This window comes from Convivina praedatoris, from assembly GCF_933208495.1.
GTDB lineage: Bacteria > Bacillota > Bacilli > Lactobacillales > Lactobacillaceae > Convivina > Convivina praedatoris.
Genome location: NZ_CAKOET010000008.1, coordinates 1 through 54,379 on the forward strand (window position 1 = coordinate 1; position 54,379 = coordinate 54,379).

General features: G+C 37.5%; 60 protein-coding genes and 1 tRNA gene. 30 read left to right on the forward strand and 31 right to left on the reverse strand.

All coding sequences use genetic code 11. From position 1 onward, the window contains the following. Window positions 1-308 precede the first annotated feature (308 nt). Window positions 309-1,064 carry a hypothetical protein gene (locus M4974_RS06955; protein ID WP_248706713.1) on the forward strand — a complete coding sequence of 252 codons (756 nt, stop codon included), beginning with the start codon at window positions 309-311 and terminating at the stop codon, window positions 1,062-1,064. Beyond that, window positions 1,061-1,765, forward strand: coding sequence for a LytR/AlgR family response regulator transcription factor (locus M4974_RS06960; RefSeq protein ID WP_248706712.1), 705 nt, complete (start codon window positions 1,061-1,063; stop codon window positions 1,763-1,765). The genes M4974_RS06955 and M4974_RS06960 overlap by 4 nt, the downstream gene beginning before the upstream one ends. A gap of 49 nt (window positions 1,766-1,814) precedes the next feature. Here the strand turns inward: M4974_RS06960 and gyrA are convergent, their stop codons facing one another. The 6 genes from gyrA to dnaA all read right to left on the reverse strand — a co-directional run bounded on the left by gyrA (window position 1,815) and on the right by dnaA (window position 10,809). After that, window positions 1,815-4,355, reverse strand: coding sequence for a DNA gyrase subunit A (gene gyrA, locus M4974_RS06965; protein WP_248715878.1), 2,541 nt, complete (start codon window positions 4,353-4,355; stop codon window positions 1,815-1,817). Window positions 4,356-4,391: 36 nt separating this feature from the next. After that, window positions 4,392-6,320 (reverse strand): DNA topoisomerase (ATP-hydrolyzing) subunit B, encoded by a 1,929-nt coding sequence (gene gyrB / locus M4974_RS06970; RefSeq protein WP_248706714.1) that lies wholly within the window; start codon window positions 6,318-6,320, stop codon window positions 4,392-4,394. Window positions 6,321-6,455: 135 nt separating this feature from the next. Further along, window positions 6,456-7,592: a DNA replication/repair protein RecF gene (gene recF, locus M4974_RS06975; protein ID WP_248706710.1), complete on the reverse strand. Its 1,137-nt coding sequence runs from the start codon at window positions 7,590-7,592 to the stop codon at window positions 6,456-6,458. Further along, entirely contained in the window at window positions 7,583-7,918 is a 336-nt protein-coding gene (gene yaaA, locus M4974_RS06980) for a S4 domain-containing protein YaaA (RefSeq protein ID WP_248706709.1), read from the reverse strand. The genes recF and yaaA overlap by 10 nt, the downstream gene beginning before the upstream one ends. A gap of 209 nt (window positions 7,919-8,127) precedes the next feature. After that, a complete protein-coding gene (gene dnaN / locus M4974_RS06985; protein WP_248706708.1) occupies window positions 8,128-9,261 on the reverse strand; it encodes a DNA polymerase III subunit beta in 1,134 nt (377 codons plus the stop codon). 177 nt (window positions 9,262-9,438) lie between these two features. Beyond that, window positions 9,439-10,809 carry a chromosomal replication initiator protein DnaA gene (gene dnaA, locus M4974_RS06990; protein ID WP_248706707.1) on the reverse strand — a complete coding sequence of 457 codons (1,371 nt, stop codon included), beginning with the start codon at window positions 10,807-10,809 and terminating at the stop codon, window positions 9,439-9,441. A gap of 538 nt (window positions 10,810-11,347) precedes the next feature. Between dnaA and rpmH the strand changes: the two genes are divergently transcribed. The 6 genes from rpmH (at window position 11,348) to M4974_RS07020 (ending at window position 14,981) form a co-directional block, all read left to right on the forward strand. Next, entirely contained in the window at window positions 11,348-11,482 is a 135-nt protein-coding gene (gene rpmH / locus M4974_RS06995; RefSeq protein ID WP_089939872.1) for a 50S ribosomal protein L34, read from the forward strand. Between the two features lie 113 nt (window positions 11,483-11,595). Continuing rightward, window positions 11,596-11,958 carry a ribonuclease P protein component gene (gene rnpA, locus M4974_RS07000; RefSeq protein ID WP_248715879.1) on the forward strand — a complete coding sequence of 121 codons (363 nt, stop codon included), beginning with the start codon at window positions 11,596-11,598 and terminating at the stop codon, window positions 11,956-11,958. Further along, a complete protein-coding gene (locus M4974_RS07005) occupies window positions 11,942-12,784 on the forward strand; it encodes a YidC/Oxa1 family membrane protein insertase (RefSeq protein WP_248706705.1) in 843 nt (280 codons plus the stop codon). The genes rnpA and M4974_RS07005 overlap by 17 nt, the downstream gene beginning before the upstream one ends. Window positions 12,785-12,815: 31 nt before the next feature. Next, complete coding sequence (locus M4974_RS07010) at window positions 12,816-13,739, forward strand: magnesium transporter CorA family protein (protein WP_248715880.1); 924 nt, start codon at window positions 12,816-12,818, stop codon at window positions 13,737-13,739. A gap of 131 nt (window positions 13,740-13,870) precedes the next feature. After that, window positions 13,871-14,038, forward strand: a complete 168-nt coding sequence (locus M4974_RS07015) for a hypothetical protein (protein WP_248706703.1) — start codon at window positions 13,871-13,873, stop codon at window positions 14,036-14,038. Window positions 14,039-14,084: 46 nt separating this feature from the next. Beyond that, entirely contained in the window at window positions 14,085-14,981 is an 897-nt protein-coding gene (locus tag M4974_RS07020; RefSeq protein WP_248715881.1) for an alpha/beta hydrolase, read from the forward strand. Window positions 14,982-15,041: 60 nt separating this feature from the next. Here the strand turns inward: M4974_RS07020 and M4974_RS07025 are convergent, their stop codons facing one another. Next, window positions 15,042-15,293 carry a PspC domain-containing protein gene (locus M4974_RS07025; protein ID WP_248706701.1) on the reverse strand — a complete coding sequence of 84 codons (252 nt, stop codon included), beginning with the start codon at window positions 15,291-15,293 and terminating at the stop codon, window positions 15,042-15,044. 341 nt (window positions 15,294-15,634) lie between these two features. Between M4974_RS07025 and tyrS the strand changes: the two genes are divergently transcribed. From tyrS to M4974_RS07050, 5 genes are all read left to right on the forward strand, one after another. Beyond that, window positions 15,635-16,894, forward strand: coding sequence for a tyrosine--tRNA ligase (tyrS, locus tag M4974_RS07030; RefSeq protein ID WP_248706700.1), 1,260 nt, complete (start codon window positions 15,635-15,637; stop codon window positions 16,892-16,894). 488 nt (window positions 16,895-17,382) lie between these two features. Next, entirely contained in the window at window positions 17,383-18,297 is a 915-nt protein-coding gene (locus tag M4974_RS07035) for an ABC transporter ATP-binding protein (protein WP_248706699.1), read from the forward strand. Window positions 18,298-18,302: 5 nt separating this feature from the next. Beyond that, window positions 18,303-19,079: an ABC transporter permease gene (locus M4974_RS07040; RefSeq protein ID WP_248706698.1), complete on the forward strand. Its 777-nt coding sequence runs from the start codon at window positions 18,303-18,305 to the stop codon at window positions 19,077-19,079. Window positions 19,080-19,102: 23 nt separating this feature from the next. Then, window positions 19,103-19,867: an ABC transporter permease gene (locus M4974_RS07045; protein ID WP_248706697.1), complete on the forward strand. Its 765-nt coding sequence runs from the start codon at window positions 19,103-19,105 to the stop codon at window positions 19,865-19,867. Window positions 19,868-19,962: 95 nt separating this feature from the next. Beyond that, a complete protein-coding gene (locus M4974_RS07050; RefSeq protein ID WP_248706696.1) occupies window positions 19,963-20,478 on the forward strand; it encodes an HdeD family acid-resistance protein in 516 nt (171 codons plus the stop codon). Window positions 20,479-20,578: 100 nt separating this feature from the next. On the opposite strand, the gene M4974_RS07055 is transcribed toward M4974_RS07050, so the two are convergent. Together M4974_RS07055 and M4974_RS07060 are read right to left on the reverse strand one after the other, a co-directional pair. Further along, a tRNA-Asn gene (locus M4974_RS07055) sits at window positions 20,579-20,650 on the reverse strand. Between the two features lie 87 nt (window positions 20,651-20,737). Further along, a complete protein-coding gene (locus M4974_RS07060; protein WP_248706695.1) occupies window positions 20,738-21,082 on the reverse strand; it encodes a hypothetical protein in 345 nt (114 codons plus the stop codon). 74 nt (window positions 21,083-21,156) lie between these two features. Here M4974_RS07060 and M4974_RS07065 point away from each other — a divergent pair, with 74 nt between their 5' ends. Continuing rightward, window positions 21,157-21,462 carry a kinase gene (locus M4974_RS07065; RefSeq protein ID WP_248706694.1) on the forward strand — a complete coding sequence of 102 codons (306 nt, stop codon included), beginning with the start codon at window positions 21,157-21,159 and terminating at the stop codon, window positions 21,460-21,462. Between the two features lie 54 nt (window positions 21,463-21,516). Here the strand turns inward: M4974_RS07065 and M4974_RS07070 are convergent, their stop codons facing one another. The 4 genes from M4974_RS07070 to trpX all read right to left on the reverse strand — a co-directional run bounded on the left by M4974_RS07070 (window position 21,517) and on the right by trpX (window position 25,159). Then, on the reverse strand, window positions 21,517-22,431 hold the full coding sequence (locus M4974_RS07070; RefSeq protein ID WP_248706693.1) for a lactate/malate family dehydrogenase: 915 nt from the start codon (window positions 22,429-22,431) through the stop codon (window positions 21,517-21,519). Window positions 22,432-22,515: 84 nt separating this feature from the next. Further along, window positions 22,516-23,271 (reverse strand): ABC transporter ATP-binding protein, encoded by a 756-nt coding sequence (locus tag M4974_RS07075; RefSeq protein WP_248706692.1) that lies wholly within the window; start codon window positions 23,269-23,271, stop codon window positions 22,516-22,518. Then, window positions 23,268-24,164, reverse strand: a complete 897-nt coding sequence (locus M4974_RS07080; RefSeq protein WP_248706691.1) for an ABC transporter permease — start codon at window positions 24,162-24,164, stop codon at window positions 23,268-23,270. Before M4974_RS07080 ends, M4974_RS07075 begins: the two co-directional genes overlap by 4 nt. After that, a complete protein-coding gene (trpX, locus tag M4974_RS07085; protein WP_248706690.1) occupies window positions 24,161-25,159 on the reverse strand; it encodes a tryptophan ABC transporter substrate-binding protein in 999 nt (332 codons plus the stop codon). The genes M4974_RS07080 and trpX overlap by 4 nt, the downstream gene beginning before the upstream one ends. A gap of 370 nt (window positions 25,160-25,529) precedes the next feature. Between trpX and M4974_RS07090 the strand changes: the two genes are divergently transcribed. The 5 genes from M4974_RS07090 (at window position 25,530) to M4974_RS07110 (ending at window position 29,736) form a co-directional block, all read left to right on the forward strand. Continuing rightward, window positions 25,530-25,919, forward strand: coding sequence for a fluoride efflux transporter FluC (locus M4974_RS07090; RefSeq protein WP_248706689.1), 390 nt, complete (start codon window positions 25,530-25,532; stop codon window positions 25,917-25,919). Beyond that, a complete protein-coding gene (locus M4974_RS07095; protein WP_248706688.1) occupies window positions 25,912-26,262 on the forward strand; it encodes a fluoride efflux transporter FluC in 351 nt (116 codons plus the stop codon). Before M4974_RS07090 ends, M4974_RS07095 begins: the two co-directional genes overlap by 8 nt. Window positions 26,263-26,281: 19 nt before the next feature. After that, complete coding sequence (locus tag M4974_RS07100) at window positions 26,282-27,169, forward strand: DegV family protein (RefSeq protein WP_248706687.1); 888 nt, start codon at window positions 26,282-26,284, stop codon at window positions 27,167-27,169. A gap of 118 nt (window positions 27,170-27,287) precedes the next feature. Then, window positions 27,288-28,211 (forward strand): ATP-binding cassette domain-containing protein, encoded by a 924-nt coding sequence (locus M4974_RS07105; RefSeq protein WP_248706686.1) that lies wholly within the window; start codon window positions 27,288-27,290, stop codon window positions 28,209-28,211. Window positions 28,212-28,215: 4 nt separating this feature from the next. Next, complete coding sequence (locus M4974_RS07110; RefSeq protein WP_248706685.1) at window positions 28,216-29,736, forward strand: ABC transporter permease/substrate-binding protein; 1,521 nt, start codon at window positions 28,216-28,218, stop codon at window positions 29,734-29,736. Between the two features lie 185 nt (window positions 29,737-29,921). Here the strand turns inward: M4974_RS07110 and M4974_RS07115 are convergent, their stop codons facing one another. Then, the gene (locus M4974_RS07115; RefSeq protein WP_248706684.1) at window positions 29,922-31,046 is read right to left on the reverse strand and encodes an AI-2E family transporter; all 1,125 of its coding nucleotides are present in this window, start codon (window positions 31,044-31,046) and stop codon (window positions 29,922-29,924) included. Window positions 31,047-31,208: 162 nt separating this feature from the next. Between M4974_RS07115 and M4974_RS07120 the strand changes: the two genes are divergently transcribed. From M4974_RS07120 to M4974_RS07140, 5 genes are all read left to right on the forward strand, one after another. Continuing rightward, a complete protein-coding gene (locus tag M4974_RS07120; RefSeq protein ID WP_248706683.1) occupies window positions 31,209-31,913 on the forward strand; it encodes a matrixin family metalloprotease in 705 nt (234 codons plus the stop codon). A 90-nt stretch (window positions 31,914-32,003) separates the two neighbouring features. Then, window positions 32,004-32,525 carry a hypothetical protein gene (locus M4974_RS07125; RefSeq protein ID WP_248706682.1) on the forward strand — a complete coding sequence of 174 codons (522 nt, stop codon included), beginning with the start codon at window positions 32,004-32,006 and terminating at the stop codon, window positions 32,523-32,525. Window positions 32,526-32,816: 291 nt separating this feature from the next. Then, the gene (locus tag M4974_RS07130) at window positions 32,817-33,014 is read left to right on the forward strand and encodes a hypothetical protein (RefSeq protein ID WP_248706681.1); all 198 of its coding nucleotides are present in this window, start codon (window positions 32,817-32,819) and stop codon (window positions 33,012-33,014) included. Between the two features lie 462 nt (window positions 33,015-33,476). Further along, entirely contained in the window at window positions 33,477-33,968 is a 492-nt protein-coding gene (locus M4974_RS07135) for a P-loop NTPase family protein (RefSeq protein ID WP_248715882.1), read from the forward strand. Window positions 33,969-34,133: 165 nt separating this feature from the next. Then, window positions 34,134-34,619, forward strand: coding sequence for a cupin domain-containing protein (locus M4974_RS07140; RefSeq protein ID WP_248706679.1), 486 nt, complete (start codon window positions 34,134-34,136; stop codon window positions 34,617-34,619). A 517-nt stretch (window positions 34,620-35,136) separates the two neighbouring features. Here M4974_RS07140 and M4974_RS07145 read toward each other — a convergent pair. From M4974_RS07145 to M4974_RS07165, 5 genes are all read right to left on the reverse strand, one after another. Beyond that, window positions 35,137-35,571, reverse strand: a complete 435-nt coding sequence (locus tag M4974_RS07145) for a hypothetical protein (RefSeq protein WP_248706678.1) — start codon at window positions 35,569-35,571, stop codon at window positions 35,137-35,139. Then, window positions 35,564-35,776 (reverse strand): helix-turn-helix transcriptional regulator, encoded by a 213-nt coding sequence (locus M4974_RS07150; RefSeq protein ID WP_089939955.1) that lies wholly within the window; start codon window positions 35,774-35,776, stop codon window positions 35,564-35,566. Before M4974_RS07150 ends, M4974_RS07145 begins: the two co-directional genes overlap by 8 nt. A gap of 344 nt (window positions 35,777-36,120) precedes the next feature. Further along, window positions 36,121-36,603 carry a hypothetical protein gene (locus tag M4974_RS07155; RefSeq protein WP_248706677.1) on the reverse strand — a complete coding sequence of 161 codons (483 nt, stop codon included), beginning with the start codon at window positions 36,601-36,603 and terminating at the stop codon, window positions 36,121-36,123. A 189-nt stretch (window positions 36,604-36,792) separates the two neighbouring features. Further along, window positions 36,793-37,878 (reverse strand): GmrSD restriction endonuclease domain-containing protein, encoded by a 1,086-nt coding sequence (locus M4974_RS07160; protein ID WP_248706676.1) that lies wholly within the window; start codon window positions 37,876-37,878, stop codon window positions 36,793-36,795. Window positions 37,879-38,677: 799 nt separating this feature from the next. Then, window positions 38,678-39,034 (reverse strand): YrdB family protein, encoded by a 357-nt coding sequence (locus tag M4974_RS07165; RefSeq protein ID WP_248706675.1) that lies wholly within the window; start codon window positions 39,032-39,034, stop codon window positions 38,678-38,680. A gap of 215 nt (window positions 39,035-39,249) precedes the next feature. On the opposite strand from M4974_RS07165, the gene M4974_RS07170 reads away from it, so the two are divergent. Further along, window positions 39,250-39,561: an isochorismatase family protein gene (locus M4974_RS07170; RefSeq protein WP_248706674.1), complete on the forward strand. Its 312-nt coding sequence runs from the start codon at window positions 39,250-39,252 to the stop codon at window positions 39,559-39,561. Between the two features lie 577 nt (window positions 39,562-40,138). On the opposite strand, the gene M4974_RS07175 is transcribed toward M4974_RS07170, so the two are convergent. The 7 genes from M4974_RS07175 to M4974_RS07890 form a co-directional block, all read right to left on the reverse strand. Continuing rightward, complete coding sequence (locus M4974_RS07175) at window positions 40,139-40,816, reverse strand: CPBP family glutamic-type intramembrane protease (RefSeq protein ID WP_248706673.1); 678 nt, start codon at window positions 40,814-40,816, stop codon at window positions 40,139-40,141. Window positions 40,817-41,216: 400 nt separating this feature from the next. Next, complete coding sequence (locus M4974_RS07180) at window positions 41,217-41,858, reverse strand: hypothetical protein (RefSeq protein ID WP_248706672.1); 642 nt, start codon at window positions 41,856-41,858, stop codon at window positions 41,217-41,219. A gap of 184 nt (window positions 41,859-42,042) precedes the next feature. Continuing rightward, window positions 42,043-42,312, reverse strand: a complete 270-nt coding sequence (locus M4974_RS07185; RefSeq protein WP_248706671.1) for a hypothetical protein — start codon at window positions 42,310-42,312, stop codon at window positions 42,043-42,045. A gap of 56 nt (window positions 42,313-42,368) precedes the next feature. Next, on the reverse strand, window positions 42,369-43,280 hold the full coding sequence (locus tag M4974_RS07190) for a magnesium transporter CorA family protein (protein ID WP_248706670.1): 912 nt from the start codon (window positions 43,278-43,280) through the stop codon (window positions 42,369-42,371). An 83-nt stretch (window positions 43,281-43,363) separates the two neighbouring features. Continuing rightward, the gene (locus M4974_RS07195; RefSeq protein ID WP_248706669.1) at window positions 43,364-43,564 is read right to left on the reverse strand and encodes a helix-turn-helix transcriptional regulator; all 201 of its coding nucleotides are present in this window, start codon (window positions 43,562-43,564) and stop codon (window positions 43,364-43,366) included. After that, window positions 43,557-43,895 carry a hypothetical protein gene (locus tag M4974_RS07200; RefSeq protein ID WP_248706668.1) on the reverse strand — a complete coding sequence of 113 codons (339 nt, stop codon included), beginning with the start codon at window positions 43,893-43,895 and terminating at the stop codon, window positions 43,557-43,559. The genes M4974_RS07195 and M4974_RS07200 overlap by 8 nt, the downstream gene beginning before the upstream one ends. Beyond that, window positions 43,876-44,010 carry a hypothetical protein gene (locus M4974_RS07890; RefSeq protein WP_256465522.1) on the reverse strand — a complete coding sequence of 45 codons (135 nt, stop codon included), beginning with the start codon at window positions 44,008-44,010 and terminating at the stop codon, window positions 43,876-43,878. The genes M4974_RS07200 and M4974_RS07890 overlap by 20 nt, the downstream gene beginning before the upstream one ends. A gap of 131 nt (window positions 44,011-44,141) precedes the next feature. Between M4974_RS07890 and M4974_RS07205 the strand changes: the two genes are divergently transcribed. After that, entirely contained in the window at window positions 44,142-44,840 is a 699-nt protein-coding gene (locus tag M4974_RS07205) for a CPBP family intramembrane glutamic endopeptidase (RefSeq protein WP_248706667.1), read from the forward strand. 178 nt (window positions 44,841-45,018) lie between these two features. After that, window positions 45,019-45,702, forward strand: coding sequence for a YoaK family protein (locus M4974_RS07210; protein ID WP_248706666.1), 684 nt, complete (start codon window positions 45,019-45,021; stop codon window positions 45,700-45,702). A gap of 61 nt (window positions 45,703-45,763) precedes the next feature. Here the strand turns inward: M4974_RS07210 and M4974_RS07215 are convergent, their stop codons facing one another. After that, entirely contained in the window at window positions 45,764-46,225 is a 462-nt protein-coding gene (locus tag M4974_RS07215; protein WP_248706665.1) for a GNAT family N-acetyltransferase, read from the reverse strand. 96 nt (window positions 46,226-46,321) lie between these two features. Here M4974_RS07215 and M4974_RS07220 point away from each other — a divergent pair, with 96 nt between their 5' ends. Beyond that, complete coding sequence (locus M4974_RS07220) at window positions 46,322-46,744, forward strand: MarR family winged helix-turn-helix transcriptional regulator (protein ID WP_248706664.1); 423 nt, start codon at window positions 46,322-46,324, stop codon at window positions 46,742-46,744. Window positions 46,745-46,763: 19 nt separating this feature from the next. Here M4974_RS07220 and fucP read toward each other — a convergent pair whose 3' ends face one another. The 4 genes from fucP to M4974_RS07240 form a co-directional block, all read right to left on the reverse strand. Next, complete coding sequence (gene fucP / locus M4974_RS07225) at window positions 46,764-48,092, reverse strand: L-fucose:H+ symporter permease (protein WP_248706663.1); 1,329 nt, start codon at window positions 48,090-48,092, stop codon at window positions 46,764-46,766. Window positions 48,093-48,271: 179 nt separating this feature from the next. Next, window positions 48,272-48,718: a hypothetical protein gene (locus tag M4974_RS07230; protein ID WP_248706662.1), complete on the reverse strand. Its 447-nt coding sequence runs from the start codon at window positions 48,716-48,718 to the stop codon at window positions 48,272-48,274. 46 nt (window positions 48,719-48,764) lie between these two features. Then, window positions 48,765-48,986 carry a hypothetical protein gene (locus tag M4974_RS07235; RefSeq protein ID WP_248715883.1) on the reverse strand — a complete coding sequence of 74 codons (222 nt, stop codon included), beginning with the start codon at window positions 48,984-48,986 and terminating at the stop codon, window positions 48,765-48,767. Between the two features lie 53 nt (window positions 48,987-49,039). Continuing rightward, window positions 49,040-49,210 (reverse strand): hypothetical protein, encoded by a 171-nt coding sequence (locus M4974_RS07240; RefSeq protein WP_248706660.1) that lies wholly within the window; start codon window positions 49,208-49,210, stop codon window positions 49,040-49,042. Between the two features lie 118 nt (window positions 49,211-49,328). On the opposite strand from M4974_RS07240, the gene M4974_RS07245 reads away from it, so the two are divergent. Together M4974_RS07245 and M4974_RS07250 are read left to right on the forward strand one after the other, a co-directional pair. Then, on the forward strand, window positions 49,329-50,117 hold the full coding sequence (locus M4974_RS07245; RefSeq protein ID WP_248706659.1) for a CPBP family intramembrane glutamic endopeptidase: 789 nt from the start codon (window positions 49,329-49,331) through the stop codon (window positions 50,115-50,117). Window positions 50,118-50,279: 162 nt separating this feature from the next. Further along, window positions 50,280-54,379 (forward strand): glycoside hydrolase family 70 protein (locus M4974_RS07250; RefSeq protein WP_248715884.1); only part of this gene is annotated, 4,100 nt, incomplete at its 3' end.

The window sequence follows — 54,379 nt, forward strand, 5'->3', positions numbered from 1 at the left end:
GCTTATTCTCGCTTGTCAACAACAACTTTTTTAAGTTGTTCATCTCGCTCGCCTCGCAACAGAACTTTATTACTATACCAAGTTTCTTTTTACTTCGCAAGCTCTTTTTTAGGGGAGGTTTTTAGATTCTTTTATCACAATTCGAAAATAACGTAAAAACTTTAAAGAGTACCATATAGGCAAGTTTTTGTAGCATTACAATAATAATTCACATTAAAATCAAACCTTTTTTGATTAGTACATGTGATAAGATCTACATTTGTTCGTAATATAATTCGTCAGCTTAAACGTTTGGAGAGAAAAACTTGATGATTAACCAATTACTAACTGAATCAATTGTAACTGTTGATTCAGACAAACCACCGGTATTCGTACACATATTATTACTATTACTGCTCATAGTACTTATTGATATTATCACTTATCGACATTTACGCAATGAACTTGCTAAAAAGAATAAGGAACTTAATGCTATCCATAATTATATCAATCAGTTAGAACCGAATTTAGCGCATTATCGAAATCTACGGCACGATTGCAAGAATATGCTCACAAGTATTGATTTAACTTTAAATAAGGATTTAGCACCCGAGATTCATCAATTATCTGCAAAATTATTAAACAATTTAAAACATAAATATACCATTAAAAACTCTTTAGCCTTACATCAAATTCAAATTCCTGAAATTCGTAGTTTAATTTTAATGAATTGGTATGCTGCATCTAAGGCAGGAATCAACTTTGAAATCGGCATCATGACCGACTATTATTCGAGCCACTTTAATAGATCCAGTGATTTTCATCAAATGTTAAATGCCCTGATTGGACATTGCTTAACTTTGGTGGCTGGCCAGCCAAGTCCTACAGTTGGGATTGGTTTTATGAGAGTTAAAAATCATGAAAAAATTATCTTCACTGTTACTATTGAACGCAATCATGATTGCAATAGCAGATTTAACTCGTATATTGATAGATACTTGCGTCAACATCCTGAAGTTACCCTATTAACTGAGCATCGAAGCCACAAACTCTTCTATATAATCGAAGCTGGGGATCAATTATGAATTATTTCCTACTAGAAGATAATAAAATTCATCAGCGGTTTATTAAAAACTTGGTGTCCAATATTCAGATTTTTAATAAGCCACAAGATTTGCTTAAACGTGTTCATACTTTAAAAAGCAACTCGGCAAATATTTTTATTTTAGACCTTGAACTTGGTAACATGCCAAAAGCTGGTATTCTAACTGCCAATTTCATTCGCCAAGCCGATCCACATGCTCAAATTATTATTTTTACCAGTCATAGCGATCTTACTTCACTTTGTTTTGAATATCATTTAAGTGTTTTAGACTATATTTATAAAGGCGATGCACAAAATAAAATTCAGCAGCGCTTACTTGCTAGCTTAAAGAAAGCGCAAAATAATTTGCAGCGTTTAATTGAAGTTCAAGAGATACCAATTAAACTACCAAATGGTAGTCGTTTTCATAAAGTAGATTTAAATAATATTCTTTTTATTGCCAGTGAAAAAGGTACCCATTATTTGGAAATTCATGGCTTCAAAAGTTTAACTAAGATAAGAGCTAATCTAAAAGATATCCCTTCAATTCATAATCACCTTATCCAAGTCCACGCTGCTTACTGTATTAATAGTAAGCATATTCAAAGCTATAGCGCCAAAGACCATCATCTAACATTAAAAAATGGCATTCGCTTGCCAGTCTCACGCCCCTTTAATCAGATTGTCCGTCAATTGCTTTGATAATAAAAACAGCGTCCCTTTAAATCGGGACGCTGTTTTTATTATGAATTTATTCTTTAGTATCTTCTTGAGCACGATTCAGTAATTGTTCTACTTGACCCATAGCTTCATGATTTTGATCAGATAAATCAGTCTGATTGTCAGATTTTTCATCCATAGCCGGCGCTATTTTGGTTAATGTGGCTACCTTAGAGCCATCTTCTAATCGAATCAAACGTACTCCTTGAGTAGCACGTCCGGTTTCGCTCACCGTATCAACGCCAAATCGAATCATTACCCCCTGATCGGTGGTTACCATGATATCTTCATCCCCATTAACGGGAACCATGGCTGCTAATGGTCCATTCTTTTCGGTGACAGTAGCCGTTTTAATTCCTTTACCACCACGACCCTTAACTGGGTACTGATTGGCTGGCGTCTGTTTTCCATATCCCTTTTCCGTAATGACTAATACCTTACTATCGGGATTTAGAATACCTGCGCCAATAACAAAGTCATCTTCACGCAAACGAATACCACGTACCCCTGCGGCCGATCGGCCCATAACCCGGACTGTATCTTCAGCAAAGGTGGTTGAATAACCAGTATACGTTGCAATCAATACGTTTTGCTGACCATTAGTAATCAACACATTCAACACTTCATCACCATCACGAAGAGTCAAAGCTTTCAGCCCATTGGTTCTGATATTTTCAAATTCAGAAACAGCCGTGCGCTTCACCACTCCTTGACGAGTAACAAAGAATAATTGGTCTGGACTTTGACTTACTTGGCCAGCAACCTTAATGACGGTTTGAATTTTTTCGTCACCTTCAAAATTCAACAGATTAACGACCGGAATTCCCTTAGCCTGGCGGCCATATTCGGGTACTTCATAGCCTTTCATCCGATAAACTTTCCCCTTATTAGTAAAGAAGAATAACGAATCATGTGTTGAAGTAAAGACCATCTGATCAACAAAGTCTTCATCATTAACATTCATTCCCTGAACACCACGGCCACCACGGTTTTGCGCCTTAAATTCACTAGCGGCCACGCGCTTAATGTAGCCATTGCGGGTTAAGGTAATAATCACATCTTCTTGCTCAATTAAGTCTTCATCTTCAATGCTAGTTACATCCCCAACCTGCAGTTCAGTACGCCTTTCATCCCCGAAACGATTTTGAATGTCCAATAATTCATCATAAATTAAGCGATCAATTCGCTCTTCATGGGCCAAAATATCCTTTAAATCAAGAATTAAAGCGACTAGCTTTTGGTATTCATCCTCTAATCGGTCACGTTCCAAGCCAGTCAAACGAACTAGACGCATGTCCAAAATGGCCTGCGCTTGTTTATCCGATAGAGAATAACCATTAATTAAACGATCTTTGGCTTCGTCAGAAGTTTTCGAAGAACGAATGATGTTAATAATGGCATCAATGTGATCAAGCGCAATCCGCAATCCTTCTAGGATATGCTCACGGGCTTGGGCTTTATTGAGTTCAAAGACGGTCCGTCGCCGGATAACTTCTCGTTGATGCTCCAAATAAGCCACTAAAATCTGCTTTAAACTCAATGTTTTTGGCGCACCATGATCGATGGCCAGCATGTTGAAACCAAAACTAGTTTGCAACAAAGTCTGCTTATAGAGATTATTTAAAATAACACTGGCCGAAGTATCACGACGTACGTCGATTGAAATCCTTAGACCATCACGGTCAGATTCATCTTGAATGGCAGTAATTCCATCAATTTTTTTATCACGAACTAATTCAGAGATTCGTTCAATCAAACGGGCCTTATTAACTGCATATGGCAGCTCCGTAACAATAATTTGTTCGCGGCCATTTTTAAGTTGCTCGATATCGACCTTAGCTCGAATCATAATCGTGCCACGGCCAGTTTCATAGGCTCGTCGGATACCCGACTTCCCCATAACGATTCCCCCAGTTGGAAAATCTGGTCCGGGTAAGGCTTCCATTAAATCAGCAGTGGTGGCATTCGGATTTTGCATCAAAATATGCAAGGCCGAAATAACTTCGCCTAAATTGTGGGTCGGAATATTTGTTGTCATTCCCACCGCAATTCCAGTTGCCCCGTTGACCAACAGATTAGGTATTCGAGCCGGCAATACTTTTGGCTCACGTTCCTCACCATCATAATTTGGTACAAAGTCCACGGTATTTTTGTTTAAGTCTCGCACCATTTCCATGGCAACCTTACTTAAACGGGCCTCAGTATACCGCATTGCCGCAGCACCATCACCATCAACAGAACCAAAGTTTCCATGACCATCCACTAACATATAACGATATGAAAATGGCTGAGCCATACGAACCATTGATTCATAAATGGCTGAATCACCGTGTGGATGGTACTTTCCCATAACATCCCCAACAATACGGGCTGATTTTTTATGAGGCTTATCAGGGGTATTTCCCTGCTCAATCATTGAGTATAAAATTCGTCGATGAACTGGTTTTAACCCATCACGAACATCCGGTAAAGCCCGAGCCACGATTACTGACATGGCATAGGACAAGAAAGATGTCTTCATTTGTTCTGACAAATGGATATCCCGAATTCGACTGTCGTGTTCTTCTGTCATAGTCTCCTACTCTCCGTAAACTCCACTTACTCAGTTTTAAACATCTAAATCTTCAACAAAGACGGCATTATCTTCAATAAACTGTCGCCGAGGAGGCACATCACCACCCATTAGCATGTCAATCACGCCATCAGCTTCTTGAGCATCAGCAGGATCAACTCGTAGTAACCGTCGATTAGCCGGATCCATGGTCGTATCCGCCAATTGATCGTAGTCCATTTCACCTAGCCCCTTATATCGCTGAACTTTAGGCTTAACGTTAGAGGGGAGTTGTGCAAGATAATCTTCTAATTCTTCATCTGAGTCTAAATAAGTCATCGGTTTATTATTCCCCAAGGCCACTCCATACAAAGGTGGCTGGGCAATATAAATATAACCTGCATCAACTAAAGGCCGCATGTAGCGGTAGAACAATGTTAGTAATAATGTTCGAATATGCGCACCATCGACATCGGCATCAGTCATGATGATAATCTTGTGATAATTAGCTTTGTTGACATCAAAGTCCTTACCAAAACCACTCCCCATTGCCGTAAAGAGAGAGCGTATTTCTTCGTTGGCCAAGACGCGATCCAATGAAGCCTTACCAACGTTTAAGATTTTACCTCGAATGGGTAAAATTGCTTGAGTCAGACGATTACGGCCCTGTTTAGCAGAACCACCCGCCGAATCACCCTCAACGATAAATAGCTCTGAAATAGCTGGATCTTTAGAAGTATTATCGGCTAACTTACCCGGTAAATTACCAATTTCTAAGCCAGATTGCTTACGAGTCATTTCCCGAGCCCGTTTAGCTGATAAACGAGCCTTTTGGGCCAAGATGCCCTTTTCCACAATTTGCTTAGCAACCGTGGGGTTTTCTAGCATAAAACGGCTAAAGGTCTCTGAGAACATTCGGTCAGTGGCCTGCCGAGCATCTGAGTTTCCCAACTTAGTCTTGGTTTGCCCTTCAAATTGTGGGTCAGGATGTTTAATTGAAACAATCGCCGTCATACCTTCACGGACATCTTCTCCGGTTAGTCCTTCGGCTCCCTCACGTAGTTGCCCATTTTTGCGAGCATAATCATTGATTACTCGGGTTAAGGCTGTTTTAAAACCAGTCTCGTGGGTTCCACCTTCGTAAGTATTGATATTATTGGTAAAAGTTCGCAGATTTTCTTGAATATCCGTCGTATATTGAAGGGCAACTTCAACCACGATTCCCTTTTCTTCGCCTTCAACATAAACTGGTTCTGGGAAAAGTGCTTCCCTTTCACGATTAAGGTAACTAACATATTCTTGAATACCACCTTCAAAATGGAAACTTTCAGTCACCGGCTCATCTGGTCGTTGATCGGTAATTGAAATACGAAGTCCCTTATTCAAGAAGGCTAGTTCACGTACTCGGGTTAATAGGGTTTTAAAATTAAAAACTGTCGTTTCCTGAAAAATGTCAGGATCGGGCTGGAAATGAACAATTGTTCCCCGCTCGATTGGCGCTTTTTCATCTAAAAGCTGCATGGGCGTGTGCACCCGGCCCGTGTGAAAATCCATAAAGTAAACTTTATTATCACGGACAACCCGTACATCTAACTTAGTGGACAAGGCGTTAACAACTGAGGCCCCCACACCGTGCAAACCACCAGAAACCTTATAACCACCACCGCCAAACTTTCCACCAGCATGCAAAATAGTAAAGACGGTTTCTAGAGCAGGCTTACCAGTTTTAGCTTGGATATCAACCGGTATTCCTCGTCCATCATCACTAACTGTAATAGAATTGTCTTTTTCAATGGTCACAGTGATATGACTGGCAAAACCAGCTAAAGCTTCATCAATTCCATTATCGACAATTTCCCAGACTAAGTGGTGCAATCCTTGACTTGTGGTTGTACCGATGTACATCCCCGGCCGTTTACGAACTGCTTCTAGTCCCTCCAATACCTGAATTTGATCGGCATTATAAGCACTGGCCTCTTCGTCCATGTGTCCAGCCTCTTGAATGATTGCATCATCTGTGATCAAATCATCAAGGGGTTCTTGTTGTGAATCTTGATTATCTACCATATTTTTCCTCTTACACAATATATGTATCTTAATTCAACTAACGCGATTGACCGGTCAGTACAAATGACCACTTTCTTTAACCTGAACTTGACCAGCTTTAATCTCAAAAATTTTTGGCTGCTCAATTAGCTGGCGGGTAACCTCACTCAAGGTAGGCGTGGTGATAAAGGTTTGCACTTTATTTTGAATGGCCATTAATAAGTGGGTTTGCCGGCTAGCATCTAACTCGCTTAAGACATCATCTAGTAACAAAACTGGATATTCTCCAGTTTCTTCTTGCATTAGGTCAATTTCGGCTAGTTTCAGGGCTAACGCTGCTGTGCGCTGCTGTCCTTGCGAGCCATACAAAGAAACATCATTTTGATTAATCAAAATCTTAAAATTATCACGATGGGGACCCACTAAAGTAGTTCCCTGTATGATTTCTCGCTTAGCTTGACGCTGCAAGGCCTGAGTAAAATTAGCTTCGATAGCAGCAACTTCCTCAATTACGTTTACCAAAGGAACATTGCTTTGGTAAATCAAGGACAGTTCCTCACTTTGATTGGAAATTTCAGCATGAATCGGTTGGGCTATTTCACCTAATTTTTGAATAAAGTGCTGTCTAGCGCGAATAACCTGAGTGCCAAATTGAATCAATTGTTCAGTCAAAACGTCTAAAAAAACCATGTCACTACTTTTTTTAGCTTGTATTTGTTTCAAGTAAGTGTTTCGTTCTTTTAGTACCTTGCGATACTGGCTAACTTGAGACAAATAGCTAACATTCATCTGCCCGAATTCCATGTCAATGAAACGACGACGTACACTCGGCGCACCTTTCACAAGTTCTAAGTCCTCAGGGGCAAACAAAATTACATTTAATTGGCCAATGTAGCTGGACAGACGGCTTTGATCTAAGTGATTAACACGAGCCTGCTTTCCTTTACGACTAAACTGCAAAGAAATCGGCGTAGTCCCCAACCGATTTTGCACTCGGCCACTAATTTTTGCCTTGGACTGCCCCCACTCAATTAAATCTTGGTCATTATTACTACGATGTGATCGTGCCAAGGCTAATACATAAATACTTTCCAGTAGATTGGTTTTCCCCTGAGCATTTTGACCTAGAAAAATATTGACACCAGATTGAAAGTCCAATTTCACCTGATCATAGTTACGAAAGTGGCTTAATTGTAATTCCTTTAGCTCCACGAAGCCGGACCTTTAGGTTGTTTAGGATGCTTATTGTTACGGCTTGATGGCTGGTATTTTCGCAAGATTTCTTGCTGCTCAGCCTTTTCTCGCAGCTGCTCTTTTGAAAAATTCCCTGCTACTATTTGGTAAATGTCCGCGCCAATCGTTACCTGATCACCTGGACGCAATTTTTTCCCGCGTCGTTGCTCGCTAACTCCGTTCAACTCAACGACATGATCGGCTAAATAGTACTTGGCCTGCCCACCGGACTCGATAATATTTTCTGATTTTAGCAATTGAGCTAATGTTATGTACTCACCTGTAATAGGAATCGTAATTGCCATGAAGTTACTCCTCCAAAGATTAATCAGTTACGCTTCTATTATAACATTCTTTTGAAAATAAAGCCCTGAAGGTGCCTAAAATGGTTTTTTGTTCTAGCTAATGGTTTTTTATTAATTTTAGTTAAAATTCAAAGAAAGCAAATTAGAGTCCTTTGCTTCCTAGTGCAAGTTGTTGAAATAAAAAAGCCTGCTCAAATGAGCAGGCTTTTTTAAAAAGTTCGAACCGGTGTGATTAGCTGTAATTGTTTATTATCAGTTTCCCCTTCTGGAATAATAATAAACGGCCGCAAATTAGTTGTGAATTTTAATTCCACTGTTTTACCATTTAGAACTCTTAAAGCATCGCGGACATAATCGGGATTAAAGGAAATATCCAAATCTTCACCTACAACACTTTTAACCGGTAAAGTCTCTTTAACTTGACCAATTTCTTGTGAGTTACCACTTAATTCGGCTTTACCCTGACTCAAAAGTAGTTGTACCACGTTGTTTCGACTTTCATGACTCAATAGACTAGCACGATCAATAGCACCTAACAAATGTGTCGCATCAATTTTCATCTCAGTTGCACTTTCGCTAGGAATTAAGCGATCAGTTTCTGGGTAATTTCCTTCCAATAGGCGGGAATAAAAACTCGTATGATCTAAATCAAAGACAGCTTGATTAGTAGCTAACTTAATATCAACCCGATCTTGTCCTTCTAATAATGGCTGTAACTCATTGAATGATTTAGCTGGAATAATAACATCTGCGTTCACCGTTGTTTCTGTACCCGTTAAAGTCACGATCCGTTGGGATAGACGGTGTGAATCAGTCGCAACAGCTTTCACACTATTGCCAGCTAATTCTAAGTGCATTCCAGTTAAAATTGGCCGACTTTCTTGACTTGAGGCCGAGATTTTAGTTTGACTAATTAACTCATTTAGTTGAGCTGCTGAAACTTTCAGACTTTGGATATCTTCCATTTCTGGTAAATGAGGATAGTTTTGAACGTCTTGTCCATTGATATTAAATGATGCTGAACCAGAAGTAATTAAAGCCTGAAGTCCTTCTGTTGATAGGGTTAAATTTTCATCAGGTAAGTGTTTAATAATATTGGTAAAAAATGAAGCAGGTAATGTAATTCCACCAGTTTTTTGAATGTCTAATTGAGCACTGGTATCTGATTGGAGAATTCGCGTTTCAATAGAAATGTCGACATTAGAACCAGTTAAGATTAATTCATCTTGATTTAGGGTAATTTTAACGTTTGTCAAAATTGGAATAGTAGTTCGAGATGAAATAGCCCGCATAACAATATTTAGGGCTTTGATGAATGTAGGACGATGAATTGAAAAATGCATGAGAAGCCTCCATTTATTTGGGATAGGTATTAATTTAAGTAAAGAATAAAAATAATAGTAATAATAAGGGGTGTGGAACCTGTGGAAAAGTAAGGTGGCTCTTTAAGATTAAGAAATAGCGACGTTGATAAGCTTGGGGATAAATCAGCTACTTATTAGATGTTATCCTCAGGAACTTTACTTGCCATTTTTGATCTCATTGGCCAAGTCTAATAATAACTCTTTAGTGCGTGGGTCGATTTCGGCTTTTTCGGTAATTTTATTGGTAGCATGCAAAACTGAAGAATGATCTCTACCACCAAAGGCTCTCCCAATATCAGGAAGACTTTCATCGGTCATTGTTCGTGTCAAATACATGGCTACGTGACGGGCATTAACCAAGTCTTTTTTACGGCTGGAACTTTTTAAATCGGCAACTGTTTGCATAAAGTAAGTTGCTACGGTCTCTTGGATACGATCAACAGTGACTTTTTGGCCGCGATCGATATTTAAATCGTCTAGAATTTGCTGGGCAGTTTCTTTGGTTGCTGGCTTATTCATGTAGCGAATTTTGGCTTCAAATTTATGGAAAGCCCCTTCTAGACTACGAACATTGGAATCGATATTTTCAGCAATTAATTCCAAAACATCATTTGGAATTTCTAGATTATCGGCTGAACTAAGATTTTTTAAGATAGCTACTCGAGTTGGTAAGTCCGGCTTTTGAATATCCATTAAAATGCCGGCTTCAAACCGTGATGTTAATCGGGTTTGTAAATCAGGAATGTCGGTTGGAATCCGATCCGAAGTCATAACAATCTGTTTACCATTTTTAGTGAGGGCATTAAAAGTATTAAAAAATTCTTCTTGAACCTTTTCTTTACCGGACCAAAATTGAATATCATCAATTAGTAAGATATCTACCGACCGGTAGGTTTTTTTAAATGCTGCAGTAGCCCCATCGACACTAGCTCGCAAGGAGTCAGTAAAGTCATTTAAAAAATCTTCAGCAGTTGCGTATTTAATCCTAGCTTGGGGGTTGGTTTTAGCATAGGAGTTCCCAATTGATTGCATTAAGTGGGTCTTCCCTAATCCGACACCTCCATATATTAAGTAGGGATTGTAAACTTTACCGGGTTGTTCGGCCACGGCTCGGGCTACGGCATAGGCGTTTTCGTTCCCTGAACCGGTCACGAATTTTTCAAAGGTGAAATCAGGATCGAGATCCGATTCACGTGAAAATGGCACACTTTGCTCAGTGGTTATTGTCGGGGATGGCGTTACAACGGATTCAGTTAAGGTAGCTGATATTTGAAGATCCGGTTTAATAAAGATACCGTCTGTAATGTCTAGAGCAAATTGAACAAAATCCATCGAATAAGCACTATTCCAGCGATTGATAATTTCAGAGGCTTCATCAACTGGCACTGATAGTCGTAAACTAGCGGCGGTTAATTCAATTGGGGTTAATGGTTCTATATAAGCAGAAAAAGAGACAGTTCCAAGCTTTTGAAAAAAACGCGCTTGGATTTGGTTCCAGAGTTCTTCCTTAGTGATTGATGCGGTCACGAGCTTCTCCCATTGATTAGTTAAGTTAAATAAAAGTGTATATAGGTGACACAAAAAATTCCCAAAAAGAGGGCACTGTAGATATTATAGCAAAAAGATGTCCTAACAAACTAGTTTTCCACAGATGGAATTTTAGGGAGATTTTATCCCCAGTTGTTAAAAAAGAAAATAACAAGCCGTGTATAATTAGGGGAACAAATGTGTGGGTTATCCACATAGGCACAGAGTTATCCACTTTTTAAGACCACTTGTTACCGGTTATCTTAAATTTATAAACATTATCCACAGATTAGCTTTCCATACTTGTGGATATGTGGATAACTTTTGAATAAGGATGTTAAAAATAATTGTTATTTGTTTTTTATCCACACGCCTGTTTGTTGTTTTGCATAAAACTGTTTATAACTTTTCTTCTTATTTATTGTCATTATCCCCTTCTTTCTGATTTAGATGCTTGTCACATCGGATATTTCATGATAGAATTAACTTCGAATTGCAAGATTTTGCAGGTAAAAATCTGAATGGAGGTGAATGACACATGAAGCGTACATACCAACCTAAAAAACGTCATCGTGCACGTGTACACGGATTCCGTAAGCGTATGAGCACGAGCAACGGTCGTAAAGTATTGGCTCGCCGTCGTGCAAAGGGCCGTAAGGTGCTATCTGCCTAATGAGGTCGCTGCAACGCAGTGGCCTTTTTTATTTTTTATTTTAATGAAAATGGGAAGATGAGTCGGTTTGAACAGCTATCAAATAGTGTACACGCAGATAGGAGCAGGTTTGGATGCGAAAAACTTTTCGAATTAAAAAGCCGGAAGAATTTCAGGCCGTTTTTGGTCAGCATCGTTCGGTAGCCAATAAGTACTTTGTGGTTTATCAGGCGGTAAAACCTACTCAAAAACATTTTCGCTTAGGCTTATCGGTTGGGAAAAAGATAGGGAAAGCTCATGATCGTGTCTGGGTGAAACGAAGAATTCGACAGACATTGTTGGAACTCAAGCCTGAGTTACCAGATGAGCTAGATATTTTAGTAATTGCCCGTCCAGCTGTGGCTGGAAAATCGCAACAATTTATTAAAAAACAACTGATCCATGCCTTTCGATTGGCTAGGATAGTAAAGGATGAAGAGCATGCAAAAAGTAAATAAGTGGCTTAAGATTATCGGTCCGCTACCAATTGGCATGGCAATTTTAGCCCTAGTTGGCATTGTAGTTGCTGGTTTTTCCTATTCAGGTAGTGTTGCGGGGACTGGTTTATGGGGCAGTATTGTTGCTGTATTTACCCGTTCAATTTTAGGTGCTTCCAATTGGTTTGGCAGTAGCTATGGTTTAGGAATTATTATCTTTACGATATTGATTCGTTTTCTAATTCTTCCTTTGATGGTTTATCAAGTGGATAGTATGACTAAAATGCAGGCCTTACAGGGTGAGATTAAAGTCATTCAGGCTAAATACCCTGGTAAGGATGCTGAAAGTCGTCAACTTTTGATGAATGAGCAGCAGGCGCTATATAAGGAACATAATGTACGGCCGTTTGCTTCAATGTTACCTTTGTTGGTACAAATGCCCATTTTGATTGCCTTGTATCAGGGAATTTTGAACTCGCCGGTGCTACGCTCGGGTCATTTTTTATGGTTGGAGTTAGGACAAAGAGATCCTTACTTTATTTTGCCAATTTTAGCCGCTCTTTTTACTTTTGCTTCGTCATGGCTATCAACGCAAGCCAATCCAGAACAAACGACGATTACGAAGTTAATGCCTTACATCTTCCCCGTAGTAATTTTCTTTACTGCTTTAAGTGTGCCGAGTGCCCTTTCGCTTTATTGGGTAGTTGGTAATATTTTTCAAACCATTCAAACCTTTTATCTACAAAATCCTTTTAAATTACGTCAGGAACGTGACGCAGCTCGTAAGTTGGAACGTGACATTCAGCGTAAGATGCATAAGGCCCGTCGCGGACGCAAGCATCGGTAATTATAGCTTGTATGTATAGGAGGGGGTTATCATGATTGAAATGTTAAAAGAGACACCCCGTTTCAAGTGGTACCATGTGACGAATATGACTTCTGAGGATGAGTATCAGTTGATTCATGAAAATCATTTAACTGATCAAATTCTCGGGTATGCTGTTGATAAAAACGAAAGTGTGCGCATGGAGTTTGACTCAGATGCTGATGAAACTTTGGTTATTATGGATGTCATTTCGGCGCAACCAGAGCCAGTATTAACCCGTCCGGTAGGTTTTGTCATTGTTAAGGGTGATTTATATACTTTTGCTAATCGAGCGACCGATTACATTAAAAAAAGTATTCTTGAGCCTGATAAAGATATGGTGCGTAATTCAGAGGATCAAATGACGGTGTTCGAATTTATGATTACCGGAATTTATCCATTAATGACCCAGTATGCGGATCAGATTACCGAAATTAATCGTCAACGGCGAGCTATTCAAGCTCAGTTTGGTAATCGTAAGCATTTAACTAAGCAAACTAACGATTTGTTACATCTTCAAATTCAGATGATTTATTTACAAAATTCGTTGGCTAATAATTTAATCATGTTTGATCAATTGCGCCGGGGTTATCAAAATAAGATTTCTGAACAAGATTTGGATTATTTAGATGCTGTACGGGTGGAAGTTGATCAAGCCAAAGACATGGCTGGACTAGCAATGGAAGTGATTAATGCTGTTAGTGATGCGATTGGTAATTTAGGTAGTCGTGATTTGAACTGGACGATGAAGGTTTTGACGGTTTATTCTATTGTCTTAACTATTCCAACGATGGTATCTGGTTTTTATGGTGAAAATGTTAAGTACCTCCCCTTTGCCGAAGGTGAAAGTGGTTGGCTGATTACGATTTTTATTACCCTACTCTTAATGGGTGGGGCCACTTATATTTTTTATCGATATGGCTTTTTACGAAAGTAAAGCGCAACGGTGGTTGGGCTTTTTTTGTTGCCCTTGATGGATAAAACTGGCGGTATTATAATCGACTTGTTTTTGCTATTATTAGGGATGTTAACTACCATTATGTATGTGATTATCACAGGGAGAATAAAATGAAACAAACTACTGTTATTACGATTATTATTTCTTTGCTACTTATGTTCCTTTCATTGGTAAGTTGGATCTTGAAGTCAACCGATTTATCGTTAATTGCGGCTAATTTGGCAACAATTGTACTGTTAATTGCCTTTATTTGGGATAACCGCAATAATTCTAACTGAGTAAATAGAGATAAACTGTTTCACGTGAAACAGTTGAGTGGTGAGGATGATGTTATTCAAAGATCACACATATCAATTTGAGCCAGTAGTCCTTGATGTAAAAACTGAACGGATTATAAAAGACTTACCCTATGGGCGGGGAGTACGCCACTATTTAGATTTGTACTTACCGGTAGGATCAGGCCCCTTTCCACTTATTATTGACTTGTATGGAGGTGGTCTATTACGAGGCGAAAAGTCATCTTATAAACTACATCCTAGTTTGCGATTTGTTGATGATGGCTATGCCGTGGCTAGCCCTAATTACAGTCTTAATTCGGTAAATTCCATTAATTTTCCTAATCAAGTTGCTGAAATTCGGGCAGTGATTGAATATTGTCAAGCACATGCTGACCAATATTGCTTAGACAGTAGCCGTTTCTTTTTAATAGGTGAATCTAGTGGTGCCCAATTGGCTTTGTTGGCGGGGGCTAGCTTTTCAGCTAAAACTAATTTGGGTCATATGCCTGGTAAAAGTTTTCAAACTTCTTTTCCAACAATTAGCGGCATAATTGGCCTATATGGCCCTTATGAATTAGATCAATTCCACCAACAGTTTCAACAACTAGCAATTCAACCTAAATTTCAGGAATGTGGTTTACCATTCTCGTTTGAAGGTATAGCGTTGGGGAAGAGAGCCCCTCATAAAGTACCTGAAAAGGTAGCTCAAGCTAATCCGTCTAACTATTTCACCACCAAAATGCCACCAGTCATGCTTTTAGCTGGTACGGCTGATCGAGTAGTCCCTTATTTACAAAGTGTTGACTTAGGTCGAAAATATCTAAAAATGGTTGGCCGACCGGCTCATACCCTATGGGTAGCCGATGCTAACCATGGGATTGCCGATTTTGATAACCCGACGATTCATCAGGCTAAATTGGATTTTTTGAGTAGTATTTGTTAAAAATGGATACAACAAAAGCCGTCTCAATCCGAGACGGCTTTTGTTAGTCATAATAATCTATTAATCATGATCTTCGGGGGTTACATCACGACGCACATCAGCATCGCTTGAATCAAGATGTTTATCATCGGGAATAAGCATCCAAGCCAATACATAGGCCAATGGTAGTGGGAAAAAGCCAACCATTACTGATAGGACAACAAATACCAAGCGAACTAAATTGGCATCCCAATCAAAATAATTAGAAATCCCACCTAATACGCCACCCAGGACGCGGTTACTAGTGGAACGAGCAAATTTCTTTCCAGTCATTAGATTTCTCCTTGAATTTAAGTATCTTAACTTTAGAAGGGCTCAGGTAGAAAGTCAAGTGATATTTATGGATTGAAAATTTACACTGAATTCTATTTTTGATACAATAGCAATATCATCTGTTGGCAAAGGGTATAAATAACGCGTATCAGAAAATTAGCGGTCGCTGAGAGCTAATCCGTTCTATACTTGAGTTACACAACAGGCATTCGATGAGCGGTGGTCACGTTATAGCTGACGAAGTGGTGGGCGTTTTTGCCTACAATTTAGGTGGTACCACGGTCTAGCCGTCCTAATCATGGTTGATTAGGATGGCTTTTTTGTATAAAAAGGAGAAAATAATGAATTTTATTGAAGATTTAAAGTGGCGTGGAGCCTTGAACCAGGTGACTGATGAAGCTGGTCTGTTAGAAGCAATGGATAATGGGCAAATTGGTGCTTATGTTGGGACCGATCCGACAGCGGATTCTTTGCACTTGGGCCATTTAATTCCTTTTATGGTCTTAAAACGCTTCCAAAATGCAGGTGGTAAAGCAGTTATTATCGTGGGCGGTGTTACGGGGGCCATTGGGGATCCCCGGCCTACAACGGAACGGCAACTGCTAAGTACGGGACAGTTGGCTACTAATGAGGTTGGCATTAGCCAACAAGTTACTAAATTGTTTGGTAGTGATGGCACCAAAATTGTCAATAATAATGAATGGTTGGGGCAATTAACTTTACCGGAATTTTTACGAGATTATGGAAAACTTTTTTCAATCAACGTGATGTTGAAAAAGGATGTGGTGGCTTCGCGGTTGGCAACGGGTATTTCTTATACTGAATTCACTTACCAAATTTTACAAGCGATTGATTTTCTACAACTATGGCGACGTGAAAATGTACGTCTTCAAATTGGCGGATCAGATCAGTGGGGAAACATTACCGCTGGAGTTGATTTGATTCATACTATTGAAGGAAATGGAGCCTCTGCCTTTGGTTTGACCATCCCACTAATGACTGATTCGACTGGTAAGAAATTTGGTAAATCAGAAGGAAATGCCATTTGGTTAGATCCTAAAAAGACTTCTCCTTATACTTTCTATCAATTCTGGTTTAATCAAAGTGATGCTGATGTGGTGAAGTATCTGAAGTACTTCACCTTCCTTAGTCCCGAAGAAATTGATGATTTGGCACAAGAAGTAGCTGAAAATCCTGGTAATCGTCTTGGGCAGCGCCGTTTGGCTCAAGAAGTGACCCGTTTTGTGCATGGACAGGCGGCAGTTGAAGAAGCCGAACAATTGTCAGCAGCGCTCTTTAGTGGAGATGTTAGTGAATTAACAACAGAACAGATTGGTGATGTATTTGCTGGGGTCCCTAGTTTTGATATTATGAATGAACCGCAAAATATTGTTGATTTTATTGTTGCGGCCGGCATTGATAAGTCTAAGCGACAGGCCCGTGAAGATGTTAGCAACGGGGCAATTCACGTTAATGGGATTAAAATTACGGATCTTGAAACAATGGTCGATCCAAGGGCCAACTATGATGGTAAATATGTACTAGTCCGCCGTGGGAAGAAGAAATATTTCTTGGGTAAGGTACAAGGCACTGCCCTTTAATTTATAGCCTTTGATTGGATTAAGTTGCCCTTTAAAATTTATATTTTCCGGCTAAACCAATTATTACTTTAATTTCTGTTTAATGTAGGTGGAATACAATTCATCTAATGATATCGACGAGGTATCACAAAGTGGTTATTTACTTAGCGGATGCATCTATAAATACTTCTCTCTAAACCTAATTTATACCTTCTCTCCCCTGCATCTGTTAGGTAACCCACTGCGAATATAAAGGCAATCTAGCTTAGCTAGATTGCCTTTTATTTTTATCTTACTTTAAGCTGATTTTTCTATAATTAATCTTAGGGATAAATTGGTAGTAGCTACTAGCGGTCTACTTTAAATTTGTACCATTTATTGCTATTATGAAAGTTATTGCTAATGGTCAAATTAGGCATGATACTTTTAGCCGTTAGATTAGTATAATAAAATTAGTATTATATTTAATAGGAATTAATTTTGTCGTAAGAACAGGAGATGCAAAAAGTATGGCGTTGCTAGAATTGAGAAACGTTTCAAAAAACTTTGGTCATTATAAGGCCATGGACCAAGTTTCCTTTAATGTGGAAGCTGGTCGAATTGTTGGTTTGATTGGGCCTAATGGGGCTGGTAAATCAACGACAATGCGGGCAATCACTGGTTTGATGTCTTATTCATCAGGAGATATTACCTTTGATAACCAACCAGTAACTTTCAGTAATCATAAAGCGCTGGATAAAATGGGTAATTTGATTGAGTATCCTTCCATTTACCCTAATTTAACGGCTTTAGACCATCTGAATCTATATGCCATGGAAACTAAAGAAGCAGTTAATATCCCAGAATTGATGCACCAAACTGGCATTGATGGGGATAAATTTGGTAAGCGTAAGGCTAAAAACTTTTCGCTGGGAATGAAACAACGCTTAGGTATTGCGATTTCTTTGGTTCGTAACCCAAAGTTGGTCATCTTAGATGAACCAATGAATGGATTGGATCCTCAGTCAGTTCACGATGTACGTGAATTAATTCGTTCCTTAGCCAACAAGGGTGTTTCCTTCTTGATTTCTAGTCACTTGCTGGATGAATTACAACGTTTGGCAGACGATTTGGTTATCATTAACCAGGGTAAAATTATTAAAACAGCCAGCATGGAAGAATTTCTGCAAAACGGTCAGACTCAGATTTTAATTAAGACTAATGATAATCAGGCTTTGCTGTCACTGACGAAAAAGTACAATTGGCAAGCTCATCTTGATGGTGATCGCGTTATTATCAACAAGGTTGACGGCATGACAGTCCAAGATGTCTTAGCTAAGGTTACGGAAGCTAAGTTAGAAGTGAAAACTATTAATACGGCTGAGGAGAACTTAGAAGAGCATCTGCTTAACTTGCTAAAAGATAATAAAAAAGAAGAGGCATAATCGCTATGCTGACTTTAATTAAACAGGAATATTTTAAAGCTTTCAAACAAAATCGGATGCATATTTGGTTGCTAACGATGTTCCTGTTCCCTATTTTTATTCTAGGTTTTTTCCCAGATCAACGGATGGAGACGGGTATCCTTAATTTGGGTCAGGGGCTCTTGCTAGTTAATTTACTTGGTATTATCCTAACGGCGCTTTTCACCTCACAAGAATTTACCTACGGGACGATTCGACCACTGTTATCACGTCGTTTTAATCGAGCGGTCATCTTTATCAGTAAAATTATTGTAATTTGGTCGAGTTTTATCGGACTGTTTTTAGCCGATTTTCTAGGAACTATGGTGGGAAAGGTCCTATTCGCCCCACAATTTAATATGAATTTACAATATGGTGATCCAACGGGCAATGGCTGGGAAGTTATTTTTAAAACGGTTGGGGAAACTATGCTCCAGATGATTTTCATCGCTGGTCTAGTCCTATTGGTGGTTAATATGGTTAAGACATCTGGGGCTGCGGTCGCTTTAGGCGTGATAATGGTGTACGGTATTCCGGCTCTAACCGCATTATCAAGTTTCTTGATTCAACAAGTCCCTATCTTAAAGTGGGGGCCTTTACAGGTCTTTTTGGGCATTCAAAACATTGGTCGCTTAGGTGGGCAACCCGACTTAATGTATCAAGCCTTGGGTCTAACCGTTTCACAGTTGGTGACGGCCTACTGTCTATATACTTTAGCCATCTATGCTGGTGCTTATTGGATTTTCCAACGGCGCAGTGTGTAAGTAACAAGTCATAAGGAGAAAATATGTTAACGTTACTCAAACAGGAATTTCTTAAATCCTGGAAACAGAACCGAATTTATATTTGGTTATTAATTGCTTTTATCGTTCCAATTGCTATGATTAAAATTAATCCTACTCCAGTTGAATTGTTGAGTTTTGGTGGTGGTAGTGCGGTGGCTTACATTGGGGCCATTGTTATGTCAGCCTTGATTTTTACCCAGGAATTTAGCTTCGGAACGATTCGGCCTTTGCTATCGCGTAGTTACAGTCGTGGTGCGGTTTTCCTTAGTAAGGTGATCTACTACATTGCTGCCTACTTGGTAATGTTGTTAGTAGCCTTTATCGCAACTATGATTGGTAAATTAATTTTTGCCAATGATATTCCAGCAGCAACGATGAAGTTAGTTTGGCCAGCCATGGGAACTTATGTAGTTAGTTCCATTCTAGACATGGCATTTGTGACGGCCCTAGTACTATTGGTAAGTAACATTGTTAAAAGTTCTGGAGCCGCTATTGGGTTAGGAGTTTTGATGATGGTGGGAACCAGTGTATTGGGAGCCCTATCGAGTTATCTTGTTAGCCTCTGGGAGCCATTGAAGTGGAATCCTTTGCAATTAGAACAGTTAATTAACTATTATGGCCGTAGCGGTGCTGATCTAAAAACCTTGAATATGATTAGTCAGCAGGCCTTTAAAACCGATATGTGGGTGCCACTATTGGTCTTTGGGCTCTATCTATTGGTTATCTATGTAATTGCTTATTTGATTTTTAAACGTCGCAGTGTTTAAAAATTATCAAGAGCTCAGCTTAGGCTGGGCTCTTTCTTTTTAACCTTTAAAGGTGCATACTGTGCAAGTAAATAAACGCATAAAAGGAGTAACTTATGGAGCATCGTCACATTAATTGGTTTGGTATTCTATCTGGGGTAGTTTTCATTATTTTTGCCTTCATGATCTTTAGTCAACCATTAGAAACAATTATTTCACTGTCTTATATCTTTGGTATTTTAGCTTGGATTCAGGCTATTACTAGTACTGTTTCAGCTGTTAGAGCTAATCAAGCTGGGATTCCAATTTCAGGGTGGCGGATGTTTAGTATCGCTTTTGATATTCTAGTGGGCTTTGTCTTTATTTTCCATCTTGGTTTGGGAATTGGCACAATCGGTTTCTTGTTTGCCATCTGGTTCATTCTTGATTCTGTTTCAGGTCTTTATTTTGCTAGAATCTTAAATCCGGTTAGTCGGGGTGCGTACTGGGTTACGATGGTCTTTGGTCTAATTAGCTTGGTCTTGGGAATCATCTTGCTCTTTAGTCCTTTGATGGCAGCCACAGTGCTGGTGTATATGATTGCCTTTTACCTTATCGTCTTTGGGGTTAGTTTAATTGCAGCATCATTATAAAATGATAAAGAGGTTGGCGTTTTAGCCAACCTCTTTTATTTGTTTCTAATATTAGGGAAATAAAAAGTAGTCAGGTAAATGTTACCTGACTACTTGAAAACTGCTCCACCTGGATTCGAACCAGGGACCTGCGCATTAACAGTGCGTTATTCTACCGCTGAACTATGGAGCAAAAACATATATAACTCAACAAAAAATATTTTAACATGCATAAGATACTTTTGTCAACAAAATAAATGGCAAAATTAAGTGTTTTTTATTATTTTTCTAATAATGAGTGCTTGATTTGAGCTAATTTAGTTCGAATTTCAATCGACATTTCCGGGCTAAATCGACGAACTTGGTTAATTTCATCAATAATATACTGGTCGCGTTCGTCAGCTTTCCTAATTTTCTTTAATCTTTGCTGCATCCGCTCATCAAAGCGCTGTAAAAAATCTGCTTGTAGACTAACGATTTCTGCCTGAGGCGTTTCAGAGGTTAATTCATCCTTATAGCCTGAAAAGAAAACTGATGCTTGACTCGTTTGGCGCCAATCAGACTCATCGACAGCGGTTTGTTTGCGGTTAAAAAATTTATTGAAAAAAGGAATTTTATTGAACATGGATTGGCCTCTAGATGAAATAATGCCTGTTAGATCGGCTACTTTTTGTTAAAATAATGGAAAGGGGACCGTTTATGGCAACTTCTAAATCAGTATTTAATGACAAACAACGTATATTACGTCTGTATTCAGCTTTAATTAGTAAGCGGGAACTTTCTAGTGATGAGATTGAAGATATGTTTTTTATTGGACATAAAACGGTTCAACGTGATATTGCTGAAATTCGGCATTTCCTGGCCGATTTACAGCAAGGAGAACCAGTGCAATCTGAGATTGTTTTTGACCGCAAGACTAAAAAGTATCGTTTAACGGAAATGGATAATCTGTTTCAGGTCTTTGATAAAATCAATAAAATTGATCAAGAGAATCAAACATTTTAAGTTTAACAGTTTATAAAAGGGTTCGCCATTATTAGAATGGTGAACCCTTTTTGCTTACTGATTAATTGCAGCTTTCTCAGCAATTGTTTGTGCACTTTGAGCTAATAAAGTTTTCTCACGTTCATTGAGTTGTAAGTCCACCACATCACTAGCACCTTGGGCACTAATAACGGCTGGCGTTGAAATGTAAGAGTTTAACTCGGCATCAAAGTGGGACACGATTGCTTCTTGCTGGGCATTTGAAAGTACTAAATTCATCAAAGACACGGCGGCATGGGCGATGGCTACGTTAGTGTAGCGCTTACCATTAAAGACGTCAAAACCACCCTGCCGGGCTGCCTGTTCTAGAGCAGGTAAATCTAAATGATAGGTTTGAGCTAAAGTTTGGGCACTTTGACCCAAGGCCTTAACCGTGGACCAGGCCACAAATTGGGAATCGCCATGTTCACCCAGCACATAACCTTGAATACTACGTGGATCTAGGCCGATGGCTTCTCCTAAGACGCGTTTCATGCGAGCAGTGTCTAAGTAAGTCCCCGTGCCCATGACGCGTTCTACGGGCAAGTCGGTTGCTTCTTGGTAGATACTGGTAATCACATCCACTGGGTTGGTAATAGCAATTAAAATCCCCTTAAATCCGACTCGCTTGAGTTCTGCGCCAATCTCTTGGGCAGATGGTAAGTTAGCCTTTAATTCGGTAAAACGATCACCACCGGGTTCAATTAGGTCAATTCGGCCAATGGCACTAATGATAACATCGGCATCAGCCATATCTTCAAAAGTACCGGCAGAAACTTCAACGTGATGGTCTAATAGACTAGCAGCATCGTGTAAATCGAGTACCTCAGCCTGTAATTTTTCTTTTCGGGCATCAAAGAGCACTAGTTGGTCGGCATAGCCATGATCCACAATGATGTGGGCCACAGTGGCGCCAACATGTCCTTGACCCAATACAGCAACTTTTCTCAAATTAATTCCCCTTTCATAACTACCTAGCATTATAGGTTAAATAAATGAGAAAAGCCATGAAAGTATGAGAGATAATTTATTAAATTAGAAAGTGAAATAAGTTAGTAGTTGGTCTTCAGTTAAAGCTTGCTTTTTTGAACCATTTACATCTAAGACAATTTTACCGGCATTGAGGATTAAAAGACGATTGCCATATCGAAGGGCATCCTCCAAATTGTGGGTGATCATTAATGCGGTGAGCTGGTTATCTAGAATTTGCTGATTAGTAGCTGCCATCAGTTGATCAGAGGTTTTAGGGTCCAAGGCGGCAGTGTGTTCGTCTAATAGTAATAATTCAGGTTTCACTCGTGTGGCCATCAAGAAACTTAATGCTTGTCGTTGACCGCCAGACAAGCTACCTGTTGGCGTTTGTAAACGTTGGTCGAGGTTGTTACCCATTTTAGCGGTAATAGCAGCATATTCTACTAACTTTTCTTTGTTAAGCCCCCGAGAACGCAAGGCGCGATGTTCTCCTCTTTTTTCAGCCAGTAATAAGTTTTCACTGACAGTCATACGAGGAGCAGTGCCCATCTTAGGATCCTGAAAGACGCGGGCAATCATTTTGGTTCGTTGAACAGCATTGTGTTGGGTGATGTCTTGGCCATTGTGTAAAATCTGGCCAGATTGAGGAGCTAAATTCCCAGCAATCGTATTGAAAAGCGTTGATTTACCGGCACCGTTGGTTCCCAGAATACTGATAAAATCGCCTTGGTAAATATCGAGATTGAGATCATCAATAATTTTAGTGTGGCCACCTACTACGACATTAATATTTTTAAGTGAAATAACGGCGTTAGTCATGAATTGCTACCCCCCTTTTTCATCATTGACTCTAACTTAAAGTATTTACGTAGTTGTGGCAGAATCATAGCGGTAGCTAAGATAATTGAAGAAATTAGATTTAAATCGTTTGTGCTAAAGCCGAGTTGCAGTACACCAAGGAGGACTAATCGATAAAAGATTGATCCCATGATGACTGCGATTAAGCGTTCATTAAGCGTTAAATTACCAAATACAACCTCTCCAATAATGATTGAAGCCAAAGCAATCACAATTGTACCAATTCCCATGTTGATATCGGCGTAGCCATTACTTTGAGCAATAATAGCTCCGCCTAAACCGATTAAACCATTCGAAAGCATCAGACCCATAATCGTCATTCTATCAGTTTGAATACCAAATGATTGGGCCATGGTGACATTGTCACCAGTCGCAATAAAGGCTTGGCCAATTTCAGTTTGTAAAAACCAGACTAAGATGAGGGTAATGACGGATACAATTAATAAACCTAAAACAACCATGTCAAAATATTTGGGTAGATGGCTTAAAAAAGTGTTAGTAAAAATTGTTTTTTGATTAAGTAATGAAATATTGGCTGAACCCATAATGCGTAGATTAATCGATAGACAAGCAGTCATTACTAAAATTCCAGCCAATAAAACCGGAATCTTACCCTTTGTGTATAGTAATCCTGTTGCTAATCCTGCTAAACTACCAATTAAAAAGGCTATCAGGGTGGCTAAGAAAGGATTCACACCGTGACTAATTAAGGTAACAGCACTAGCTGCTCCAAGAGGGAAAGAACCCTCGACTGTCATATCTGGAAAGTCTAGAATTCGAAAGGTTAGATAGAGGGCGATTCCCAAAATTGACCATAGAATCCCCTGTCCGATACTGGAAACAATCATACTCATTGGATAACCTCCCCGTGTGCTTGAGCTTCTTGAACCATATTGGCTGGTAACTCAATTCCTAACATCTGTGCTTCTTTGATATTTACAACTAAACTACCCTTCATAACTGAACGAACTGGCATAGTGGCTGGATTTTGACCCTTCAAAACTTGACCAGCCATTAATCCGGCTTGATAACCAATATCAAATTGACTAACCGACATCGTCGCAATACCACCATCTTTAACCATGGTATCAGTGGCGGGGATGACTGGAATTTTTGCTTGGTTAGTAGTATTAATTAAAGTTTTCATGGCGCTAGCGACACCATTATCTTGAGGAGCATAAACTACATCTACTTGACCAGCCATGGTTTCTGCAACTTGTTGCATATCGTTGGTACTTGCAATTGTGTACATTTTGACTCGTAAGCCTTTTTCCTGAGCTAATTTTTCCGTTTTTTGAGCATGATAAGTACCACCATGATCAGAGGAGGTATAAATAATGCCTAAAGTTTTCGCTTGTGGTGCTACCTTTTGAATCACATCAAGATGCTCAGTTAAAGGCGAATCACCAGATGTTCCAGTGATATTGGCCCCTGGTTTGTCAATAGATTTAACTAGTTTTGCACCGACCGGATCTGTAATACCAGCCAAAATTACCGGACTTTGGCCGTTGGCAGCTTTGGCTAAGGACAGTACGGCTGGCGTAGCGATACCAACTGTTAGATTATCGCCTTGATTAATGAAGTTTTGGGCCATTGTCTTTAAATTAGCCTGATTAGCTTGGGCATTTTGATAGTCAATTTTTACCGTTTTACCATTGACATACCCTTCCTGTTTTAGCCCCGCCACAACTCCTTGATGGATTTCATCGAGAGCTGGATGAGTTACTAATTGTAAAATACCAACCTTAGGAATTTTAGCCTGGTGGTTAGATGAATGGGTGCCTTGAAAAAAGGCAAAAACTAAAAAGCCAACGACAATGACGATACTGCTTAATAAGCGTTTATTCATTTGTTTTCTCCCAAAATAAAAGACTTTGAATACCCAGTCGGTCTTCAAAGTCTAAAAGAAAGGCCTGCTGGGGTGATGCCCAACAGACCAAGAACATGGTAAAGAGTCGTCAGGACAAAATAAATTGCCACAGCTCACCTTTAAAAGGACAGCTGTCTCACTGACGCCACCACTGACGAACTAAGTTGAACTTAATTACTTCCATGTCTTGCTCCAATCAATAATATAAGCTAAGGCTACCCAAGTTAGTGATATTTGTCAAGCAAAAATACCTTTCCAACTTGACTAATAAAGGGATTGGCCTTAAAGTGGATTGATTGAGTCCAGCTAAATCGCTTAGTTTTGGAACGTTAATGAAAGAAATAAATCAATGTTGTTAAGTAGAAAAGCTTCAATTGAATTAATCGCTGTTTTTGCTGGTGGCTTTTTAGGTGGTGGGCTACGTTTTTTATTTGGTTATTTGCCTATGATTGGTCATTGGCCAATTACTACCATAATCATTAATTGGACTGGCTGTTTGGCTTTGGCCTATTTAGGTGCTTGGATGGCAAAACATACAGCCGTACCACATTTGTGGCAAACATTTATTGGTACGGGGATACTTGGTGGTTATACTACTTTTAGTACCATGATTTTACAAGTGTATCAGCAAGGTCTACTATCAGGCTTCCTTTATTTAGTGGCAACTATATTTGGTGGTTGGTTTATGGTGGAATTAGGACAGTGGCTAGTCTGTCGGTCAGGAGAGCAACATGTTTAACTACCTGTTACCGGTAGCGCTAGGGGCTGGATTAGGTGCGGCTCTGCGCTATTTAGTGATTTATTTTTGGTCATCTAACTTTCTTATGTATACCGCAATATGGATAGTCAATGTATTAGGTGCTTTAGCTATGGGATTCTTGTGGTCTATGCAACCAAACGAACTGACGTTTAGTTTTTGGGGAACCGGTGTTTTAGGTGGGTTAACGACTTTTAGTACGATGATGACCCAAGCTTTGGAGAGATCCAGTTTTAAGCAGCGTTTAATCTATTTACTGGTGCAAATTTTAGCTGGTTTATTAAGTTTTTATATCGGTCATTGGTGTGGTCAATATTTTATTTAAAGTAATTTAGGAGTTTAAAATGCAAAAAGTAGCAGTTATTGTGGATTCATCTGCAGCCTTACCGGCTGAAAAGCGTAACCATTATCATATTTTTCAGGTTGAGGTACCAATTTTATTTGGCCAAGAAACTTATTTAGGTGATCGTGATATTCATGATTTAGGCCAATTAGTTGACATGATTAAAGAGCGAAAAGAATTGCCAACAACCTCGCAACCTACACCAGGGCAGTGGGAAGAAGCTTTGAATGAGGTCAAGTCAGCCGGTTACAGTCAAGCGATAATTATCACTCTGTCTTCTGGTATTTCTGGTGCTTATCAAACAGCCAAGTTGGTGGCTGCTGATTTTGATGGATTAGATGATGTTCAGGTTTGGGATTCGCGCTTAACTAACATGGCTGCTGGTGAACAAGCCATTCTGGCTTCAGTGTTGGCCGACCAAGGAGCTGATATGTCAGCAATTTTGGCAGCTCTTGGGGAGCTGAGAGCTAGTACTGATGTTCGGTTCGTGGTAAATGATATCTCCCATTTGAAGCGAACTGGACGTTTATCACGAGGCCAAGCATTGATTGGTGGTCTATTAAATATCAAACCCTTACTAGCATTTGATGTAAATGGGGAGGGAAAGATTGGTGCTGTTGGTAAGGCTCGTAAAATGAGCGGTGCTCGCAAAGAAATTCAAATGGCTTTTAACCAATATTTGAGTCAAGTTGATTATCCTGTTCGTGCCTACGTAGTTGATGGTAATAATCCTAAACTGGGAGATAAGTGGTTGAAAGAATTTAAACAGGAATATCCAGCAGTAGCTTTTGAACGGTCTAGCATGGATCCCGTTATTGGTGTGCATACTGGGGATGGTGCCATGGCTCTCATTTGGACCAGAGATTGGGAAAGTATGGTTGAAAAATAATTTTAAAGGTAACTACCTATTAGTAGTTACCTTTTTTATTGGGGTTTAGTTAACATGGGGACCCTATTTGTAGTAACCTTAGGAAAGCTATATTGAACAATTGTATAAGGATATTATTATGATTACCTTTAAAAATATTAGTAAAAGCTACCAAGGAAAGCTGGCACTTAACCAGATTAATTTAGCAATTAATAGCCATGAGCTCTTTGTGTTAGTAGGTCCATCTGGTAGTGGTAAAACCACCTTACTGAGAATGATTAATCGTTTAAATACACCCACTACTGGTCGGATAGAAATTGATGGTCAGGATATTAGTCAGCTTCAAAACATTAATGATTTACGTCATCAAATGGGTTATGTACTACAATCAGGTGCCCTATTCCCTAATTTAACCGTAGCGCAAAATATTGCAGTGACACTACATGCGCAACATTTAAGTAAATCGGACCAGGATTACCGTATTCGACAAATGTTACAGCGGGTATCTTTAGATCCCGATGTTTTTATGAATCGCTTGCCAAAAGAATTATCTGGTGGAGAAGCTCAGCGAGTTGGTATCGTCCGTGCCTTGGTTTTTAATCCAAAAATTATTTTGATGGATGAATCTTTTAGTGCTTTAGATCCACTTTCAAGAAAACAGTTACAAAATTTACTGATTGATTTACATCAAGAGTTTCAAATGACGATTGTCTTTGTGACCCATGATATGCAAGAAGCATTGCGCTTAGCCACTCGGTTGGTGGTGTTAAAAGAAGGACAAATTCAGCAAATTGGGACACCAAATGAAATTAAAATGCATCCTGCTAATCAATTTGTAGCTGATTTTTTTGATGATTATCAAGAAAAAATACCCCTCATTAATGATGTATTGGCTGCGGGTTTAGGACAACCTAGTCATCAGAAGTCAGGAACATTATCGGTTCGAGCTAATATTTATGAGCTGGCCCAAGCCTTTCAACAAGAGTCGGAAGTAATCGTTGGTGATAAGTCACTTAAAATGGCTGACTTAGTCACATACTTGGCACAGCAAGTGGAGGATTAACCCAATGGTGGCGCTTATCAATTACTTAAATACGAACCAGGCAGATATTATGAAGGCCCTGTGGCAACATATTAGTATCTCTTTTTTAGCTATACTTATTACAATTTTAATTGCCATACCGCTTGCAATTGTTTTAATGAGTCGGCCTCGCTGGGGTGAATTGTGTTTGCAAATTGCTGGCATTGTCCAAACTATTCCGAGTTTAGCCATTTTGGGCTTGTTAATTCCGATTGTAGGAATTGGCACCACCCCAGCGATTATTGCATTGGTTTTATATGCGATTATGCCAGTCTTCTCTAATACTTATGCGGGTCTAACTAATATTGATCCGCAACTAACTGAGGCGGCTGAAGCTTTTGGTTTATCAAAAACATTTAAACTATTTCGTATTCAACTTCCCCTAGCCTTACCCATGATTTTGACAGGAATTCGGATTGCGATGGTGATGATTATTGGGACAGCAACGCTAGCAGCTTTGGTTGGTGGTGGTGGGCTTGGTAGTTTTATTCTGCTGGGTATTCAAACTAATAATAATGAGGCTTTGTTAGTTGGTGCAGTGCTGTCAGCTCTATTAGCATTATTGTTTAGTTATTTAATTAAATTTGTGACTAAGGTATCGGTTAAAATTGTTGGCATTAGTTTAGCGGTCGTATGTACGCTGGGGTTATTTGTGGGTGGTTATGGTTTATTGAGTGAAACTCATAAAGAAACGATTACCATTGCCGGTAAGATGGGTGGTGAACCAGAAATCTTAATTAACATGTATCAACAGGTCATTGAACAAGATAATCCTGATGTTCAAGTAAAAATTAAGCCCAATTTTGGAGATACTTTCTTTTTATTTAATGGTTTAAAGAGTGGAAAAATTGATATTTATCCAGAATTTACAGGGACAGCTTTACAGTCGCTGGCTAAGGTGGAGGGCTCGATTCCGCATGACCCCAAGCAAGCCTACCAAGCCGCTAAAACCCAACTTGCACAACAGTTCCAATTAACTTATTTAGCACCGATGCGCTATCAAAATGGTTATGCATTAACCGTGCGAGCCGGGGATGCTGAACAATATCATTTAAAAACAACTGCTGACCTCGCTAGGCAATCGGGCTTTAAGGCTGCTTTTGATGATGATTTTTATCGACAGCCAGATGGTTATCCGGGTCTAGCACGCAATTATGGACTACAATTTGACAGTATAAGAACTATGGCTCCTGCGTTACGCTATCAGGCCTTGAATGCCAAACAAGTTGACGTAACTGACGCCTATACGACTGATCCTGAAATTAAAGAATACAATTTAAAAGTTCTTGATGATAATGAAAACTTTTTTCCACCCTATCAGGCTGCACCTTTAATGAAAGCTACTTTTGCCAAGAAACATCTGCAAGTGGTGAAAAGTTTGAACCGTTTAAGTAATCAAGTTACTACTCAGGAAATGCAAGCGATGAATTATCAAGTGACTGTCCAAAAACAAAAAGCGGCGACAGTGGCCCATGAGTATTTACAAAGGCATCATTTAATTAAATAAAATTTTCCCAATTAACTCGTTAACAGATAATACGAAGTACTAGCTGATTTTTCTTTTTTTATTAAATATAATTGGTCAGTATAAAAAGCACTAATCCAGATTACCTGAGATTAGTGCTTTTTATTTTTATTCAGTTTGAAGAATGATATTGTAATACTAATTGGACTAATAACTACCTATCAATCTTACTCTTTAACTAATTTTTGTTTTTTTAGTGTCCACACATCATATAAGAAATGAACCACCTCTTTGATAATTGCATATAGTGGAACAGATAGCATCATACCCAGTACGCCGGCCAAATTACCTGCGACTAACAAAATGATGATTATCGTTAACGGATGAATATTTAAGACTTTACCGATAACATTCGGATAGATTAAATTACCATCAACCAAATTGACAACCATCACTACAATAATTGTCATGATTACTTGGGAAATGCTGGTAGTAACTGAAATCATAAGCGCTGGAATAATGCCAATATAAGGGCCAACATAAGGAATTAGGGCACAAAATCCACCAAAAACACCTAACACCAGCGCGTATTTTTGACCAATTAGGAAGTATCCGGCTGTGGTAAAGACCGCCGTGAAGAGACATTCAATGATTTGACCGCTAATATAGCGTGATAAAGTATAGTTTAACTTTTTTAGGAGCGTTTCTGTTTTGTACCATTGACTGTTTGAAAATCCAGGGAGAAGATTGCGAATACTAGGTAAAAACTTATCGCCATCTTTTAACATATAAAATAAAATGACAGGTGCAGTTAGCAAGGTAACGAATAAGCTAGTTGCAAAGGAAATATAATTTCCAGCGTTGTTGGTCACATACTGATAGAAGTTGGCTAGATAGTCAGTGTAACTGGATTGAAGCTTGGAGATAATTAAGTTCCAGTCAATATCTTTGAGCCAACCATGTCTGGTGGCTTCGATTAGGAGCTGTTCTTGGTGCTTGGCAAATGTTGGGAACATACGGATTAAACTGACAATTTGCGCGTTAATTCGAGGAAGAATGGTAGCTAAAATTAGCGCAATGACTGCCAATAGCCCTAGAAAAACAATGGCTGCTGCCCAGGTTCGACTAATGGTGCTCTCCTTGGAGATTCGGACCTTCATTAACATTTGGAGTAAGGGACTGAGCATGTAGTATAAAAATCCAGCCAATAACAAGGGAGCAAAAACCGTGGAAGCTAGCACGAACAGTGGGTGAAACAGAAAATCAATCTTGGTGGACATGAAGATAATAGAGAGTACGAGTAAAATTTCGACTGTCCACACTAAAATCTTATTATTTTTAAAATTTTTCATGTCGGTAATTCCTTTCAAATAATTGGGATAACAAACCTGCCCTAATATCATAACAATTTAAAGGTAATAATTTATACATAATATTAAATTTCACGGTATAGAATAAAACAAAATGGCATAATTGGTTCTAAATCCAGCATATATGGTAAAGGATTTCATATCTTGAAAAAATTATTTAAATTAGCAGTTCTGATGATTGCCCTATTACTTGGGTGGAATTGGTATCAAAATCACCCTGAGCAGAGTCAGGCTGTACTCACACAATTAAATGGTTACGCCATGTCGGTTAAGGACAATATTAATCGAGCCATAGAACAACATCAACAGGCCACTAGCACAACTCCGCAAGCGGATTCGAAGAACGTTTCAGCAGATCAGACACCGGTTGAATCGATTGTCCAAGGCGCGAATTTATCTGATACATATTACTATACTTATGAGGATAATATGCCGGCAGCAGCTCAGCGCGTCTTTGAAAACGCTGTGCAAGTCTATAATCAAACTGGGTTAGTACATTTAATTGCTGGGACAGGTAGTAATCAACAGAATACGATTAAATTTGGTGTGTATCATAAGCAAATTGACAATTTAAGCCAAAATTCGGTCGAATTAGGTCTTGGTGGACCAGAAATCATTAAAGAAACTAGCATTCTTGGCACAACTAGTATTAATCATGGCACAGCTAACCTGAATGCTACCTATCAGCAATCATTTACTAATTCAGTTGCGATTCACGAACTGGGCCATGCGTTGGGCTTGGACCATAGTCAAAGTCGTTTGTCGGTGATGTATCCCTATGATCAAGGATTAACGCAGTTATCGGCTGGTGATATTAACGCATTGAAGACGATTTATGCCAAGAGTTGAGAGAGATTAGTTAATAAAATAAAAAGTGACTAACAATCCTCGGCTGTCTATGCTCACTTTATGCGAAAATAAATGGGGAGGGAAAATAAAATGAAGAAAAAATTGATTTTGATAATTTTACTTGTGTTAGTTGCTATTGTAGGTGGGTTCTGGCTAGTGGGTAATAATGAATCTCATAAAACTAAGGGAAATCAGGCTAGTCAGCAGTCCACTGCCAAGACTTCCAGTGCTACCAGTTCAAGTGCTAAGCAGGAAAGCACGTCGTCTACCTCATCGTCAATGAAACAAAGTAGTTCGGCAATGTCTAGTCAGACAGCTAATCCGATTAGCTTACCAGAAGCCCAACAGTTGGCAGCCAAGGTTGGTGCCGAATGGCCGAGTGATAATCAAAAAATATTAAGTCAAAATGGCAATAAAACGGTCATTGGTGGCGGTATCGGCGCCAAAGGATACGATGTTATCACATATGAAGTCGATGATAATCAAGTAAAAATTCATGAAGTATTTGGCACGATGGATTCGGCTGGGGTTGGTACTATCCTAGGGGCTGAAGACACTGGAGCTCACCCAATTGATTATATGCAACCTAAGGATTACACGGTTCAGCGATAAAATTTACTTATAAAAGATATATAAAAGTAGTTTCCTATTTATTTTGGGGGACTGTTTTTTTATTGCCCTAAAAACCTTATTATTATTTTTTGACAATGAACTATAATGAAGATAGAAAATGAGGAGTGGAGGCTATCAAAATATGTTTGAATTCATTATTAATTTGTTTCAGTCTATTATTGGTGCTTTTTCAAGTAATAAGGTTGCAAAAGACTATAGAGACAATGATCAAAAAAAGAGTAATATTTAACGGTATAAGCGATCAACAAGCCCCCTATAAGGAGATTAACGATGAAAAAGTGGTTACCGCAACAAAATCTTATGGTGAGAATTATGCTTACTATCCTTTTGATAATTAGTGCTTTTTTCATTCATTCACCTGAATTTTTAAAAGGGGTTACAGTGACTATTGGAGTGGTCGTGCTATCAGGACTTTTGGATGATCGTAAGCCCAAGAAAAACTCTCATGATGATTCTCATGAAGGGTAATTTCACAGGAGAGAAATATCTTGAAAAAGCGAGTTTGGTAGTTGTATCAAAGTATTTTTGAAAATTAATCAAGCCCCCACTTTAATAAAAAAAACGCCAACTCTATAACTAATAGAGTTGGCGTTTTTTTCCTTTAATTAGTGGCCATTATATCGACTATGATAGAAATATGGTCTCATTTTTAATGATAAACTCAACGAAACTTTCTATACTTCTAGAAAATGATGAACATTGGGTAAAAAAATAAAATGTAGAAGTTATATCAAAGTATTGTATGCTTTTTTCTAAAGCCTCTTTTGGTAGTCGCCTACTCGTGTGTATGGAGATATCCACGCTCGGTAAGAATCTTAGATATGAAGTTAACAAGACTAACCTTTTTAAGGAAACTAGCGATACAAAATTAGATTATATTGATTATGCTAATTTTTGTAAACAATAATTGGTTTTTGAAAGGATTGGCATTTGGTAAATTTATTAGTCATAATTCGTGGTAACTCTGCTACTGGGAAAACAATGATGGCTGAACGTATACAAAAAATATTAGAGCATAAAAATTGTTTTGTCATTCACCAAGATGTTGTTAGAAAAGAAATCCTCCATACGCACGATCATTATAATAATCCGGCCATATCATTGATAGAGGAACTAGCTGAATATGGTTTAAAGAACTATCCGGTTACAGTAATTGAAGGTATCTTAAGAAAAGATGTTTATGGAGAGATGCTTACAGAGTTGTTAAGTAGCCAGCATATACACGCAATCGCTATCTATTTAGATATGCCATTTTCAATAACCGTTAAAAATGACAAACAGAAACCTCATTCTTTCGGTGAAAGCATATTACAAAAATGGTGGCGGGAGCAGGACAAACTTAGTGAAGAAGATCTGGTTATAAAATCGGATTCTAGTATGGATTTACTGATAAACAAAATAAGAAAAATAGCGGGGCTATAGTTTCAAATTAAGGTACTATTCAAGTATACTGAGAATAGCTATTAGTCTCTTCACCCGCTGTTTTAATTTCTGTTAGGGATTTTTCGATAAGTCATATTAAAGACTAAAATTATTGAGTATGTTAACATTGCTGTGCAAAGTAGAGATGATAGGAAAGAGATTACCATGAAAAGCAAAGAGTACTGGATTAAAAACCTTCAGCTTGTTCCTCATCCAGAAGGTAGATTTTATAAGGAAATGCCACCTGCAAATGACTATTTGGAGGACAGAAAGCGGCCACTTTACACCAATATTTATTTTTTGTTAACTGAAGAAAGTCCATCACATTTTCATCGATTAACTTCCGATGAAGTTTGGTATTTTCATGGCGGGTCTTCTTTGAAAGTTCATGAAATTTTACCTGATGGACAGTACCGTGTAACCAACATTGGTACTACTGTAGACCAAGGTGAAGTACTACAATATGTGGTTCCAAAGGGTTCTATTTTTGGCTCCTCTGTAGATTCTGGCGATGATTATGCTTTAGTGAGTTGTATGGTCTCACCTGGATTCACTTTTGATGATTTTGAAATTATGTCGAAATCAGAGTTGCTAAAAAAATATCCTCAACATGCTGAGATTATCGAAAAATTGGCTTTAGAGAGCAAATAGTCAGGATACTTTATGACCTGATTAAGTTCAGGGTGTTTATCTTGTTAATTGTTTTGTCGTCATTTGTTTTTTTGCCACTTTAAGCAATCATAATAAGTTGCCTGCGGTAGTGCTAACATTAAAAAATCTCGATCCATTTTTGTTTGAGTTAATTGAGCCTTCGAATTGGCCATTTCAGCTTCATAATGTTCTTTCTCAACTTAACGTTAAGAGGACTATTTTTAGCTTTTTGTTTGGTTTAGGCGCCAGACTGGTGGCCTCTTGCGAATTAAAAATATGGCGCCAACTTTGAACTTGAGAAGATGAAAGACTAAAATTGGCTGCTACAGAATTAATGCCTAAGCAGTTGTTTGAGCATAGTCTAAAAAAGTTAGTTTAAAGTTAGCAGTATATTTGGTCACAAAAAAATCTTTTTATAATTATTGGCTTTGTCTAATAATTATGTGGCATTTCATTACTGGAATTTATGTTTTATTTTGTTGACGCATATTTATATCGTAATGCAATGCTATCAATATTAGTCTTTATCATAACGGTTCCATAACACATAATATTGAATATTTGGAATATAGAGTGCAAGTGCCATCCATACGATGAATAGTAGATGGTTTTGGTATAAGAAATTAGTGGAAAAAATAAGTGCTACAGCAATTATGAATTGGTAAGTAATTATCAATTTGGTGTGGACTTTATAAGCAATCTCTTTATCTCTTTCGTCTGAAATAAAGTAGAGTATGTTCTTAGACTGATACATATTGTTACCGAATTTCACATTATATTTTCTTTTCAGAGTAAGCGACTCCCAAAAAATAAAAAGAAGGCTTATTAAAGCAGTAAATACGGCGTAATTATAGTAATTTAAATTAGCAAATAAAACAGTTAGCACAAATGTTCCTTGCCAAATGTTATTAAACCAAAAAGTAGTATGAATAGTTTGTTTTGTTTTAGACATTATGATTATCCTTTTTTGTATATTCAAATAATTCTTGAACTTGAACTTGAAGAACGCTTGCTAATTCAAAAGCTAATGAAAGTGAGGGATCGTATTTATCATTTTCAATCGCATTGATAGTTTGTCTTGTAACAGAAGCCTTTTTGGCTAATTCATCTTGCGACAATTTATATAATTTTCGTAGTTCTTGAATATGGTTTTTCATATCGCTCCTTCTAATATTTTTTACATAAAATATCAATAAAAGTTTCTAAACGTTCTCATGATGACTCTCATGGAAGTTAATTTCACAAAGGCGGAATGGTGTTAGGAAGGGATTATTGAGAGCTGTACCAATCCTATTTACGCCAATTGAGCAATCTCTTTTCACATAAAAAAGGCGTGATCCCGAAGAAACGGGGATCACGCCTTTTAGCTTTAATTAAGGCACATTATGTTAAGTTGAGTGATGTAATATAAGATGATACTAAAAATATTCTCTTACTAATTATCATAATTTTTAATACTCAAAGTAGTGAGTCCCTGATGAACATATATATTTAAAAAATATCAAATCACGGACATTCTATTTGCTAACACTGATTCCAAACTATCAATAAATATAATAGAACGATAATATGATTGAAATATTGTAGTAATATTAGTCCCTGGATCGATAATTCCTTTATGAGCAACATGGTTACGATTATTCCTAATTGTGTTCAAAGCAAGGTTAAAGTCAGCATAGTTATAGCTACGTAAGTATCCACTTTTACTTACAAAAGTATTGATATTATCTTTAATCATCGTTGCATCGTCAAAAATATGAAATGTTTTAGTTAACAATTCAACAATATACTGCATATGAACGTTTTTACCCCTAGAATCTATAACGACAGATTTAATATGCTCTTTTATAAAAGAGCGATTAATATTTTCAGATATAGTAATATTGATCATTTTTTTTATTTTCGTTTCAATCAGTGTTGCACACTTAATCACTATTAATTCTAATTGTGCAGAAAACAGTTCATCTGCAATTTTTTCCGCCACAGGTTTAGTACTATCACGTATTAGTATTTCATACGCAGCAATTTTTTCAAAAATTATCCTATTTTTTTATATCCTTAATAAAGTTATCATAATAATTATTTCTATCATTGGATGAACAACTTTTTTTCTTATCATCTAATCTCTGTAATATTACTTCATAGTCAGAAAATTCATGATCAATCTGCATTTTTAACTCCCAAAAAATATCTGATAAGCAATTAAATGTCTTTGTTGAACTAAATTAAATTTAGTTCGACGACTACTGGCCATTAATTCTTGAAATCCTTCATCACTTACCAAAAGATTTTTTTTGTTGTTAAAATCATCCTCAGATAGATTAATATCAATACCCTTTTCAATCTGAGTAGCAAAAGCTACTGAAATAGCATCAAATATTATACTTTCAAGCCAAGTCCGATTAGAAAAAGGTTTATCATACATTGACAAAACTTCCATAGTTTCTGAAAAGATTTCTGAAGTCTTTTTTATATGATTTCTAGAATGATCATATTTATCGCTTTTAAGATCCATAAACAAATTCATCTCTCTAGAAAATGAAAAAGCTTCATCGATAGAAACATCGCGCAAATCGAATACAAGGAAAAACCGTAATATAAGTTCAATGTCACGCATCCTTGCTTCCAATTTTTTCCCTACAATTTTTTTCCATGTTTCTAATTTATTAAGAGTAATTAATTCCTCATTAATATAATTATGATAAATACTATTTCTAATTTCCTGTGCAGACAATCTAATTCCACCCGTATTTATTCTTTCAAATATTTGAAACAAGCTAGTATCATTATCCTTGGGTAAATCCTGCTTAAAAATAATTGCATGAATAGTTGCTGTTCTAATTTTCCGTTGATCAGATTCCGTTAACGTTTGAAAAGTATGATCAGCCCATCTCGGATTAATACTAGATGGTAATTTAAAAGAAGAACCATCGTCAAATTTCCCAGAAATAAAATCACTAAGAGTAGTTAATCTTTGAAGACCATCAACAATCCAAAAAGTAGAATCTTCATTTTTAGAAAGAAATATACTTGGAACAGGAAGACCCAACAAAATTGTTTCAATAAATCTACCTGCAACTATTTTTTTCCAAACATAATTTCGTTGAATATCAGGTTTCTTTAAATCACCCTCTTTAAGCATATTCGAAAGTTCTCGAACAGATAAATCTGCCCCATATGAAGAAATACTAAATAAATCATCACTATCATCCGTATATTCATCATCAAGTAAAACATCTAAACTAGAATCATTAGACATAAAAAGCCTCCAATAAAATAATCTGTTGTATATAAAACTAAGAAGTAACAAATCTAAGCAAACAAACCTCTAATTTAATAAGAGCTTGCAATCATACAAGATACAGCTAAGAATTATCTAGCTTATCTTATCAAAACATAGTTCCTAATTTAATTTTATAAATTCTGTCAAAGATAAAGACTTACAATTAGAACCGAAATACTATACTCCTCCCCATTATAATATACACTGTAACAAAGTATAATGGTTTTTACATCCACTTATACCAACAGCTATTAGATATTATATATATCAAATATTCAGAAGGGAAACAAACAACAAGGGGAGCAAGTTTGATTTGAGCAGAGGAAACCCTTATTTTTAAGGGTTTGCAATCATCCACGTATTCGCTTATTTACTCTTCTATCGTCTGCTCAATAGAAAAACCTTATCTATAAGGCTAAGATACGTTAGACACCGTTTAAAATCGTTTTAACAACGTTCTAAACCACATAGGTGTTAATCTACATGCCAATCCTTTTGCCGTTCACTTGCAGGGCGATCTGACCCATATTCCAATTATTCATTGCCCCCTTGATCGTACCTAAATAGAACATCTATTTAGCTCAAGGTTCGGACGTGGTTTGAGCGGAACTTGCACCCCCTCTGACGATTACACGTCTGTATCGTGTTTAGCTCTGTTAGGATGACGTCCCACAACGAAGTAAAGGATGGCAAAGTAAAAGACACGTAAAACTTAATTTACGTGTCTTTTTAATATAATCAACATAATTACTGATAATTATAATCATTATGTTACCTAGTAATTTTGGAGCTTTAGTAAATACAGTAATCCTAGATCAGTAAAAGCAATTATTGGATAATATAGCCCCATCTTCATTCCAAAGATAATATAAAAGCTAATTGTCCCGATCATATACATACTAACCTCTAATATTAATTTTTTAGTACCGTGTAATCTAACTGGAGATTTTGGAGCTCCATATTTTGACCAGACGATAACAATCATAATACTTAGAAGGAAAAAGCCAATTTTATATGCTAACTGGTGACCTAAAAAAGTTCCTATAAAAATACCTATGACTGTGATTATTTCTAATAAGAATCGTACAAGGAGTATGATTCCAGAAGTTACGTTGATATTGGATGTGTTCATATTTTTTTAATTTCCTCTATTTTCGATTGTATAATTCGTAGCCATGAGTTTGCAAAACGAAGTCAAAGGCAATTAGTTTTACATTTCCTCTTTTCAATGATCACTATGTCTACTATTTTAATATAGAATCATATGCTTATTTTAAGGATAAAAATATTTATTAGTTATAATTAATTATAAAATCACGTAGACAAGATTAAATTAGGGGTTTTATTATGGAGAAGGCATTTTTAGTAATTGATATGCAAAATTCACTATCAGAAATACCAGAATCTAAAAACGTTATTGATGAGATAAATAAAAGAATAGAATTTTACAGGAATAGTAATAATGAAATTATTTTTATACAACATATAGATAGTGAGATGCCATTTAATAGCTATAATTGGCAATTAATTAATTCTATTAATAATAAAGATGATGATACTTATTTGACTAAGAAATATCCAGATGCTTTCTTTGATACAGATTTAAAAGAGTACCTAGACAATAATAATATTAAAAATATTGAAATTTGTGGGGCTTAAACAGAATTTTGTATTGATATAACTATGGATAAAAATAATATAAGTGCTAATCAAATTAATAGTTGGTATTGGAATATATGGGATAAACGTTTTATAAATATAAAATAATTAATAGTAATTTTACAAGATATATCACTATATTAGTATTTTTTAGGTATATAACAAGCTTGTAAGTTTATTGCGTATAAAAACAATATATTAAGTTCCATATCAATTTATGGAATTTTTTTTATTTCTATTGATGGTCATTATGTTAAGTAGCAAGGAAATTAATGGTATTTTCCTACCTTTACGGTAAAAACCAAAGAACAAGTAGTAAGTTTAAAATATACGCTTTGCTAAATGACATTGGTTTACCATTATGTGTCCTAATATTGTCATGATAGTACGTACTTCTTGTATACAAAAACATTAAAACAAAATAGCTTAGTAAGACGATAAGTGCAATAAACATCCCCAAGGTCATTATTATCTCCAATATTATTAATTAAATTTATTAAGCAAAATAACAGAATGTTGCTTCTAGTGAATATCCAATTGATACTAACAACTGTAATTAGATTAAAGAAAGCACTAATTACAAGAATATTCTGGGAACAGTACGTATTAAATCGAACAAAAGATGAACGTAAATACCACCACGCAAAGATTGAGTTTGGTGCCATAAACTAGTAAAAGGATATCTACCTAAACCAACCATAATAACACTGGCTAAATTATAATCATATGCTGGTAAATGCATTAACATAAAAATAAAACAACCAATTAGATTAGCCCATATCCAGGCGGATTTGGTAGAGATACCTTTATTATGAATATATTCAATCATAGGCAACGTAAAAGTCGCCATAATTAATTCCTCACCGGGTATTTGAATTAAACTTGTAACAATAAATATCAATTGTTCTGTCTTGGTAGGAGACTGACGATAAAAAGAGTGCTCTGCACCAGAAATATGAAATAGCATACAAATACCAGCAAAAATAAATACTATTAGATTTGCTAATAAAAAACCAAAAATAACACGTTTAATGGAGCCTTTAATCATTGGCTTTAATAAAGACTTAAAACCATTTACTCCATACAAAATTACTAATGATAACATTCCACCAAAAGTAACTAATATCGGAGAAAAATAGTATTGGTAAACAAGTAAATAATCAGGCCATGTAATGACTATTTGGACAAAAGATAAAAAAGCAACTGCTAATCCCAACCATAAACGTTGCCAACCTAAAAATTTAAAACTGTTCATTACGATACCTCTTAAATAAAGTTACTCTAATGAAATTATAATACGAACAAGCGGATTCCTTATTTTTAAGTGTTTAAATCATACAAAGTACTCGCTTGTATCATCCATATATTCGCTTATTTTCCTTCTATCATCTGCCCAATAGTCCCTTAAGGCAAGGCTATTGGGTAGACACCATTTAAAACCGTTTTAAGAACGTTCTAAACCACATAGATGTTAATCTACATACCAATCCTACCCATATTCTAATTATTCATTGTCCCCTTGATTGCATCTAAATAAAATGACTATTTAGCCCAAGGTTCGGACGTGATTTGAGCGGAACTTTCACCCCTTCTGACTACTTTTAGTAAAGCATACATAAATGCTCATTGTAGGTAACTAAATAACAATCCTGTTCCTAATATTGAATCTGTTTTCTCTCAATATATGCCTTTGCGGAACTATCAGGAATAAAATTGTAAGTGAGCTTATTGCCATTATAATTGAGATCCCAACTCATAAATTCAACTTCATTATTTTCTATTTGGTAAGGGATTGTTCTTTGGGCTCCAGCATCCATTGTAAGTGTAATGTTGTGGTCATTCACGGTCCAAGTACCACTAGCTGAACCTACAGAATTGCCAGCCGCTGTTGGTTTTGCTCGATAGGTAGAATCATTATCGAAATAATAAAAACATGTACCATCATGAACTAAGTTCTGAGGTGTTCCGGGCATTGCCATTGCTTTGTCTACATCAACGTCATTATATTTAACAAGTAGCACATCATAGCCTTTTCCTACTAAAGTTTGCTTAACTAGCTCCTGATTGTGTGCAGTCGTTGTCTCTTTTTGTTCTGCGGTGCTTGTGGATTGATTATTTGATGTGTTAGTAGAAGAATCAGCTGAATTTTTGTTGTCATATTCAGTTGACTTACTGCTGGCCAAAATATTTTTTTCAGCAGTTTTATGTTCATTCTTTTGATTACCGTGCCACACGGCAAGGCTAATTCCACCAATAGTCACTGCCAGTATGAGGATAATTATCCATTTTTTGTGCATACTACTTTCCCAATCTCTCCTCTTTATTAAAAGTATACGAACATTTATTATTTTATCACTAGTGAAAAACATATCCGTACATTAAAATCACTCAAAAAACGCTACCGTCACTACTGACGATAGCGTTTATTTATTAAATTCCAAAAAAGACACTCACAACTATCATGGTTGTCTTATTTAGAAGTTAAAGTTTTTCAGCCTCTGCTTGGTGGCTAAATTCTAGATTTGTTTTGTGTAAATCGTAAAGCACCCAAGCCAACAAGGCCAAAATACCAACGATGGCGCTGTAGGCGATAATATTTGATAGCAAGGTTTCACTATCGGAAGGATTATCGCCAAAGAAACCAAGAATTGAAGTTGGTAGGTTGTACATATTTAGCATAATCAGCACAATTACGGATACCCAACCAGCAATTTTAACCCAAAGGGTGTTGGCAAAGCGTTTTCCCTTCATCTAATTGCTTAGGAAAGTAGTAAATGGTCGCTTTAGCTTTTGGGGTATACGTCAATTTAAAATATTTTTTTCTTTTTCATATAAGCGACTAAAGCAATCATGATAATCAGGGTGATAATAATGACCGTAACCCAGTCAAAATTACTATTGCCAAAGGGTAAGCCGACGTTCATGCCAAAGAAACCAGTCATAATCGCTGGTACCGTAAGGATGATTGACCAGACGGTTAAAAATTTCATCGAATCATTTAGATTACTATCCATAATGCTGTTGGCGGTGGCTGACAGGGTTTCGATGATTTTTTGCGAAGTTGTAATCATTTCAATGGATTGGTTAGATTCAATGAGGATGTCATCCACGATGGCTAGCAAAGGTTTTTGACCGGTAATGAAATGCTGATTACTTTGGAGACTTTGCCACAGTAAATTATTGTTATCAATTGAGCTGGCCAGATAGACGATGCTTTTTTGCACAGTGGCCACGTCGATTAGTTCATCCTTGGTAATATCACGATTAATCCGGGCGTCTAATTTGATGCGGACACTGTCCAATTCCTTAATGGCCTGGTGAAAGTATTGGGTTGAAAATAGAAAAATATTCAATAAAAAGGTTGGCAGATTCTTCGTGTTAGTGGTTGTTTGGATGGCATCAAACATATAGTTGACTTTGTTTGAATGAAAACTTAGCAAGGTGTTGTTGATTACTAAAAATTTGACGGATTCGGCTGTAAAATGGGTTTCACCGCTCTCATCTTGGCTCCAGATGGGCATATCATACACGAACAAATCAGAATTCAGCGGGGCATCATAATCGTAATGGGGCCGCTCGTTACTGTCGGTTAGATAGCCAATCATGGTTTTCGTTAAGTTATAGGTATCGGTTAGCTTTGCAATATCCGTTTGATCTAAATTAACAATATCTAACCATTGAAAAGTTGCTGAACTTAGTAAATTTTTCATATTAATCATCATTTTTCTCCCAATCAATAAGGTTCTTATATTAGCGATATTTATCGAAGAATTTCGGCTGTGGTCATACTTGCCCCGTTTCTTTATTCCCAAAATAATTGGTCTAGTGTCTTATCCAGCGCTTTACAAATGTCGATACAAAGATTGATGGTCGGATTATACTTCCCCGATTCCACGGCGATAATGGTTTGACGAGAAACGCCCACAGCCTTGGCCAGGTCGGCTTGGGTCAATCCTGCTAATGTACGAGCCGCTTTAATTTTTAGATTTTTTTGATTATTCATCTAGTTCTTTTTTTCCTCTGTATAGCACCCAACCAATACAACCGGCATAAATAATCATGAAGATGCCAAACATGAGATTTAGCATGGCCACAAAGGTAATTTGATGATATAGGAATGATGGTTGGGATAAGAAACTATATAGGTCTGAAATGCCAGATAGTAAAAAGACAATTGCTAAAATGAGCTGATATTGCTTTGGTATTTTTAATAAAACCGTATCGGTTGAGCGCAGGGTCTGTTCTACGGCTTGATGGATTGATAGCGCGGCTAGGATAAAGAACATCTGTGTTTCAGTAGTGGCCCAATGAATTTTAAATAGCGCTAATACCATTAGTATTAGCAGTAAGCCAGCCCATGGCAATGTATAGGTCGCGGGTATCAATTTTACCGGTTTCGGCGACCTGAAATTCGTCGCGTCCCCAGCGATCTTTATTGTTTTTCAACATAGACTTCCCTCTCTAAATTTAAGTTACGTTAAGTATACTATAAAATACTAAAAGTTAAACATATTTGACTTTAACGAGTTATTCTATAAAATAAAGTATATTAAGTTATTTTTTAAGAGGAGAGTGGAAGCATGTTTTTTGTGAAAGAAAAAGAACCAATCCGGTGGCGGACGTATTTGAAACGGATTGGGCTGTTGGCCTTGTTGCTGTTTTTATATCAACTGGCTGAAGTGCCAATGAGTTTATTGGCTCTGCCACATTTGAGTTTGCCATGGATAATATTTATCCTAATTTGCAGCCTCGTGGCGGTTGCCCTGATTATTTGGTATGCCTGGTATTGCTATCAAAAGGTTTATCAACAAGTCAGCCATAAAATAACTAAGTCAAACATTTATTTGATTATTGGTGGTTATCTAGCGACGGTCGTGATGGCGCAAGTCTTTACTTTCTTAAACAGTAAAATTTACGGTCAAGAGGATACGGCCAATGATATCGTCCTTCAAACTTTAATGAGTCATAATTCAATCATTTTAGTAGCAGCTTGCATATTTGGGATTTTTGTTGCCCCAATTGTAGAGGAGTTGCTTTTTCGAGGCTTTCTAATGAGGGGAATCCTAGTTAATTTGAAGCCAATTTATGCCATTATTATTAGTGGGCTCTTGTTTTCCAGTATCCATCTTAGCTCCAACCCAATTAGTTTTGCCTTGTATGCTACGATAGGGATGATTTTAGCCTATATCTACGCTAAAACAGATAAAATTGAAGCCTCAATTACCGTGCATATGATTAATAACGCGGTGGCAATGATCTTGATGGCTTTGGGTTATTAACTAAGGTGGGATTCATTATTAAAAGGCAAGCTTAGCGGCTTGCTTTTTTGCTGATGTTAAAGGCTTGTGAACTGTTTTATTAGTAAGGACTATGTTAGTCTTGGTATCTATAGTTATCTGCAACCCAAACTAGTTACAAATAAATTATGCCTAATAATTGGATGGAGGAATCAAAAATATGATCATTAAAAACAATGACTCCCTTTTTATGGGAGCCTTGTTAACCATGTTGGCGGGATCGATTGACGCTTATTCATTTCTAATTCACGGTGGTGTTTTTGCGGGTTTGCAGACAGGAAACTTCATTTTATTAGGAGTAGAAATTAGCCATGGCAATCTATTGGTGATGCAGAGGTATATTTTCTCGATTGTATCCTTTGCCCTAGGCGCTATATTAGTTCGATATATTCAACATAAATTTGATGATAGCCATACGAATGCCAACTTTCGAAAAATCGGTATACTTATTTATCAGATAGCTTTGTTAGGAGCTTCTTTTTATGCCTATCAGCGACATTTGGGAATTTTATCGACTGCACTGGTTTCAGTTGCGGCGGCTAGTGAGTTGCAGGAATTTAAAATGCTTAAGGGTAAGCCTTTCACCCCGATTATGATGACTGGAAATCTTCGAAAAATATCCGAATCCGGGATTGATTGGCTGATTTTTAAGCAAAAAGCGGCGCGCCATGCTTTCCTAGATACCTTAGTAATTATTGGAGGCTTTATTGGTGGAGCAGCCTTAACCGGGCTATTTATTAAACTTATGAGTGTTTATGCGCTAGCTGTGCCAATTGCCTTGACATTTATTATTATGATTTTGATTATTATCATTAGTCAAAATCAACCAGCTTCTGAACGTTAAAAAATGTCCCACCAATTTAATTGGTGGGACATTTTTAGTTAGAATTTGAACGATTCGTTGGTTAACCGTGTAAAGGGTCATTTATCTTATTTTGCCAAATCATAGTGACATGAGGAGTGCTTTCAAAAATAAAAGGTTCTCCTTCAGAAATAAAATTGAATTTTTCATAAAAGCCAACGACCTGTTCCTGTGCTTCAATTTCAATTGTCTTACCAGGCCACTGCTGACTACATAGTTGCAGGATTTGCTTGACTAATTTAGCTCCTAAACCAGATCCACGCGTAGCTGGGGATGTCACAACCCGGCCAAAGGTAATATGGTCATCTTCTATGAATACACGGGCGTAAGCATTAACCTGATTGACGTCTTCAGCTTGATAAAAGACGTGAGAGGCTTGAGGATCATTATCGTCTAACTCGTGATAAATACGTTGTTGTGCCACGACAAAAGTATCAATTCGTAATTTTAAAATCTGATAAAATTCTTCAGCAGTTAATTCCGCCATTTTCTTAATTTTCCACATAAAATACTCGCTTTCTAAATTAAAACTGTATAATTAGAGTTGCAAATACAACCGTGCTGTTTGAACAACTATATTACACGTAGGAGATAATTTCAAGTGGATAATTTAGAACTATTCCGTTTAATTGGCTCAATCTCACGTCGTGCTACTCGAGAAGTGAACCAAATGGTCAAAGCATATGACCTTGATAACAACCTCTTTTTATATTTATTGCGAATTGTGGAGCATCCTGGCTTAACGCAATATGAATTAATTCAGTTAGTGGAAGTTGATAAAACCACCATGAGTCGATCGCTCAAAAAATTGTTAGATAAAGGCTATATTCGAAAAGCAGTTGATGATCAAAATCGAAATTTTAAAAGATTGTTCCCAACTGGCCAAGCTCTTAATATTCAAAAAGAAATTGCCCAAATTGAATCAGAGTATGTTGATGAACAATTGGTAAATCTATCGACTGACGAAAAGGGAAAATTGTCAGCAATACTATTAAAAATACAGGCATCTTCGACCAGTAAATAGTCTAATGATGCCTGTCATTTTATTCAATATCGTGCTTGATTTCCGTGGCAAAGTAAAAGCTTACCAAGGCAAAGCAGATGGCTGAAACGATAAAGGAAAGTTGCATGGAGCCGATGCCATCTGAAACAATTCCCTGAATGGCTGGGATAACAGCTCCACCGACAATGGCCATAACTAAGATGGCGCCGGCAGTTTCGGTGTGGCGCTTATCTGTAACTGTGTCAAGCGTATGAGCATAGATGGTTGGCCACTGTGGGCCAAAGAAGAAACTAGCACTAACAGCGGCGTAAACAGCAATCATACCGGGAGCCAAAGCTGCTAATAGCAGTGACAACGTACCTAAAATTGAGTAAGCTGTCAGAACCTTAGTTGGTTGGAATTTGGTAAAGAGCCAAGTTGCAACGACCTTACCAACGAAGAACAAGATATAAGAATAAATCATGAAATCTGAAGCTTGTGCTTCTGAAATACTATGATTCATTACTAATGCTAAACGGATGGTAAAGGACCACACTGCCGTTTGCATACCAACGTAGATAAATTGGGCCAAAATCCCCTTTTTAAAACGATAGTTATGGGCTAGGTAGTTAATGGACTCGCTAAAACGAACCTTGGCATCAGATTCAACTTCGTTAACAATAGGTTTAGCACTCGGCATTTTAGTGCAAGCTAAGACAATCAACATCACTACCAGGACAAAGAGGATGTACTTGTAAGGCTGCAAAGTCAGTTGGAGCATTTTTTCGCCGTAAGCAATTCGTTCGGCGCCTTGCATGCCGGCCATTTTTTCAGATAGATTGCCGACTGAGCCAAAGATAAGATATTTTCCGAGTAAAATCCCGATGATACTACCGATCGGATTGAGAATTTGGGAAATGTTTAGTCGTAAATTAGCATACTTTTTAGGTCCCATCATTGAGCTATAAGTATCACTAGCAGTTTCTAGAAAAGATAGCCCAACTGCAATGGCAAAAATCGCCACGAGAAACATTGAGTAGGTCGCCACCTGTGAAGCAGGAAAGAATAATCCAGCTCCTAGAATGTAGGCCACTAAACCAGTCATAATGGTGACTTTGTAGGAGGCTTTTCGAATGACAAAACTAGCAGGAATAGCAACTAGAAAATAGCCACCATAGAAGGCCGACTGTACAAAGGCTGTTGCGGCATCATTTAATTCAAAAACTGTTTTAAACTGGGTAATGAGAATATCATTTAAACTGGCTGCTGTCCCCCAGAGTGGAAACATCAATGAAATGACAATGAATTGAAAAATTGGTGTTTTCTTAAGATATCCATCGGATAGTTGGCCGAAGTCATGATGGACTTTTTGTTGAGAGTGGTTATTCATATTTTACTTCCTTAACAATGGCTTAATTGAGCTTATGTAAACGTTTACAATAATTAAATGATAGCACATTTATTGTTTGCATGAGGCGTAATTTTTTAAATAATATTTTCAGATAATGATTGAAAATATTGTTATATAGTTAACATGTTTTTACATTAAAAAAACCTCATCTGAGGTTTTTAGGGGAAGTTTTTCCATTGGCCGTTTGGTAAAACTTTATAGTAGCCAATAGTACCACCAGCACCATTTTGTGAGACGGCTGTTAGTGACTTTAATTGGACGATGTAATAGATACCTTGGTCGTCATTATATTGATTAGCACCAGCAACGATATCGCTATCATTTTGGTAGCCAAGTTGCTCTTTAGTATAGGCCTCGGCATCTGTACTGGAGCTAATATTAATTGATTTGGAGCTATCGGTCTGCGAATCGGTGCTCTGATTGGCGGTAGTGCTGGCTGAACTGTTGTCAGAAATAGTCGTTGAACTTTTTGTAGTTGCTGAAGAACTAGTGTTGGTACTTTTGGTTGTGGATGTTTGGCTGGAATGAAGATTGTTATGAACAGCCCACCAACTGCCACTGGCGATTATGGTGATTGCTAGTAGAATAAATAGCCACTTTTTCATTCATGACTCCTTGGTAGCTTTATGGTACTTTTTAGACAGGTTTTGATTAACGTTTGTATAAATCCCACAATAAGGAAAAAGCACCACCGATAGTGATTAGTCCCGGTAGGAGGGCGGTTTTAAAAATATCGGCTCCTAATAATGTTAAACCAAGAAACACAAAAGTTAAATCACTGTATAGTTTTTGATTCGATTTACTTACCTTGGCGCTAGTTTGAAGGTAGCAGCTGGCAAAACATCCGCACTCGGCCAGGAATGCAATCATCATTTGTACTACATTGTTAAGCATAAATTAGCTTACCTCCGAGGATTTCAAGGTCATTATAAAGTCAAAACCCAGGCGATATCTAGAAAATTCTTGATATATGCCTTTTTAAATGAGGGTGGCTGTCCGGTTGTATCGTTTTTAACATATTCATCAAAATAGGTGGAACGAGTGTAGAAAAATACGGCGATACCGTATAACAATAAAAGAATGCCAATAATTATCATGAGCCTTCCCCTCCATTTAGAATTTTAACAAGAAAGGTGCTTTCCCTATTATAGTATAATAAGGATTCTTAAAAAGATGGATTTACACTTTGTATAAATGGGGAGAAATTGAAGAAAAATGTTAGATTTAAAAAAGAATAAACAAACCCAAATGCTTGTTATTTTTGCAACTTTTGTATTTTTGATGGTCATGGATCACCTGAGTTCAAGAGGCTTAAGCAGTATCATGCACTGGATTCCCTTACCAACCCACCGTGATAAATTTTACTTACTGGAATTTGTCTTTAAATCTCTTGAATTAGTCTTAGCCTTAATTGTTGGCATTTGGCTACCCGTTCGAAAATTCTTTAAAATTAACTTTGGTAAGAAAACAATTATTTGGTTAATTGTGTTAGCAATCTTGACCATTTTAATTTCCTGCATTCATCCCCATAATATTTTTGATGGCTTATTTGTTGGTTTGATTGCTGCTATTCCTGAGGAATATATTTTCCGTGGTATCTTCCTGGGTGCGCTACTAACCGCCCTAGCTAAAACCAAATATGGTGTGTGGACTAGTTTGATTGTGTCATCTGGATTATTTTCTTTTTATCATATTGGTAATATCTTCCATCAAAATTTAGTTGCCACGGTAACTCAGATGGTGGCTGTTTTGGGGATGGGTTTCCTGTTTGGTGCGCTATATGTTCGAACGGCGAGCCTGCTAATTCCGATGATTGTGCATTTTTTCATTGATTACAATTTAACGATTATTCAAGGTTTACCTGACGGTTATGTTGCTAAAGATTTAAACGTCGGTATGGTTGTGATTACCCTTTTCCAGTTGGTGCTATACATTACCCTAGGGATGATTTCTATGAATATTGTTAGGCCTGAACGCTGGCGACTACCGAAATTGCTGCATTAAAAATAACTGATAGTATTATGTGTACTCTTCAACAGGGATGAGAATGTTGTCATTACTGTTGGAGTTTTTTTATTTATGCTAGTTTTCTTTATTATGTATTTCACTTAACTTTCCTCTATAATGAAGTAGTGATATTTTACAGAAATATGGGGAGGAGTATTTATGAATAAAAATAATACGTTGAGTCATAGACTAACCAAATCACATTTCAAAATGTATAAGTCAGGAAAATTTTGGATTGCTTCTGGGATTAGTGTCTTTACCTTAGGAATTGGGAGTTCCATTTCAGCGACCGCCGATAACACTGAATTTACTGGTCAATCTGATGCCACCAATCCTTATCGACAAATAGGACAAGACTCACTAACGCCTCTACGAAGTATTGAATCCACGGCTTTACAGTCTGAATCTATGGTTGATAGTACCTCTTTACTATTTGATACTAGTTTGGTTGCAAGTACAAGCCAGATGAGTTCAAGTGTGTCTAATACCGATGATGATTCGAATGTTATTTCAGATAGTTTGTTGCCACAAAATATTGGGTCAACAGCCACTGAAACGATTGTTCAAACTAGTAGTTCACTGTTGAATGAAAGCGACACACCGACCCTAGTTGTAGATGACAGGCAAAGTGTAGTGACGGATTCGGTTAGTGACAGTACTTCAAATGCTATGACGCTCACGCGTGCAAGCGTTGATAATGATTCATCTCAAGCTAGTTCACTAGCTCAAAGTACTAGTTCTATCCAAAGTTCAAGTACTCAGGTGATTAATCATGATGTCAGTCAAGCTAAGTCACTTGCCCAGAGTACTGTAGCGAGCGAAAGTACTGAAGTCATTACCCGTAGCACTGCGTTATCGCAAGACCTAAGTCAGGCTGGTTCTTTAGCTAATAGTACCTCCTTGAGTCAACAGAAAAGTCGAAGTCAAGATTTAAGTCAGGCGGTTTCTATTGCCTACAGTATGGCGGGAAGCCAGTCAACGAGCTTATCTTCTACGACTACCGACCAAGTGAACGACGCTAATGTACTAAGCGTCTTTAATTTGGGAAACCTTGTTAACAGTGGATTTACTAATGATCAAATTGTGCAGCTAATCTTAAGTCAAGATAAGCATTTAAAATTTGATCAAGGAAAGTTTTATTTTGTTGATGATCAGGGTAATGTTCAAAAGAATTTTACGGCCATTATTAATAATCAGCCTCTTTATTTTAGTAAAGATACGGGTCAATTACAGACTTTGCGGAATCAGTATACAAATGGCCTGACTGATATTTCTAATGAGCATAATGCTGCTGCCACATTACAAAATAGTAGTTTTAATACAATCGATGGCTTTATGACCGCTGATAGTTGGTACCGTCCTAAGGATATCTTGAAAGATGGTATTACTTGGGTACCCTCAGCTACGACTGATTTTCGGCCGTTATTAATGACCTGGTGGCCGGATAAAAATACTCAAATGGCTTATTTAGCTTTTGCCAAAACTAAAGGTTGGTTACCAGATAGTGTTGATGTTTCCAACACCAATCAAAACTATCTAACTGTATTATCCGATGTGGTTCAAGCTAATATTGAAAAAGAAATCAGTGCTCAAAACGGTGAAACCGATTGGCTACGCCAAGATATTTCTGATTTCGTTAAAATGCAATCGGGCTGGAATGTAAATAGCGAAAATCCATCTAATGATTTTTATTTGGGTGGTTTTCAGCATGGGGCTTTGTTATATGTGAATAATCAGTTAACGCCTTGGGCTGACTCAGAGTATCGATTACTAAATCGTGTTCCTACAAATCAAAATGGGACTCGTACCGATTTTTATCCCGGTGGTTTTGAATTACTATTAGGTAATGATATTGATAATTCTAACCCGGTTGTCCAAGCTGAACAGCTTAATTGGCTGCACTATCTTTTGAATTTTGGCACTATTACTGATAATGACGCTGATGCTAATTTTGACTCATATCGAGTAGATGCTCCTGATAATGTAGATGCTGATTTGCTTCAGATAACAAGTGAATACATGAAGACTGTATTTCATGTTGATACAGACAATAACTTGGCTAACCAGCATATTTCGATTTTGGAAGACTGGTCACACGGAGATATTGATTACTTAACAGCACATGGTTCTAATCAGCTTTCCATGGATCCAATGTGGCAAGATAATACCATTAAAGCGTTGGGCTGGAATGATAATCGCGCCGCATTAACGAGTGTGATTAAGTCGGTAGTCGCTGATCGCACTACTGATAGTACTACTAATGTTGTTGCGCCAAATTATACCATTATTCGTTCCCATGATAATCAGACTCAAGATGAAGTGGCTAAAATTTTGTCTCAATTATATCCTGGGATTGATCCTTTTAAACCCACTCAGGAGCAATTAAGAGCCGCTTTGAAGATTTACGATGAAGATTTTAAAGTGACCGATAAGAAAGTGACACTGAATAATATTCCAGCAATGTATGCGTTACTGTTGAGTAATAAAAATACGGTACCACGAGTTTACTATGGGGATTTATACACTGATAGCGGTCAGTATATGTCCCAACAAACAATTTATTTTGATGCCTTGACGCAGTTAATGAAAGATCGAGTGAAGTATGTTGCTGGTGGACAAACGATGACTTCGGGAACTACACAAGGAACAAAGACAGATAACCTGATTGCGAGTGTTCGTTTTGGTAAGGGATTGAATACAGTTTCAGATAATGATTACCAAAAGCATACGGATGGGATGGGGATTATCATTAGTAATGATAATAATTTCCGTTTAGAAAACGGTGAAACTGTTACTTTGCATATGGGTGCTGCTCATGCGAATCAGTTGTTCCGAGCTTCTTTGCTAACAACGGCAGATGGTTTGAGTGTGTTTTCTTCGGATGCTGGTGCACCAACCATGATGTCTGATAAAAATGGAGACTTAGTCTTTACCAATATCGCAGGGGTTCATAATCCTAAGGTATCTGGATATTTAGCCGTTTGGGTGCCTGTTGGTGCAGCAGATACGCAAGACGTGCGAACTTTGGTCAGTTCCAAGCAATATACCGACGATAAGACTTTCCATTCTGATGAAGCGTTGGATTCTAACTTGATATATGAAGGTTTTTCTAACTTCCAGTCCATGCCTGAAAGTGCAGACGATTATATGAACGTTAAGGTTGCTCAAAATGTTAGTTTCTTTAAATCCTTGGGTATTACTAGTTTTGAGTTTCCTCCTCAATATCGTTCGAGTCAAGATGGCAGTTTCTTAGATTCAATTGTACAAAATGGTTATGCCTTCACTGACCGCTACGATTTAGGATTCAACACCCCCACTAAATATGGTACAGTGGATCAACTTCGTGAAGCAATTAAGGCGGTCCATCGCGAGGGTATGCAAGCGATGGCTGACTGGGTTCCGGATCAGCTATATGCTATGCCTAATAAGGAAGTTGTAACGGTTACTCGTACTGATATCTTTGGACGCCCCATTCCTGATGCCATGTCTAATACGTTATATGTTGGAGACACCAAGGGTAGTGGTAACGATTATCAAAGCATTTACGGTGGCGCTTTTCTTCAGGAATTACAAGAAAAATATCCTAATCTATTCACTACTAAGCAAATTTCTACCGGTCAACCAATCGATGGGTCGGTACAAATTAAGACTTGGTCAGCCAAATATTTAAACGGTAGTAATATTCTTGGGCGTGGTGCTTTCTATGTGCTTAAAGATGTTGCTACTCAGGGGTATTTCAGGGTTAATCAAAGTGATAATTTCTTACCTAAACAAATTCAAGGAGAAAAAGCAAACACTGGATTTATGCAACTAAATGGTAAAACTGTTTATTTCTCAACTAGTGGTTATCAAGCTAGAAGCAGTTTTATTCAAGATGGGGATGATTGGTATTATTTCGACCAGGATGGTTACATGGTTTATGGTGATCAAACCATTGATGGGGCTCAGTATTTCTTTTTGCCGAATGGCGTTCAATTAAGAAATGCAGACCTCTATAGAAACGGCATAGTCTATCGCTATAACAATGTTGGACGACTAGTTAACCTAGATAATTCTGGAACATCTGATATACCGGCTAGTGGATCTACATCGCACAGTCTTAGTGGTTCAAATTCTGATAGTGACTCCACGCCACCAAGTGGTTCAAATTCTGATAGCGAATCCACGCCACCAAGTGGTTCAAATTCTGATAGTGACTCCACGCCACCAAGTGGTTCAAATTCTGATAGTGACTCCACGCCACCAAGTGGTTCAAATTC

Coding starts and splice junctions, on each gene's coding strand:
- M4974_RS07005 (WP_248706705.1), top strand. CDS start 11,942: ATGCAAAAAGTAAATAAGTGGCTTAAGATTATCGGTCCGCTACCAATT.
- M4974_RS07240 (WP_248706660.1), bottom strand. CDS start 49,210: ATGATAATTATTGGCATTCTTTTATTGTTATACGGTATCGCCGTATTT.
- M4974_RS07080 (WP_248706691.1), bottom strand. CDS start 24,164: ATGAGTATGATTGTTTCCAGTATCGGACAGGGGATTCTATGGTCAATT.
- M4974_RS07215 (WP_248706665.1), bottom strand. CDS start 46,225: ATGTGGAAAATTAAGAAAATGGCGGAATTAACTGCTGAAGAATTTTAT.
- M4974_RS07040 (WP_248706698.1), top strand. CDS start 18,303: ATGCTGACTTTAATTAAACAGGAATATTTTAAAGCTTTCAAACAAAAT.
- M4974_RS07145 (WP_248706678.1), bottom strand. CDS start 35,571: ATGTCTAAAACAAAACAAACTATTCATACTACTTTTTGGTTTAATAAC.
- M4974_RS07035 (WP_248706699.1), top strand. CDS start 17,383: ATGGCGTTGCTAGAATTGAGAAACGTTTCAAAAAACTTTGGTCATTAT.
- M4974_RS07190 (WP_248706670.1), bottom strand. CDS start 43,280: ATGATTAATATGAAAAATTTACTAAGTTCAGCAACTTTTCAATGGTTA.
- M4974_RS07075 (WP_248706692.1), bottom strand. CDS start 23,271: ATGACTAACGCCGTTATTTCACTTAAAAATATTAATGTCGTAGTAGGT.
- M4974_RS07090 (WP_248706689.1), top strand. CDS start 25,530: ATGTTGTTAAGTAGAAAAGCTTCAATTGAATTAATCGCTGTTTTTGCT.
- trpX (WP_248706690.1), bottom strand. CDS start 25,159: ATGAATAAACGCTTATTAAGCAGTATCGTCATTGTCGTTGGCTTTTTA.
- tyrS (WP_248706700.1), top strand. CDS start 15,635: ATGAATTTTATTGAAGATTTAAAGTGGCGTGGAGCCTTGAACCAGGTG.
- fucP (WP_248706663.1), bottom strand. CDS start 48,092: ATGAATAACCACTCTCAACAAAAAGTCCATCATGACTTCGGCCAACTA.
- M4974_RS07130 (WP_248706681.1), top strand. CDS start 32,817: ATGAAAAAGTGGTTACCGCAACAAAATCTTATGGTGAGAATTATGCTT.
- M4974_RS07115 (WP_248706684.1), bottom strand. CDS start 31,046: ATGAAAAATTTTAAAAATAATAAGATTTTAGTGTGGACAGTCGAAATT.
- yaaA (WP_248706709.1), bottom strand. CDS start 7,918: ATGGCAATTACGATTCCTATTACAGGTGAGTACATAACATTAGCTCAA.
- M4974_RS07150 (WP_089939955.1), bottom strand. CDS start 35,776: ATGAAAAACCATATTCAAGAACTACGAAAATTATATAAATTGTCGCAA.
- rnpA (WP_248715879.1), top strand. CDS start 11,596: ATGCGAAAAACTTTTCGAATTAAAAAGCCGGAAGAATTTCAGGCCGTT.
- M4974_RS07015 (WP_248706703.1), top strand. CDS start 13,871: ATGAAACAAACTACTGTTATTACGATTATTATTTCTTTGCTACTTATG.
- M4974_RS07065 (WP_248706694.1), top strand. CDS start 21,157: ATGGCAACTTCTAAATCAGTATTTAATGACAAACAACGTATATTACGT.
- gyrA (WP_248715878.1), bottom strand. CDS start 4,355: ATGACAGAAGAACACGACAGTCGAATTCGGGATATCCATTTGTCAGAA.
- M4974_RS06960 (WP_248706712.1), top strand. CDS start 1,061: ATGAATTATTTCCTACTAGAAGATAATAAAATTCATCAGCGGTTTATT.
- M4974_RS07230 (WP_248706662.1), bottom strand. CDS start 48,718: ATGAAAAAGTGGCTATTTATTCTACTAGCAATCACCATAATCGCCAGT.
- M4974_RS07095 (WP_248706688.1), top strand. CDS start 25,912: ATGTTTAACTACCTGTTACCGGTAGCGCTAGGGGCTGGATTAGGTGCG.
- M4974_RS07890 (WP_256465522.1), bottom strand. CDS start 44,010: ATGTTGAAAAACAATAAAGATCGCTGGGGACGCGACGAATTTCAGGTC.
- gyrB (WP_248706714.1), bottom strand. CDS start 6,320: ATGGACGAAGAGGCCAGTGCTTATAATGCCGATCAAATTCAGGTATTG.
- M4974_RS07185 (WP_248706671.1), bottom strand. CDS start 42,312: ATGAAGGGAAAACGCTTTGCCAACACCCTTTGGGTTAAAATTGCTGGT.
- M4974_RS07020 (WP_248715881.1), top strand. CDS start 14,085: ATGATGTTATTCAAAGATCACACATATCAATTTGAGCCAGTAGTCCTT.
- M4974_RS07170 (WP_248706674.1), top strand. CDS start 39,250: ATGGAGAAGGCATTTTTAGTAATTGATATGCAAAATTCACTATCAGAA.
- M4974_RS06955 (WP_248706713.1), top strand. CDS start 309: ATGATTAACCAATTACTAACTGAATCAATTGTAACTGTTGATTCAGAC.
- M4974_RS07025 (WP_248706701.1), bottom strand. CDS start 15,293: ATGACTGGAAAGAAATTTGCTCGTTCCACTAGTAACCGCGTCCTGGGT.
- M4974_RS07195 (WP_248706669.1), bottom strand. CDS start 43,564: ATGAATAATCAAAAAAATCTAAAAATTAAAGCGGCTCGTACATTAGCA.
- rpmH (WP_089939872.1), top strand. CDS start 11,348: ATGAAGCGTACATACCAACCTAAAAAACGTCATCGTGCACGTGTACAC.
- M4974_RS07210 (WP_248706666.1), top strand. CDS start 45,019: ATGATCATTAAAAACAATGACTCCCTTTTTATGGGAGCCTTGTTAACC.
- M4974_RS07175 (WP_248706673.1), bottom strand. CDS start 40,816: ATGAACAGTTTTAAATTTTTAGGTTGGCAACGTTTATGGTTGGGATTA.
- M4974_RS07100 (WP_248706687.1), top strand. CDS start 26,282: ATGCAAAAAGTAGCAGTTATTGTGGATTCATCTGCAGCCTTACCGGCT.
- M4974_RS07050 (WP_248706696.1), top strand. CDS start 19,963: ATGGAGCATCGTCACATTAATTGGTTTGGTATTCTATCTGGGGTAGTT.
- M4974_RS07165 (WP_248706675.1), bottom strand. CDS start 39,034: ATGAACACATCCAATATCAACGTAACTTCTGGAATCATACTCCTTGTA.
- M4974_RS07160 (WP_248706676.1), bottom strand. CDS start 37,878: ATGTCTAATGATTCTAGTTTAGATGTTTTACTTGATGATGAATATACG.
- M4974_RS07205 (WP_248706667.1), top strand. CDS start 44,142: ATGTTTTTTGTGAAAGAAAAAGAACCAATCCGGTGGCGGACGTATTTG.
- M4974_RS07180 (WP_248706672.1), bottom strand. CDS start 41,858: ATGCACAAAAAATGGATAATTATCCTCATACTGGCAGTGACTATTGGT.
- M4974_RS07010 (WP_248715880.1), top strand. CDS start 12,816: ATGATTGAAATGTTAAAAGAGACACCCCGTTTCAAGTGGTACCATGTG.
- M4974_RS07110 (WP_248706685.1), top strand. CDS start 28,216: ATGGTGGCGCTTATCAATTACTTAAATACGAACCAGGCAGATATTATG.
- M4974_RS07235 (WP_248715883.1), bottom strand. CDS start 48,986: ATGATGATTGCATTCCTGGCCGAGTGCGGATGTTTTGCCAGCTGCTAC.
- M4974_RS07245 (WP_248706659.1), top strand. CDS start 49,329: ATGTTAGATTTAAAAAAGAATAAACAAACCCAAATGCTTGTTATTTTT.
- M4974_RS07125 (WP_248706682.1), top strand. CDS start 32,004: ATGAAGAAAAAATTGATTTTGATAATTTTACTTGTGTTAGTTGCTATT.
- M4974_RS07045 (WP_248706697.1), top strand. CDS start 19,103: ATGTTAACGTTACTCAAACAGGAATTTCTTAAATCCTGGAAACAGAAC.
- M4974_RS07140 (WP_248706679.1), top strand. CDS start 34,134: ATGAAAAGCAAAGAGTACTGGATTAAAAACCTTCAGCTTGTTCCTCAT.
- M4974_RS07200 (WP_248706668.1), bottom strand. CDS start 43,895: ATGGTATTAGCGCTATTTAAAATTCATTGGGCCACTACTGAAACACAG.
- M4974_RS07105 (WP_248706686.1), top strand. CDS start 27,288: ATGATTACCTTTAAAAATATTAGTAAAAGCTACCAAGGAAAGCTGGCA.
- M4974_RS07060 (WP_248706695.1), bottom strand. CDS start 21,082: ATGTTCAATAAAATTCCTTTTTTCAATAAATTTTTTAACCGCAAACAA.
- dnaN (WP_248706708.1), bottom strand. CDS start 9,261: ATGCATTTTTCAATTCATCGTCCTACATTCATCAAAGCCCTAAATATT.